Genomic DNA, 55,600 nt, shown 5'->3' with positions numbered 1-55,600 from the left:
CAACCTCTCCGCCACGCTGCCCGGCGCGATCGCACCGCTCATCGGCTCCGGCCTGCTTCTTCTCGGTGATGTCACCGGCGGCAACTACACCGCGCTGTTCCTCACCGGTGCCGTCATCGCGATCGGCACGGGCATCGTCACCAGCTTCGTCCGCGGAGTCCGCTGATGACGGCATCCCCACCGCCCGCGACCGTCGACTCGCTCGTCGCCGGACTCACGCTCGACGAGAAGACGCTGCTGCTCGAGGGCGTGGACGCGTGGAACACCAACGGCGTCGCACGACTCGGCGTCCGTCGCCTGTTCGTCACCGACGGCCCGCACGGCGTGCGCAAGGTGCGCGACAACGCCGGGGCGTTCGGCCTGGCCGAGGCGGAGCCCTCCACGTCCTTCCCGACCTCGACGACCCTGGCCAAGACCTGGAACCCACGGCTCGCGCACGAGGTCGGCGCGGCGATCGGGCGCGAGAGCGCGGCTCTCGGCGTGGATGTGCTGCTCGCCCCGGGCGTGAACATCATGCGCAGCCCGCTGTGCGGTCGCAACTTCGAGTACTACTCGGAGGATCCGCTCATCTCGGGAGTGTTCGGCGCCGCGTTCGTCCGGGGCGTCCAGAGCGAAGGGGTGGCGGCATCCGTCAAGCACTTCGCGGCCAACTCGAACGAGGACTTCCGCTTCACCGGCGACAGCGTCGTCGACGAGCGCGCGCTGCGCGAGATCTATCTGCGCGCGTTCGAGCGGATCGTCACCGAGGCCGCCCCCGCCACCGTGATGTGCGCGTACAACCGGCTGAACGGCACCTACTGCTCCGAAAATGCAGAACTGCTCACCGGCATCCTGCGGGACGAATGGGGCTTCGACGGACTCGTCATGACGGACTGGGGTGCCACGCGCGATCGCGTCGCAGGACTCGCGGCGGGCTGCGATCTCGACATGCCCGGCGAGGTCGAGCACAATCGCGCGGAGCTGAAGGCCGCTGTCGAAGACGGACGCCTCTCGCCTGAGACGCTCGACCGCGCCGTCGGCCGCGTGCTCGCTCTCATCGACCGATGCGCGCCCGACACGGCGGCGAGCGTCGATGCTGCCGCGCACGCCGCGCTGGCCGAAGAGGTCGCCGTCGAGGGCGCCGTCCTGCTCGCGAACGACGGCGTCCTCCCACTGTCGGCCCCGGGCGGACGCCTCGTCGTCGTGGGCGAGATGTTCGAGAAGATGCGATTCCAGGGCGCGGGCTCCTCGCTCGTCTCGCCACCCGAGGCGGTGTCGCCGAAGGATGCCTTCGAGCGTCGCCGGATCGATCACGCCTATGCACCCGGTTACCGTGCGCTCGACGCTGCCCCGGATGCGGCACTGGAGAGCGCGGCGCTGGCGGCAGCGGCTCACGCCGACACCGTGCTGTTCTTCGGCGGTCTGGGCGATCTCGAAGAGAGCGAGGGCTTCGACCGGACCACGATGGCGCTGCCCGAGGCTCAGGTCCGGCTGCTCTCGGCACTCGTCGACAGCGGTGCGAAGGTCGTGCTCGTCCTGTCGGCCGGTGCGCCCGTCGAGATCCCTCACGCCGAAGAGCTCGCCGCAGTGCTGCTGCTGTCGCTGCCCGGCATGCGCGGCGGCGAAGCGGCCGCCCGCCTGCTGTTCGGCGAGGCGAACCCGTCGGGACGGCTCACCGAGAGCTGGCCGGCCACGGCCGCCGACTCGAGCTGCGCAGACGACTTCGGCCGCGACGCCGTCTCGCAGTACTACGAGTCGATCTACGTCGGGTACCGGTTCCATGACCGGGCGGGCACCGCGCTCCGGTATCCGTTCGGCCACGGCCAGTCGTACACGCGTTTCGAGCACCGCGAGCTCGACGTGACCCCCGACGGCGAGCGCATCCACGCGCAGGTCACGGTGACGAACACCGGCGATCGCGACGGCGCCGAGGTCGTGCAGCTCTACGTCCGGAACAACCGGGGCCGGGTCTTCAAGGCCGACAAAGAGCTGCGGGCCTTCACCAAGACGTGGCTCGCCGCCGGCGCCTCGACCCGCGTCGAGCTGAGCTTCCCCCTCGCCGACCTCGCGTACTGGGACGTCGCGGACCACGGCTGGGTGCTCGAGAACGGCGAGTACGAGGTGCTCGTCGCGGCCTCGGCCGCGGACATCCGCCTCTCGGCGCCCCTCGTCGTGCACGAGGGGCGTGCATCGCTCTCGCCGTACCCGCCGGCCGTCGACCTCGCGTACGCCGAGCCTCCCGCCGAGGTCCCCGACGCCTTCGCGGCGCTGCTCGGCCGAGCAGTCCCGCCCGCCCGACGATCGCACCGCCTCGAGCTGGAGGCGCGGCTGGCGGACGCCAGGGGATCGTTCCTCGGCGGCATCATGTACCGCGCTGTCGTCGGGCGCGTGCAGAGGGACTTCGATGCCGCCCTCGCCCTGCCCGCCTCGCCAGAGCGGGATGCGAAGGTCAAGAGCGCCCACTTCGTGCTGCGGATGATGCCCTCCATGTCGCTGCGCGCGATGGCGATGTCGTCCGCCGGCGAGCTGCCGTACCACGTGGCCGCGGGCCTGGCCGATCTCGGCACCGGGCACCCGCTGCGCGGCATCCGCCGTCTTCTGAGCCGCCGGCAGGGGCAGGAAGGGAATCGATGAGGATCACACGCCTGAGCGTCAACGGCCAGGAGGCCGGCTGCATCACCGACGAACACCCCGTCTTCGCGTTCTCGCTGGACTCGGACCTCGCCGGTGAAGACCTCGCGGCGGCGCGCATCCGCGTCGGCGACTGGCAGATCGTCACGGACCAGCAGATCGGCATCCGCTACGACGGGCCCCTCGCCCCGTACACCGACTACCTCGTCGAGGTCGAAGCGACCGGCACGAGCGGCGCCACCGCCACGTCGACCGCCGCCTTCCGGACCGGGCGACTCGACCGGCCCTGGATCGGGCGGTGGATCACCGACGCGTCCTACGTCACGCCCAAGAAGGCCTCACCGACGCCGATGGTGTTCCGCACCCGCGTCACGGTGGACCGTGCTGTCACCCGGGCGTGGATCGAGGCCACCGCCCTCGGCGTGTACGAGCTCACGCTCAACGGGCACAAGGTCGGCGAGGACTACTTCGCGCCGGGATTCACGTCGTATCACCACCAGCTCCAGTACCAGACCTACGACGTCACGCAGCTGCTGCGCGACGATGCGCACAACGATCTCGTCGCGACCGTCGCCGGCGGCTGGGCCGTCGGCTCGTACACCTTCGCCCGCAAGAACAAGATCTACGCCGACCGTCAGGCGTTCCTCGCCGAGCTGCACGTCGAGTTCGCCGACGGCACCTCCGACGTCGTGCCGACCGGCGATGCCTGGGAGGTCTCTGTCGACGGTCCGGTGCGGATGGCCGAGTGGTACGACGGCGAGACGGTCGACGCCCGGATCACCGCCGAGCGCATGGCGTGGCATCCCGCCGACGTGACGGCACCACCCGCCTCGCCCGCCATCCGGGCGCAGTACGGACCACCGGTCCGGGTGCAGCGCACCTTCGCGCCGATCGGCCGGACCACGGCGCCCAGCGGCGAGATCGTCTACGACTTCGGACAGAACTTCGCCGGCGTCGTCCACGCGCGCCTGCGCGGCCGCGAGGGTCAGACCGTGGTCTTCCGTCATGCCGAGGTGCTCGTCGACGGGGAGCTGTTCGTGAAGTCGCTGCGCACGGCGAAGGCGACCGCGACGTACACGTGTGCCGACGGCGACCAGACATACTCGCCTCGGCACACCTACATGGGCTTCCGCTACGTCGGCGTCACCGGGATCGACTCGGACGATCTGGAACTCACCGCGCTGGTCCTGCACAGCGATCTGCGCCGCACCGGCACGTTCACCTCGTCGGACGAGCGACTGAACCGTCTGCAGTCCGCGATCGAGTGGGGCGGCCGGTCCAACTTCGTCGACATCCCCACCGACTGCCCGCAACGCGACGAGCGGGAAGGGTGGACGGGCGACTACGCCGCCTTCGCCACCACCGCGAGCTACAACTTCGACATGAGCCGCTTCGTCGACAAGTGGCTGCGCGACATGGCGGCCGAGCAGGCGCCGGGCGGCGGCATCCCGATGGTCGTCCCCCGGGCCGGCAACGGCTTCCCCGTCATGGCCACCTCGCTGTGGGGTGACGTGTGCGTCATGGCGCCCTGGGCGGAGTACCTCGCGCGCGGAGACCTCGGCGTGCTGCGGCGGAGCTATCCGATGATGAAGAAGTTCGTGAAGGCCGCCGACTGGTGGTCGAAGCTCCTGGCCGTCGGCGAGCGACGCCGCATCTGGCGCTTCCCGTTCCACTTCGGAGACTGGACCTCACCCGACGGGTCCGCCAAGGAATGGATCCAGAAGGGCCGCTGGATCGGCACCGCGTACCGGGCCAACTCGCTCGGGATCATCGCGCAGATCGCCGAGCTCCTCGGCGAGACGACGGATGCCGCCCGCTATCGCTCCACCCGCGACGAGGTGATCGCGGCCTACCGCAGCGTCTTCACGGACGGAGCGGGAAGGCTCAAGAACGAGTTCCAGACCGCTTACGTCTTGCCCCTGCACTTCGGCATGACCGACGGCGCCGAGACCGAGGCCATGGTCGACAACCTCGTCCGCCTCATCGACGACGCCGGCGGGCATCTGCGCACAGGCTTCCCCGGGACGCCGTACATCCTCTTCGCCCTCTCGGACCACGGGCGCGTGGACCGGGCCTTCGACCTGCTCCTGCAGTCCGGCCCGCCCTCCTGGCTGTACATGGTGGATGCCGGCGGCACCACGATCTGGGAGCGGTGGGATGCCCTGCGTCCGGACGGCACCGTCAACACCCTCGACCTGAACACCGGCAAGGACACCGGCGGGATGGTCTCGTTCAACCACTACGCCGCCGGCGCCGTGGGTGACTGGCTCTACAAGCGCATCGGCGGCATCGAGCCCACCTCGGGCGGCTACCGCACCTTCCGCGTTGCGCCGCTCCTCGGCGGCGGCCTCACCTCGGCAGAGGCGGTCGTCGAGACCCCGTACGGGCGGGCGTCATCATCGTGGACGCTGTCGGCGGAGGGAACGTTCCGGCTCCGCGTCGAGGTTCCCGTCTCGACCCGCTGCACCGTCGTGACACCGGACGGGCGGCAGGCCCAGGTGACCAGTGGGACGCACGACTTCGTGTGCGAGGCCGCAACTACCGCACCCGCGATGGTCGACGGGCGGGGGCTGACGGCGCCGCGCCGCTAGGCCGCGCGCAGCCGGGTCTGCCAGCGGTGGTGCTCGCGCAGCACCAGCACCCCGAGGATGCTCCATACGCCGAGGTCGTCCGCGAAGCCCAGCGGCCCGAGGACGAGTTCGGGGATCAGATCGATCGGCGAGACCGCGTAGACCACGGCGGCGGTCGCGGCGACCCACGTCGACGTCGCGACGTGGTGCTCACCGGACTTGAGCGCCTTGAGGAATCTCCACCACATGCATCCAGTGTGCGCGGGCGTGCGAGTGTCGAGGGCGGGCGGTATCAACTTGTGATCTTTCCGTCGGCGTCGGTCCGGGTTGCCGCTCGCGTTGTCGGCGAGGGAATCACAGAATCGATGCATGATGCGCGCTGCAGGCACGACGCAGACCCATCCCGCTGACGCGGTGTGGCGTGAGGCCGTTCCCGGCTACCGCCGTTGGGAGAAGACCACGACCCTCGGATCGGGTGGGGAGGTATGGGGGTGGGCCACCGCCGAGGTGCTGCGGTGGGGAGTGAAGACGCGCAGCGGATTCTCGGTCACCCCCGCCACGACCGTCGCCACCGGCATCCGACCTGTCATCCTGGCCCACCCGTTCGGGCTGTCGATCCGCGAGCCCGTGGAAGTCGTCGACGTCGTCGAGACTCCGAATCGGGTCGGCTTCGCATACCGCACGCTCCCCGGGCACCCCGTCTCGGGCGAAGAGGCGTTCATCGTGCATCGACGCGGTGACGAGGTGCTGCTGACGATCCGGTCGCTGACCCGCGCAGCGGACAGTCCTCGCTGGAGACTGGCGTACCCGGGACTGCTCCTCGCCCAGAAAGTCGCTCGCCTCAGATACCTTCGGGCGCTCCGCATTCGGGCCACGCACCGAAAGCCTCCCCCACCGGCGGTCTGAAGGTCGCCGCCGGGGACCTGTGGCACAGTGACGGAGTGACCGAACCCGACCTGATTGCGCTTGCCGAGGCCGTGCGCGCTGCCGCAGAAGCTCGTGCGGATCTCCGACGACTCGGTGTCCAGCTTGAGGCCGCGGGAGCACTTGCGCAGACGCGGCGCAGCGAGCTGGCCGACCTGCAGCGCAGGCTGCAGGTGGAGCAGTCCGATGTCCGGCGGCTCGAGAAACTCTCGCCGACGAAGATCTGGGCCGCGCTGCGCGGGGACACGGCCGACCGACTGGCCGTCGAGCGCGCCGAAGCGGACGTCGCCGCCATCGCGGTGGCGGGGGCGCAGGCGCGGCTGGACAGCGCCATCGCGCACGCCTCGCGAGTCCGAAGCGAACGCGACGACCTGAGCGACGCGGAGAACACGTTCCGCGAGGCGCTGGCCGCCTACGAGGTCGCCCTTCGCGCGGCGGGCGGGCGCGACGCGGCGGAACTGACCGAGATCGCTGCCCAGCTGGGCGTAGCCGCCGCGCGTCAGCGTGAGATCGCGGAGGCGGTCGATGCACTGCGCGCCACCCGAGCCGCCCTGAACGACGCGCTCGCGAAGCTCGACAGTGCGGGCGGCTGGTCGACGTACGACACGTTCTTCGGGGGCGGCTTCATCGCCGACATGGTCAAGCACTCGAACATCAGCGAGGCCACCGAAGCGTTCACGGCGGTCAACCGCGCGCTCGAGCGGCTCTCTACAGAGCTCGCCGACCTCGGGGCCACGGCTGTCGACGGCGTCGACATCTCCGACACGCTGGCGGTCTTCGATGTGCTGTTCGACAACGTCCTCAGCGACTGGATCGTGATGGACCGCATCTCTGCGGCCCGCGCGAACGCCGAGGACCTCGACGACCGTCTTGTTCTCGTCGCGGAGCGCCTCGCCGCCGGCGCCATCGAGACGTCGACGCGGATCGACTCGCTGCTGGCACGGCGTGAGGCGATCCTCACCGCCCTGGCCTGACTGTCAAGACCCGGGTGCTGTGCGCGGGCTCATGGTGCAGGCTGAGCGAAGTGCAGGAGGAGCAACTGCGGACGGCCGGAGACGGCGCGCGTCGCCTCGGGCACGTATGCCATCAGAGACCAGGGCCACGCCGGCCAGTCGCCGATCTCGGTGCTCGGCCTCGGCAGCGGCGAGTCGTCCACGTGGAGGGCCGGCTCCTCGCAGCCGCGCAGCTCGAGTCCCGCGGCGAGCGCGGCGCGAAGATAGTCGCCGAGGGGATGCCGGAATGCCGGGGCGAGGCGGCGCTCCCCGTCGGGTCCTAGACCCTTGATGCCCGAGCCGATCGTGGTGAGCTCGCGATGCACGTCCGAGATGAGGAGCGCGCCGCCCGGGCGCAGCACGCGGGCGAACTCGGTGAACACCGGGCCGAGATCGCTCACGTGGACGAGCGCGAGCGCGCACACGACCACATCGACCGATCGGTCGGCGAGAGGCAGTCGATCGACCGATCCCAGCTGGAAGTCGCCCTCCGGGACGCGGTCACGGGCCAGCTCGAGCATGTCCGGTGACCCGTCGACGCCGATCACGGTGTGTCCGAGGTCGGCGAGAATCCGTGCGAATCGCCCTGTGCCGCACGCGGCATCCAGGGCGACGCCGACCTCGCGGTGCGCCAGCCATTCGGTGATGACCGGCTCGTCGATCGCAAAGAGTCCACCGCCCGCGTTCGCGTCGTATTCGGGCGCCTGCTGCTGATAAGCGACATCAGCGGCCACCCGCTCCGCGAGCACCCCGCGGCCCACGAGCTTCCCGTCGGCGAGCAATCGGCGGATCTCGGCGACCCGGTCTTCGACGAAGGCTTGATCGTGGTCGCCGGCCCATGCGTCGAGCAGAGCTGACCCTTCGATACCGAGCAGATACGCAAGAGGGTCCTGGTAGATCACGATCGAGGAGCCTAGCCAGCGCCGCGCGCGCAGATCAAGGCACGGCTGCTTCAACGAGTGCCGGCCCTGCGTGACGAACGGAACGAAGGCCAGGCCGAGTCAGGCCGATTCAGACAGCCTCGAGGCAACTTCGCCGGAAGAACTGACCTCGTCGCCGTCAACCGCCATCGGATGCCCGTGTCCGCACCGCCGCCCGAGGCGCCGGACAGATCCAAGCCGAAGGCCCATATGGACTGCGGTGTCAGCGTGACGGCTGCCGAGATGCGATGGGTCGGGGTTTGAGCGAACGGTCCCGTTGAACGTGAACTTGCGTCGACGCGTCTGCCGGAGGCACGACGTGGTGCTGCTGTGCGACCTGCTCGGCGTGGGGCTCCTGTGAGGATGATTGTCGGTTCATCCCCGAACGTTACGCCTCCAATATGTATGACCTCACAGGGTCCTTCAGCGATCACTTGCCGTTTCTGTAACGGCACTGGCCGGCGAGCACCGCGCGATGCTCGTACGCCCCGCCCGCAGAGATGCCCGATCGCGGTCCCCCATGTCGACGCGAAGCCCTACCGCGGGACGCCACTCTGCAGATCCACCGTCGCTCGCCGAGTATGCGCGAAACCCGGGGATGATGTTCGATAGTCCTCCGGACGCGGAGTGCCTTTGAACTCTGGTAGATGGGCATCACCCCCAGTAGAGCGTGATCTCAACCCCTGCGTTCGCCTGCAATCACGCGCCTATCGAGGCATCAGACACTGCATGCGACTGCAGACGATCCCGGCACTTGTTCACGCATTGTTCACGCCCTTGTTCACGCCCTTGTTCAGGGAAGGAGCGTCGGTCGGCCCATCGGCCGCCGGCGGCACCCCGCGGAAGATCACGGTCTTTCAGGATCGCGACGTGAGTGCGAGCAAGCTCCGCATGATGACGTTCAGTACGCGAACGGTTTGCGAAGGCCCTGCATCGGTTGCCCCACCTCGACCAGATATGTCAAGGGCAGCGGACCGAAGACGTCCGCGACTTCGCCGCCGAGCTGTCGCGGAAAGGCGACCACGAGTTCAATGCCTGGGCGACGCATGTTATCCATCAGGTAATCCACACCCCTGATGCGCTTGAGGCGACCGCTCACGCGAGGTCGTGAACTGCTGTGGTTCGGAGGGCGCGCGAACGAAACACGGTGGTCGATGTCGAAGTCGTCGAGATCTCCCACGGCGCACGAGCGGGCGCGTGATGACTGTTCCATGCCTCATCGTCCCATGCGGCAGGCGCGAGTGGGGCCGAGCGCGAGCAGCCCGGAGTGCTCGCGGAGTCGTGCGTCGGGTGCACGAGCCGACTCGAGCTGTGAGCCATCCAGGATGGGGGCGTAACGTCCGATCATGAGCGCACAGGCACAGACAAACGGAAGCGACGTGCCGGCCCCCACGACGAACCGACGAGTGCTCGAGTGAAAGTCGCGATGCTCGGTGCCATCGCCTGGCGGACGCCGCCGATCAGCTATGGACCGTGGGAGCGCGTGACGAGCCTGCTGACCGAGGGGCTGGTGCGTCGCGGGGTTGACGTGACGTTGTTCGCCACCGCCGACTCGATCACGAGCGGCTACCTCGATGCCGTCGCGCCGCACGGCTACGCGGAGGACCCGGCGATGGACGGCCGGGTGTGGGAGGCGCTCCACGTCGCACACGCGCTGGAACGGTCGAGCGAATACGATCTCGTGCACAACCAGCTCGACTGGCTGCCGCTCGCCTTCACCGCCCATTGGGCCGCCCCGATGGTCACGACGATCCACGGCTTCTCCGGTCCCGCGATCCTGCCCGCGTATCTCGCCTCGGCTTCGACGTTCGTCTCCATCTCCGACGCAGATCGCTCTCCAGGCCTGGATTACGTCGCGACGATCCACCACGGGATCGATCCCGGGGAACTCCCGTACGTACCCGAGTCTGGCGACTACCTGGTGTCGTTCGGACGCATCCACCCCGACAAGGGCACCGCTACGGCGATCGAGATCGCGCGGCGGGCCGGCCGCCGGCTGGTGATCTGCGGCCTCGTCCAGCACGTCGACTACTTCCGCGATGAGGTGGAGCCCCACATCGACGGGGACCGCGTCGTCTTCCTCGGCGCCGTGGCACCCGAGGAACGCGCGCGCGTCCTCGGTCACGCCGCCGCACTGCTGCACCCGATCGACTTCGACGAGCCGTTCGGGCTCTCGGTGGTCGAATCGATGATGTGCGGAACGCCGGCTCTCGCGTACCGCCGGGGATCGATGGCGGAGGTCATCGACGAGGGTGTGACGGGCAGCACCGTGGCCTCGATCGACGAGGCGATCTCGGCCCTCCCGGCCGTCGCGTCGCTGGACCGCCGTCGCGTCCACGAACGCGCCGTCGCGCGATTCGGCGTGGAGCGGATGGTCGACGAGTATCTGAGCGTCTACGAGACCGTGCTGGCTCGCTGATCCTGTGACGACGTCCAGGTCGGCCGTGTAGCGTGCAACCACAGCGTCCCGGTGCGAACCCGGGCGTGGACCGGACCGCGGCGATGAAGGCGCGGTTCCACGAGGGATGCCGCCGGCAGACGTCTCGCCATCGCCCGGAGCGATTGCCCACGGGCATCATCAGAGAGCGTCGCCGTGACCCACTACGGATTCCTCAGCACCTTTCCGCCGACCCGCTGCGGGCTGGCCACATTCACCGAGTCGCTCTCCACCGCGCTCGTCCGGCACGACGACGAGGGCACCATCGTTCGTGCGCTCGATCAGCCCGAAGAGCGGGATCGGCACGATCCTCGCGTGCGATCGCGCGTGAGCACCGACCTGATCGCCGACGACGGCCTCAGCACGTTGCGCGCGACCATGGCCCTCAATGCGTGCGACGTCGTGATCGTGCAGCACGAATACGGGATCTACGGCGGCCGCGACGGTGATCAGGTCCTCGATGTGCTCGCCGCACTGCGGATCCCCGCCATCGTCGTGCTCCACACCGTGCTCGTGGCACCCACGCAGCACCAGCGGGAGGTGCTCGAAGAAGTGTGCCGACTCGCGTCCGTGGTGGTCGTGATGACGACCCACGCCCGTGACAACCTCGCCGCGATCTACGCGGTCGATCTCGCCCGAGTTCGCGTCATCCCGCACGGCGTGCAGCATGTGGCTCTCCGCGAATCGAAGCCGCACAGCGGCCGCCGCGTCGTCACGTGGGGCCTCCTCTCGCCCGGCAAGGGCATCGAGTGGGGCATCCGCGCCATGGCGCAGCTCACGGACATCACGCCGACTGTCGAGTACCTCGTCGCTGGACAGACGCACCCCAAAGTGCTCGCGCATGCCGGGGAGAGCTACCGCACCATGCTCGCGGGTCTCGCGGGCGACCTCGGCATCGGGTCGTCGGTCCGCATCGACGGCCGCTACCTCGAGGCGTCCCAGCTCGCCGCACTGATCGCGTCGGCGGATGTCGTGCTCCTCCCGTACGACTCTGTCGACCAGGCGACCTCCGGCGTCCTTGCCGAGGCCGTTGCAGCCGGCGTTCCCGTCGTCGCCACGGCATTCCCTCACGCTGTGGAGCTGTTGTCGAGCGGAGCCGGGATCGTGGTCCCGCACCAGAACCCTGACGCCACTGCGCGGGCGCTGCGCGAGATCATCACCGGCACGGCCGTCGCCGATCGCATGCGCGAAACAGCGCTCCGCGAGACGAACGAGACGACATGGTCCGCGGTCGCCGACCGCTACCGTACCGTGACAGCGAGGCTCGCCGCCGGCAGGGCAGCATGATCGTCCTCTCTCCGCCATACGATCACCTCTGCGCGCTGACGGATCATAACGGCATCTTCGAGCACGCTCTCCTTGCCGCGCCTCGCCGCGAACACGGATACTGCGTCGACGATGTGGCGCGCGCGCTGATCGTGGTCGCGCGCGAGCGGCAGCAGACCGTCGAGCTCCGGCGACTGGCTGCGACCTATCTGCGTTTCCTGGAGTCGGCGGTGCGCGCAGACGGTCTCGCGCACAACCGGATGAATGCTGACGGCGAGTGGTCCGACAACCCGGCCATGGGCGACTGGTGGGGACGACTGCTGTGGGCGCTCGGCACGATCGCCGCGCAGCGGGGTGACCCGTGGACCCGTGCTCGCGCCCTGCGGACGTTTCGGATCGCCGCCCGCGAGCGGTCGACGAGCCTGCGGACCCTCGCCTACGCGGCCCTCGGTGCGGCGGAGATCGTGCGTGTGCGCGCCGACGACCACATCGCCCGGACACTTCTCCGGGAGTACATCCGGGCGATGCCCGACCTGCCGGATCCATCGTGGCAGTGGCCCGAACGTCGCCTCGGCTATGGGAACGCCTCCATCGCCGAAGCGCTGATCGCCGCAGGCAGTGCTCTCGACGACCTTGCGGCCACGACCCAGGGGCTGCAGATGCTCGACTTCCTGCTCTCCGTGGAGATGTCGGACGACCGATTCTCCGTGACCGGGACGGCAGGGCGCGGACCCGGGGAGAAGGGTCCGTCGTTCGACCAGCAGCCACTGGAGCTCGCCGCGCTCGCGGACGCGTGTGCGACGGCACACTCCGTCACCGGTGACTCGGCGTGGCTCCCTCCGATCGCGCTCGCGTGGCGTTGGTTCACCGGTCTCAACGACAGCGGGACCACCATGTTCGATGCCGAGACCGGCGCCGGCTTCGACGGGCTAGAACCCGGCGGCAGGAACGAGAACCGCGGAGCAGAATCGACATTGGCCGCATTGAGCACCTACCAGCAGGCGCTCCGACACCGTGTGCTGACAGCATCATGACAGCCCGCATCCACGCGACAGGGTTGAGGCAGCAGCCGGATCGGGTGATCGCCCAGTTGTTCTTGCCGGGCGAGGAATGGTCCGCCGAGCACTCTCGCGCCGGCGAGATCATCGCTCGCGTCATCGCGATACCGGACGAACAGATCGATGCGCTCGCGGCCGAGCTGACACATGACTTCGGTTCGCGGCATCCCGATATCCGCGCGCTGTTCCTGGAGAACGCCGCCGTCGTGAGCTCCCGCCTGGCAGACCCGGTCGACCTCAGCGTCGCGCGTCGTCTGGTGCTCGGCGCGAGTTTCACGGCGGAGTACGCCGTCGAAGGAGCCGCTCTGTGCAACCCCAGCGCGATCGAGCATCCCGACCAGACAGGGTTGGCTCCCGGGCAGCTGCGTGTCGCGGTAGCTCTCCGCGCCATCGGGGATGGTCACCGTTCCTCCATCGAATTCGCCGAAGCCATCATCGGTCCCGGCCGCCGCTGGACATTCCTGGATCGGATGCTGCCGCTGTGGCGGGCGCGGATCGACGAAGGAGACTGGAGCATCGCCCATTTCCGCGCCGCAGTCGAAGAGGCGGGGCTCGTCAATGAGATCTCGCACAATGTGCTGCAGGGGCTTGACGACCGGTTCACCGTGTCAGACGTCGAGGCCTCCGTGACACGCCTGCCGAAGGCGCTCTCTCGGCGTGCGGACAGCGCTCGGCACATCGAGGCGATTCGCGAGCTGGCGATCTCCGTCTATCGCGCCGTGTTCTCCCGCGAGACGTCCCTCAGCCAGCGTGTGCTCACCCCTGTCGCGGCAGAGGAACGGCACGGAATGGAAGACGCGCGATTCGTGCGATTCACCGGCCTCGCCGGGACCACCCACTACCGCGGCACCTACACCGCGTACGACGGTCGCACCATCGCGCCCCGTCTCATCATCACCTCGGATCTGCGCGAGTTCGACATCCATCGGCTGACCGGCGATGCCGCTCAGGACAAGGGGATGGCGTTGTTCCCTCGACCCGTGGCGGGCAGGTATCTCGCGCTGAGCCGCACCGACGGCGAGAACATCTCGCTGGCGGAGTCCCACGACGGCGTGATCTGGGACCAGGCCGGGATCGTCCACGCACCGTCGGAGCCCTGGGAGATGGTCCAGTGCGGCAACTGCGGCCCGCCGCTCGAGACGCCGCACGGGTGGATCGTGCTCGTTCACGGAGTGGGCCCGATGCGCAGATACTCCCTCGGGGCGTTGCTCCTCGACCTCGATGACCCGACGATCGTCCTCGGCCGGACGTCGACGCCGATCGTGCAGCCGATCGACGACCGCCGCGACGGCTACGTGCCGAACGTCGTCTACTCGTGCGGCGGACTCATCGTGGACGACGTGATCTGGATCCCGATCGGCATCGGGGACTCGCGCATCGGCGTGTGCTCGATCGAGGTCGATGAGCTTCTCGCGCACCTGGTTCCTTAGCCTGACCGCGGATTCGAGGTGACCGCCTCCGTGTTTGCTGCACACCGACGTACACACCCGAGAACCGGCGTATCCTGAGACCAGATGGCCCGGACCCTGTCATCGAGCGCACTCTGTGCGCTTCATCTGACAGGAGCACAGGATGGTCATCAACTCTGCCGGGTCGATCGCGACGAGCGTGCGGTCCACGACGCCGAAAGCGCCGAATCTCTACACCGAGCTGTCACAGACGGTGACCGGGAGCGGCCTCATGCGCCGCCGCTACGGGTACTACTGGACCAAGCTCATCGCAGCGCCGATCGTCATCGCGAGCGCGCTCGCCGTCTTCGTGCTCCTCGGCGACACCTGGTGGCAGCTGGTCACCGGTGCCGTCCTCGCCGTCCTGCTCACTCAGGTCGCCATGCTCGGGCACGACGCCGCGCATCGCCAGATCTTCCGGTCCGGACGATGGAACGACTGGACCAGCCTCGTCCTGGGCAATCTCCTCGTGGGCATGAGCTACGGCTGGTGGCAGCACAAGCACACGCGGCATCATGCCAATCCCAACAAGATCGGCAGCGACCCCGACATCGAACTCCCGGTCATCGCGTTCACGCCCGAGCAGGCGGACCGCCGGCGTGCGAGTCGAAGCGGGCCGTTGCGCTGGCTGATCGCTCATCAGGGGGTGCTGTTCTTCCCGATCCTGCTCCTCGAAGGGCTCTCGTTGCACGCGTCGAGCGTGCGGCGCGTGTTCGCGCGCGACCAGCTGCGACACCGTCCGATCGAGATCGCCTTCCTGACTGTGCGGATCGTCGGGTTCGTCGTGCTCGTCTTCCTGGTGCTGTCCCCCGGGATCGCATTCGCCTTCCTCGGCGTCCAGCTCGGGCTGTTCGGCGTCTATATGGGAATGGCGTTCGCACCGAACCACAAGGGGATGCCACTCGTCCCCGCCGACGTGAAGGTCGACTTCCTCCACCGCCAGGTGCTGATGAGCCGCAACATCCGTGGCAGTCGCCTGCTCGACACGGCCATGGGAGGACTCAACTACCAGATCGAGCATCACCTGTTCCCCTCGATGCCTCGACCGCATCTACGTCAGGCGTCGGGGATGATCCGCGCCTTCTGCGAGGAACACGGTGTGCCCTACACGGAGAAGGGCCTCTGGCAGTCCTACGGAATCGTCGTCCGCTACATCAACAGAGTCGGGCTCGGCGAGCGCGATCCGTTCGAGTGCCCGTTGCTCCAGCAGCGGCAAGCCGTCTAGCTGTACCCGGCAGTCAGGTTGGTGACACCCTGCTGAGTGGGGTGCCGCCGATGGCTGAGTGGTATCGCTGAGTGTTGTACTGCTCGATCCAGGGCGCAAGGGCGGCCGCGCGTTGGTCGTTCGAGGTGAAGACCTGCCGGTAGGCCCATTCGGTCTGCAGGGTGCGGTTGAGTCGTTCGACCTTGCCGTTCTGCCACGGACAGTGCGGGCGGATGAGGACATGTTTGGCGCCCAGCGAGGTGAGCACATCGCGGACGTCGGTGGAGAGCCGGTAGCTGAAGTGGTTGTCGGTCATCACCCGCTCGATGCGAGCGATGCCGTGGTCGCGGAAGTAGGCGGCGGCCCGTGCGAGGAACGCGGCGCAGGTGGCGCCCTTCTCGTCCGGGTGGATCTCGGAGTACGCCAGTCGGGAGTGATCGTCGACGAGCGAGTGGACGTAGTCGAACCCGATCCGCGCTTTCTTGTGCGCGGCGGTGTCGCCGGCTGATCTGCCGTGCGCCCGCCAACCGCCGCCGTCGGGGATGCGGCCCAGCTTCTTCACGTCCATGTGGACCAGCTCGCCCGCTCGGGCGCGTTCGTAGCGGACGGCGGTGGTCTTCGACGCCCGGATGACGGCCCCGGTCAGCGGGTCGCACTCGACCAGACGTGGCACGTGATGTCGGCGCAAGATCGCGGTGACAGTGCGTGCGGGGACACCGGTCACCATGGCGAGGCGGTCGGGGCCTTGCCGCAGCTGACGGCGCACCGCGACCACCCGCAGTTCTACCTCCAGTGGTGTTCGTCGCGGCATGGAATGCGGACGCGAGGAGCGGTCGCTGAGACCGGCGACACCCTCAGCCCGGAACCGGTTGACCCAGCGGTGCGCGCATTGACGCGACACTCCGAGCTCTTTGGCGACGTGAGCGACTGGGCGATGCTGCATCAGCACCCGCTCGACGAGCAGAACTCTGCCCCGGACATTGAGCCGGGCATTAGCGTGAGACACGAGACCTCCTGGCAGCGAAGAACTAGACAGCTCCACTAAGCCAGGAGGTCTCCTCACCCCACAAGAACGTCACCAACGTCCCAGCCGGGTACATCTAGCTGCTCGCCCGGCCATCGAGGAGTCAGAGTGACAGTCGCCCGTCGATGACGTCGCGCGCGACGACGCCGATGCGCGTCTGTGTGGAGCGGGCGTGGCTCCGGATCCGTGCGAACGCCTCATCCATGTCGATGTCCCGCATTTGGGCGAGGTATCCCTTGGCCTGCTCGATCACGACCCTGCTGTCGAGCGCGCGCTGCAGCTGAGCCTGTGCGAGCTCGGATTCCTCGACCAAACGCTGCTGCAGAATGCTGATGGTGGCGATATCGGCCAATGCCTGCGCGGCCGCGGCATCGGCCGCGTTCAGCGCGCCGGCCTCATCGCGGAACAGATTCAGCGATCCCAGCGTCGAGTCGCGCAGCCGCAGCGGGATCGCATGGATCGACGAGAACCCGGAAGCGCGCGCATCGGTGGCGAATGCGGGCCAACGATGGGCGATCTGATCGATGTCGTCGACCGAGACGACCTCTCCCCCCGTCGCCGCCTCGACGCAGGGCCCCGCGCCGACGCGCAACTGCATCAGCTCGACGAGTTCGCTCCGCTCGCTCGTGGAGGCGATCACTTCCAGCCGGTTGGACGGGCTGAGCAGCAGGATGCCGGCAGCCGACGCGTCGAACAGCGAGATGCAGTCGTCGACGAGCCGCTGGAGTACGTCGACGATGTCGAAGTCGTCGACGAGGCAGTCCGCCAGAGTGACGAAGGTTCCCAGCAGCTGATGCTCGCGGGTGAGCGCCGTCATGCCGTCATCCTAAGCCTTGGGATCACAGTCTCAGGTCGAGCCGGCGTGCGATGACGTCCGCCGCGACGTCGCGCACCGGACGCCCCGCCGCGAACGCGTGGCCGCGGAGGAGCAGGAGGGCGTCGTCCACGCCGATGCTGTTCCGTGCTGCGACCATTCCGGTCGCCTGGTGAACCTCACGACGGGAGTACGGTTCCTCCTGCGCACCGTCGTCCGGCGCATCGAGACGGTTCAGCGCCCTCCTCAGGAGAGTGCTCGAGACGATGGCCGCCAGACGGCTCATCCGTTCGATGTCAGCATCGGACAACTCGCGGGCGGTCATCGAGTAGAGGGCGATCGAGCCGATGCCGAGCGTGCTGACATACAGCGGGAACGCGAAGAGCGCTCCCACATCGAGCTCTCGCAGGGCGGCCCATGTGCCGGGCCACAACGCCCCGCCATCGACCTGCAGGTCGGACGCCGTGACAGGAAGCCTCGTGCGCAGAGCTTCCCAGGACGGCCCCTCGCCGAGGTCGATCTGGATCTCGTCGATCCGTGCGCCGAGCTTCGTGCTGGCACACACCGTCTCTGAGCCCATCGGCGAGCCGAGTGTCGACACCACCGCGCCGGGCATCGAGACAGCAGCGCACAACGGCGAGCACAGATCGCCGTCGCTTGCGGCGGTGAGCGTGGCCACAGCGATCTCGAGGGCATCACCCGGCTGGTCGTCGGGACTCGTGGACATCGCTTGCGCCACCGTTCATATCAGAATGACCAGGCGCGGGGTCTCGGTGCCCTGCTCATGAGCGTACACGCGCCATCGGCGCGACGGGCGGAGCTCTGTCTTCGGTCGGGCAAGGAGCGTACGGTGAGGAACATGTGGACAGTCCTTCTCATCCTGCTGGTTGCCTGGGTCGTGCTGTCGATCGTCGGTTTCGTCTTCGACGGCCTGATGTGGCTGGGAATCATCGGAATCGTGCTCTTCGTCGGCACCCTCATCTTCGGGATCCTCCGCCGGCGCGCCCGGCGCCCCAAGCCCTGATCGAGCAGGATCACGACGCCGTCGACGGCGGGGCCACGACGCGGACGTGCAGCGCACCCGGTGCGACGCTGATGCGCGCACGGACGACGTGCCCGAAAGGGTCACCGTCCAGCTCCACCGCGTGAGGGGTTTCGAAGCGCACCTCGAACTGCCTGCCCTGGACGTAGCCGAGCGCGTGAAGCTCCGGCGACCGTGAGAGCCATCGCCGGGTGAACGGGGAGCGGCGAGCAGCGCTCTGGAGCGTCAGCCTCGTTCCGATCTGCGCCCAGCCGAACGGACCCGCCGGCCGCATGATGACCACATCCAGGAGTCCGTCGTCGATGACCGCGGCCGGGATCAGCAGCATGTTGCCCGTGAGGGTTCCGCAGTTGCCCACGATGACGGTGTGCGCGCGGGTGGATCTGCTGCGTCCGCCGTCGATGCGGTACGTCAGGTGGAAGAGCCGATTCGCGACGATCGATCGTGCGATCGGCGTGACGTACGCGAACCACCCGAGGCGCTTCTTCGCGACCGCGCTGGTCTCCTGCGCCATCTGGGCGTCGAGTCCGATGCCCGCCATCACCATGAACACGTGCGCTTGCCGGACGCCATCCTCGTCCTCGACCTCCGCGACACCGACATCGACCGTGCGATCGGCCCCGGTGAAGGCAGCCGAGACGCTGGCGGGAATGTCGTTGAGGGGTGTGCCGAGGTCGCGGGCGAGCAGGTTCCCCGTGCCGGAGGGGACCAGCGCAATCGGGATGCCCGTGTCGCGCAACTCCGCGGCTGCGGTGCGGACGGTGCCGTCTCCGCCGGCGACGATCACGACTGCCGGGTCGCCCGCGGCAGCCTGCGCCGCGGCAGCTCGGCCGGCATCGTCGCTCGCGGTTTCGTACCACCGTGTCGGCTTCCACGCCAGCTGACGCTCGTGCTCGGCAACCGCCGTGCGGATGCGTTCGAGCGGCGCCTTCGTCGGGTTGTAGACGACCGCCGCGTGCGGTCGCCCGTCGTCCGTCTGCTCCGGCCCACTCATCCGCGATCGTGGGGGCGCGCCGGGCACGCGTGCCGTGATCAGCGGCTGTGCCCGCCCTCGGTTCGCCAACTGTCGATCTGCTCGCGATCTGTCGGGGTCTCTCGCGCCCCCGCCGACGTGGATACCTGAAATGTGACGGACTCCGCGAGCGCCGCCACGGCAGCGGCGCGGGCCTGCTCTGTCTCCGCCGCATCGTGGATCTTGACTGCCGCGGCATCCTGTCGAGCTCGAACCGCCGCGCTGATCTCCGCCAGGCGATCCGCCAGTACCTCCGCAAGCCCGTCCCGGAGTTCCTCCAGGTTCGTGTTCGCTATCTCCAGCCGACGGTCCGAGACCGTCACCTCGACGGTCGGGTAGCCCGCCCTCGCGAGTCGATCCCGGGTCTCGGTGCCCAGGATCTCGGTCACCTCGTCGCGTTCAGGGCGACGGGTGAATACCGCCTCCACCGTGTAACGCTCCGGGGCGTGGTCTGTCAGCAGCGCAGCAGGCAACGAACCCACCAGCACTGATCCCAGGCCCAGCGCAGCGACATCGATGCCGCTCGTTCGTGTCTGTGTCTCCATAATCGAACGGTACGCCTCCTAGATGTGTAGCTCTCAGGTTCGTGAACAGTCGACTATCGGCGGAGCCCGCGACACGTCGTGTCAGAGATGTGAGATTCGATCGCGTTCAGCCAGGTATCCAGTGCCCGCATCCAGGCGTCAGGGGTGGGCATTGTGGGAGTCATCGTCTTTCCCCATCAAGATCTGATCGGAACCGACCAGGTGGGGACGAGCAGTCGGCGGTAGGAGCGTGGCCTCTGATAGCGTCCGAATCGAACGTCCTAGGCGAGGAGATCGAGAAATGGCCGAGAAGCCGAACATCATCTTGTTCATGTCCGACGATGTGGGCTGGGGGGATCTGGGTTGCTACGGCGGCGGTGAGAACCGTGGTGCGCCGACGCCGAATCTGGACCGCCTCGCAGCGGAGGGCCTGCAGTTCCTGTCGTTCTACGGGCAGCCCAGCTGCACGCCCGGGCGCGCCGCGGCGTTGACCGGGCGTCTCCCGATCCGCAGCGGTATGACCACGGTCGCGTTCCCGGGCCAGGGCGGCGGCCTGCCGGCTGCCGAGTGGACGCTGGCCAGCGTGTTGAAGAAGGCGCAGTACGACACCTGCCAGATCGGCAAGTGGCACCTCGGAGAAGCCGACTATGCGATGCCGACCGCGCACGGTTTCGACGAGATGTACAACACCACGCTTTACCACCTGAACGCGTACACCTACACCGACAAGGCATACAACCCCGACTTCCCGTTCGACGACCCGGCCACGATGAAGATGTGGGGCAATGTCATCGGCGCGCTCGAGGGCAAGGCCGGCGAGAAGCCGCACGAGGTGGAGAAGGTCGACTCGTCGAACATCCCGCTCATCGACGAGAAGTCCACGGACATCGCGCTCGACTACATCGAGAACCACGCAGGCGGCGAGAACCCGTTCTTCCTGTACCTGAACACCGCGAAGCTGCACCAGCCGAACCTGCCGCACCCGGAGTTCGAGGGCGCCTCCATGGCCAAGTCGAAGTACCTCGACTCCCTCGTCGAGCTCGACCACCGTGTCGGTCAGGTCGTCGACAAGGTGCGCGAGCTCGGCATCGCCGAGAACACCCTCATCATCTGGACCACCGACAACGGCGCCTGGCAGGATGTGTACCCCGACTGCGGGTACACCCCGTATCGCGGCACCAAGGGCACCGACTACGAAGGCGGCAGCCGCGTCCCCGCGATCGCCTGGTGGCCAGGAACGATCGAGGCCGGGCGTCGCAACTCCGACATCGTCGGGTCCCTGGACCTGATGGCCACGTTCGCGAGCATCGCGGGTGTGGAACTGCCGACCGAGGACCGCGATGGTGAGCCGACGATCTTCGACAGCTATGACCAGACCGCGCTGCTGAAGGGTGAGGGACCCTCGACCCGGGACCACTGGTTCTATATGACCGAGACGGAGCTCGTCCCCGGCGCCGTCCGACTCGGCAAGTGGAAGGCGGTCTGGAACGTCCGCGACGGCTGGCGAGGCCCCGCGTCATATACGGCGATCGTCCCGGAGCTGTTCGACCTGTGGCAGGACCCGCAGGAGCGGTACGACATCTTCATGAACAGCTTCGCCGAGAAGACCTGGCAGCTGCCGCAGATGGCGGAACGGCTGCTCGGCGTGCTCCCCACCTACAAGCAGTACCCGAACCGGCCCATCCAGTCAGCCGGAATCAGCTACGCCATGTTCGAGATCGACGACGCACAGGTGCAAGAGCAGATCGCGAAGATGCTCCACGGACTCTCCTCCGCCGGATAACCAGACATGCTCTCGACCAACACGGCAACGGGATCGGTCAGCGTGCATGGCCGGACTGGTCAGCTGCCTTGCCATGTGGCTGCAGCGACGAGGACCACTTGGACCATGGCCTGGGGGTTGAAGTTGGGCGGCGCTTGGCTGGGCGGGCGAAGAGCGCGCGATGCTCGTACGCCCCGCCCGCCTGAAATGCCCGATACGGTCCCCCATGTCGACGCGAAGCCCTACCGTGGGACGCCACTCTGCATCCACCGTCGCTGGTCGAGTAGGCGCGAGTCCCGGCGAGGATGTTCGATACGCCTCCCGACGCGGAGCGCGTGAAACGACGAACAGCCCGTGGAAATCTCCGTCTCGGTCACCCTCGTTCGTTCCCAAATGTGGGCAAACTGTGGGCACGAGGCTCGCCTCAGGCAAAGCAGAAGCCCCGCGATCCCAGTGTTTACAAAGGATCGCGGGGCTTCTCAACTGGCGGTGACGGTGGGATTTGAACCCATACGAGGTGACATTTCGTTGGTGTGCGCGACCGGGTCTGGGTTGGTTTTCCGCAGGTTTCGAGATTTCATCGATGTGCTCGATGGGTCGAGATGCGTTTGAGTTTTACTCACGCGTTTACTCACGGGCGGTCGCAGTGCTTGCCAATCGAGTCGCTTGAATTCGCATTTGACGTCCGTTCATTCGGACACCTCACCGGGCGGGTCTACCGGGACTCTCGCAGTCAGCGACCAACGAGCAGCTTCGCTCCATCAGCCGCGACGCCGTGGCCGACCGGCTTGCGGTCCCTTTGGGTGCTATTCGATCACGATCTCGACGGGCATGTTGCCCTGGGTCGCGTTCGAATAGGGGCAGACCTGATGCGTTGCGTCGACCAACGCTCGAGCAGTCTCATCTGCGATGTGCTCGGGCAACTCGACCCGAAGGACAGTTGCCAGCGCGAAGCCCGAGCCACTTGCCCTCGGAACCAGACTCACTTCCGCTGTGACTGCGACGTCGCCGGCGTCGATCGCCATGCGCTTCGCCACTATCCCGAGCGACGTCGAGAAGCAGGCTGCGTACCCCGCAGCGAACAGCTGTTCTGGATTCGTCCCCTCACCAGTACCGCCCATCTCGTTCGGCATGGCGAGGATGACGTCGAGACGGCCGTCCGATGTGACGGCACGGCCGTCCCGTCCCGAAGACGTGGCCACGGCGGTGTAAATCGCGTTCATGGGAAAGCTCCTCAAGCTATAACGGCAGCAACTTAGTTGTACACAACTAAAATGTGTGCTGTCAAATTAGCGTAGGATGCTCCCATGGGAGTCTTGCCCGATGATCTAGCCTGCTTTGCGGTCCATGTGGCTGCGCGAGAGCTCGACAACGCCTACCGGCCCGCGCTGCGCGAGTTGGGGCTCACCTACCCGCAGTACATGACCATGCTCGTGTTGTGGGACCGCGATCCACAGACGGTCAAAGAACTCGGCGCCGCGCTGCGCTTCGACTCCGGCACGCTGTCACCGCTGCTCAAGCGCCTCGAGGCGGCCGGTTTCGTGACGCGCGAGCGCAGTACCACCGATGAGCGATCCGTGCTGGTGCGGTTGACCACACGAGGTCGCAAGCTTGAGGAACGGGGGAAGGATCTCGTGGCAAAGGTCTTCAGCACGTTCCACTACGGCGATCGCGATGCCGAGCATCTGCATGAAGAGATGCGCAAGCTCGTCGCTGCCCTTGATGAACGCGCCGCGGAGTTTGGGCGCGGAGCGCGAGGATGATGAGGTTGTCGTCGCTCGAGGAGAGCGGGGCGGCCGAGCCGTTTCCAGTCCGTTCGGATGCCGGACGAACGTTCCACCACGTGGACGCGAGGTAGAGGCCCGACGTCACGAAGCGCGGGCGGGTGCCGCGCAGTGCGTATCGGGCAGCGAATGCAGCTCGTTCTCGTTCGACAACAGCCGGGCCCGGGTGCCATTCCACGTCCAGCGCGCTGGTGAGGTCGGCAATGCCGGGATCCGGAGCGCCTCGGTGAGGCTTCTTGTCTGAGCAGGTTTTTCGAGTGGTGTCGGATTCGCGCGAAGTCGTTCGTTGACTTCATGAATGGCCCCAACGTGGGTGCCGAAGTCATGGAGAACCAAACCAATGAAACTTACGACGATCACGCAGCTCACTCTTGACGGAGTCACTCAGGGTAACGGCGGCCCAACTGTTGAAGACCTCGAGGGGGGATTCGAACGCGGCGGATGGGCGAGGGGAGCGGGTGACGACACGACCCGCGACCACATTGCCGCGACGTTCCAGCGCGCCGACGCGTTCCTCTTCGGCCGCCGAACATACGACATCCTCCACGAATTCTGGGGCACCCTCGAGGACCTGAAACGGCATCCGATCGGGGTGGCCTTGAATTCGAAGCCGAAGTACGTGGCATCCGGGACGCTGACGGAACCGGAATGGGCGAACACAGCGGTCCTCGGTGACGATCTCTTCGCCGCCGTCACGGAACTGAAAGCCAGGGGCGACGGCGAGCTCCAAGTACACGGAAGCAGTCGTCTCATCCAGTGGCTCCTCGAGAAAGACCTCGTCGACGAAATGGAGCTCATCATCATTCCCGTGGTTCTCGGGCAGGGCGCCCGCCTTTTCGCAGACTCTGGTCGAGATATCGCGATGAACCTGGTCGACTCGCGTTCCGATTCAAAGGGAGTGATGATTCAGACCTATCGGCCCGCTGGCCGCCCCAACTACGCGGCCTTCTGATGCCGTCCGTTCGAGGTGTGAGGTGTGAACCTCATCCGCGTCCGGGACTGCAGGATCGTCGAGGCGCGGCTACGCGAAGAACTCCGGAGATGCGGGCTGTGAAGTCGGACGGCACACAACTCTCGCTGCGGATCGCGGATCGCGGATCGTCCGGTGTCGAATATGCCTGAGAGGCTGTAGACATGGCGGTCTGTGAATCCATCGGAACCCCAAGAACAGTCCACCGCCGGTGCCCGACACCCGTTCCGCGGCCTGGATGCCCGCGGCGGTGTAGGTGCGGATCCCCGTCTTCACCCCGCCCTTGTCGCGCAACACGGTCACCCAGGGACAACGACCCGCCTCAGTCTCAGCGCGGTCCCGTCCACGGCAAGAGTCGCTGGTTGCTGACAGCCAAGCCTCTGAATGTCACGTTAGCCGTCGGGGCCAGAGACAATCGCTTCCGACCGCAGATCCGTGAACGGTCGAGCTTGCAAACGTAGAGTTCGACCGCGCGCCACAGGGGGCTCGATGGATGACTTCTTGTTGTTCCCGCTGTCGATTCACCGCCATTTCCATGCTGATCTTGTGAGCGCTAGTCCGCTCTCCAGAAGTCCTGCGTCGCACGTGGGCCATCCGGGTCCCCCACTACCACTCGAAGAAACTGCCCTCGCAGAGGCGTGCGCATCACGAACATGTGCAACTCATACTCGGTGCCTGCCTCGTCCGCGATCACCACCTTCAGCTGTCCACGATCGAGAGTCCAGCTACCCGTCCCCTCGATACCAGTTCCAAGGACTCGTGCTGGATCCGCGCGTTGATCGAGCACGGTTAGCCCCGAGGCAGCGGCCGTGCCGTCCGTTTCAATTGCGATTGTCCCAGGAGCTTCGGAACTTGAGCTGGCCCAGGTCCCCGATACCTGCATGGCAGAGGCGCCCTCATCGACCAACTGCGCGGACGCCACGACCACGAGCAAAATCGCGACGACCGTGACAGTGATGATTGACAGTGTGAGAGCGGTCCGGCGAACATGACGCGTGCTCATGGAACTGGGATCCTTTCCGTCCATGTCACTGTCTGCGTGATCTTGTCGTACCCACCCATCGTCGCATTGACCCACCACATCGTGGGGCAATTCCTCAACCGCCACCAGCCCCACGCCACTCAAGGTCGAAGTCCTCCGTATCGATGGTCTCCAGCGTGAACTGAGGGTCCTCAGCGATTTCCGCAGGGCTCGGCATCGGGGTCTCCGACAACATTGTGTCGCCTGTGCTCCCCTCGGGACCCGCATACTGGGACCGCCCGTCACGGAACTTCTCGACCTTCCGAATCTCCCATCCGTCCTCGATTTCACTGAATAGGAACACAGGCTCATCGTCGAACTCGTGATGCCACACAACCTTCAAATAGCTGATCATCAGTTCGCACCGAACCCCACGATTCGGCCCGTAAGGTCAAGCGGCGCTTCACCAGGAATCACGAAGACGTTGGTTCGCCCTTGGACAACATTGAGACCATCCACGTTGATCTCCACGTAAATTGTGAACCGCCGCCCCTGGAACGGCTGGCTATTGAAACAGCGTGACAATTGCGCGCATGACCTCGTTCCTGGAGAGATGCATGCTCTCGACCGCTATTTCAAGTCCGCTAGGGCGCGCTTTGCTTCATTGCGCACCCATCCACGCGAATCGTTCAGCATTCTCTCAAGACCCGGTCGGGCGGCGGCCGTTCTGATCTTGCGAAGTGCTCTGACTGCATGCCCGCTCACCTCTGGGTCGTCGAGTAGCTCAATCAGGATCTCGGCCGCTTCTACGCGCCGTGATCTTCCAAGTCCCAAGACCACCATCTCGCGGCTGCGTCCGTATGCTGGGTTGCGGGCTATTCGAACGAGATCATCGAACTCGTCATCGTTCCAGGTCACGTCAAGCGCATTACCGATTGCCCACCGCAGGCCCAGGCCCGTCTCGTCGTCAACTTCCTTGAACATCCTGATTAGAGGGGGAGTCGCTTCCGGAGATGCCCAGGGCACCGTCAGAGCACGTACCACCTCCATCTGTGTCTTCTTGTCCGTGGCCCCCGACAGAGCACCGACGAGGATTGGCACTACCTTGCGATATCGAACACCTGAATGCCGCAAGTCTGCCAAGGAGTCGACTTCGTAGCCGACATCGCGCAACTGAGCGAGTATCGGTCCCTCGCCCGGCGCCGGCGAAGGGCTGGCGTGGGTCACGGCAATCTCCTAATCAGATTGCTCACGCCTTGGTCGACCGCGGCCTGAAGGGGCTCGGAGAGAACGGTTGACTCTCGCACATACATGTTGACTGGGACTGTCCCCTCGCGCACCCGACCCCGGAACAGCGCGGCCTGAGCTGTCGAAGAGCCGCGAGATCCGGGGAGCCGGCCCCTTCTACCGGCTACCAATCGAATTTCATCTGTCCTGCGCGATACTCCCTCAGCGTCATCTCCGCATCGAGCGAGTACGGGCCGCGCGGCTCGACGAGTCCTTCGAGGGCGACGATCGCGTCTTTGCAGTCCCAGGCCAGGCAATCACTCGCTGACTTATACCGGATCGCTCGATTTTCGCTGGTCAACAGCTTCTCAAGTTCGCGTCTTCCGTTGCCGCTGCGTCGTAGCTCAACCGCGAGTGCATGGATCCTATCGAACAAGCGATTCGCCTTCGTCGAGTTCGACTCGGCGCCCCAGGTTGCAACCAAGTCCGCGTATCGTTCGGCCAACTCCCTCGCCTCGATCATCGAATTGCTCCTACCAGGATGTCTTCGAGCACACGCAACCCGAACTCGTGCTGGACGCCATAAGGCTGTCCCGTTAACCAGTCGCGCACAGTTCCTCCGTTCGTCCAGTCGAACTTCCGCGAGTAGTAGTTTGCCTTGATCTGGTTGACCTGAGCCGGAACCGGTTTCATATTGACCGGGTTGTGGATCATCTGCGGTGCGAATCCGCTGCGTGCGATCTGAGACTGTTCCACCACGTGGTCGTACACGTTCCCTGGGCCGGGCGAGCCGAGGGCACGCTTTGCTGCTCCGAACGATCCGTAACCCTGCGCCACATTTGGCTGGACTGCCTCGATGGCACCTGCAGCTGCGGACGACGCTGCTCCAGCTTTCGGCGAAAGAGCAGCGATCCCCTTGCTGACTGCGCTGGCTGCTGGTGCGAGGGCTGCTCCCGCTATCCCGCCTGCCGCACCCCCAGCTGCTCCGTTGAGTTGAGCGAGGAATGCGCCCTCAGCGGTCTTGGGCCCATCGGAAAGTTGGTACGTCACGGCGGCTGCGGTGGCACCGACTGTTGCCATAGCGACCGCACCGATCGCGAGGCCTACCGCGGCGCAGATCCCCGCAGTTGCAACCACACAGGCACCGATGGCGACCGTCGCTGCGACAGCAGCCACGCCAACAGCGATGGTGCCGATCGCTTTCCACGTGTCGGCGCCCCACGTCGTAGGGTTCCACCACTGTGGTTGCTGCTTCGGCTGCGCCTTCGGGGCGGAACCACCACCACCGCTGCCTGCCGCGGGGGGTTTCACCGTGCCGGTCTTCGTGGTCGCTTTCGGCGCATACTTGCCGTCATCGATCATCATCCGGTTGCTGAGCAGTCCGGTGGGGTCGGAGTACGACAGGGGTGAGTGGTAGGCGTACGTGTACGCGTTCGCATGCCGCGGCTCACCGGTGTCCAGCAGCGGGTCCACCGACACGAACTTCCCCAGCCCGGCGTCGTACGCCCGCGCCCCCAACTGGGTGAGCCCGGTCGATGAGGCGGGCGCGTTCAGGTACCCGAACAACGATGACCACGCCGTGGCGGTGCCGCGGGTGTTGCCGAACGGGTCCATGAACCGGCGGGTCACCGCGCCGGTGGCGACGTTGATCTCCAACCCGACCGTGCCCACCGGGTCCGGTGACAACCAGAACAACCCGCCCCCGGTGCCCGAGACCCGTTCAGCGACCTGGATGCCGGCAGCCGTGTAGGTGCGGATCCCGGTCTTCACCCCGCCCTTGTCGCGCAGCACGGTGTCCCCCAGGAACAACGATGCGCCATCAGCGCCACCCCACCGCAGCAGCAGCGTCCCGTCCGCGGTATACAACGACTTCTCCGTCACCGAGCCCGCCACCACGGTGGCCAGCCGGCCCGCCTCGTCGTAGGTGAGGGTCTGCCCGTCCCGCGCCGTCATCCCCCCAGCCGCGTCATACCCGTACGACGCGACGGTCGGGCTCCCGGTCCCGGTGGTGCGGGTCACCGACGACACCCCATGCGGACGCGGCCCCCCGGCCGCCGGGTACCCGTACGACGACACGGTAGCCACCTGCCCCGACCACGTCGTCGCCGATGTCCGGTTGCCGGTGTCCGGGTCCACCGTGAACGCCCCCCGGTAAGACGCCGCACCACCGAGGGTCGCGGTCGGCCCTGTGCTGCAGTCGCCGCTGGACGGGGTCCATGCATCGGTCAAGGCCTGCAACCCGTCGTACCGGAAGCACTGCGTGTCCGACGGCTGCCCGTCCGAGGTGGTCGCGACCTTCGTGATGATCCCGGCCGCGTTGCGCGTGTACTTCCGCAGTGCCTCCTGCGTGAACGTCGTTCCGCCGCGTCGGGTGGTCTCGTCCAGGCTGGCGAGCTGTCGGGTGCCGGCGTCGTACCCGAACGTCAACGCCGACCAGGTCGTCCCAGGGCGGACGATCTGGCCCAGTTCGCTGGCCGCCGTGTACACGATCCCTGACGCATACCCGGCTGCGCCGGACAGGCCGGTCTGACGCCCGAACCCGTCATAGGACGGATACAGTTCCTCGCCCGGCAGTCCGGCGGCCGCGGGCACGACGGTGGCGGCGACGCTGCCGTCCGCGTTGTAGTAGGTGCTCGTGGTGTACGTGGTGCCGGCGAACGCGGGCGCTCCGGTCGGGATCGACACGGTCGACCCGGTGGGACGGTAGGCGTTGTCGTAGCCCGTGATCCTGGTCTTGTACTCGAGCCCGCCCGAGAACCGGGACGATGAGGTGAGCTGCCCCTTCGTCAGTGAGTCGTATGCCCAGGATGCCAGCACGGTACCGGTGGTGCCGCCGGAGCGTTCGGTGGTACGGCGCCCGAGGGCATCGTAGGTGTACCCGAGCGTGATGCCCCGGGCGTCGGTGGTGGTCTGCAGCCAGCCGAGGTCGTCGTATGTGTACGTCTTCGCGCCGGCGTCGGGATCGGCCGTGGCGGTCTGCCGGCCGCGCTGGTCGAACGTCCATGTCCAGGCGTTGCCGTCGTCATCGGTCATGCCGGTCATCTGCCCACGTCCGTTGTACTGGTACTGCAGCGAGACCTGCTCAACGCCGGCCCCGTCGATGGCGCCCATCCACTCGGTCTTCCTCGTCACCTGCCCCCACGCGTCGGTGAAGGTGGAGGTCGGGATGCCGCCGGAGGGAGGTGTCACATCCACCCGGTCGTCACCCTGGTACACCGTCGACGTGCGACGGATCTCGGCGCCGAAGGAGCGCAGCAGCTTCGCGGTCTCGCGACCGGCGCCGTCGAACAGCGACTCGGATCGGGTTTCGATCTGGCTGAGCGCGGCCGGCACGAACAAGGTCGTGCCGGGCGTGACGGCGGGCGCGAAGTAGGCCTGGTTACGCCGGATACGGCACCTGGACGAACACACCGACCACTGTCACCAGCATCGCGTGCGCCGGTGACGGCATCGTCTGATCGGCGCAGTCGCCGAGCCGAATCGCTCTACACGGCGTCCTCATCACAATGATGGCAAGCCACGGACGCAGCGAACTCTCACGCCGAGTGTTCGAGCTTGCCAGCGCCCGGCGCGATTCGCCCTCCTGAAGGTGGGTGAAATCCCCACCGTAGATCCAAGCCCCACCGCCGGCTCATGCCGTGTAACACCGCGGGACTCAAGGGACTGAGTGAGGGCCGGCCGCGGCGATGTCCGCCAGAACGTGAAGAAAGTGTGAACAAACCTGTTCCCATGTTGTTCACACCGCGCAGACCCCGAGAACCGCGAAAACACGGGTGAGTCCGGGCCATCAGATCGGCCCGGACTCACCCGATTGTTCACACCCACGATCCCAGACGATAAAAAACAGCCTTTGATCAGGGATTTCTGGCGGTGACGGTGGGATTTGAACCCACGGTAGGGGGTTACCCTACACAACTTTTCGAGAGTTGCACCTTCGGCCGCTCGGACACGTCACCGCCGACAAGCTTACGTCACGAAAGCGGATGCCGCGAATCGGCGCCGGGGGCCGGCATCCACTGCGGAATCACCCGAGCTCGAGCGCCTCGTGGATCACGTCGACCACGCGTGACGGCTCGTCGATGCCGACGGCGAAGACGTAATTCGCGGTGAAGCCGATGTCGGCCAGCGACGCCGACAGCGCGGCCAGCGACGACGCCGTCGTCTCGGGTGTCATGGGCACCATCGCGGTCTTCTCGATCGTGTCGTAGTCGCGGCCGACGTCGTCGCAGTGCGCGCGGAGCACGTCGAGCTTGTGGGTGGGCAGTTCATCGCGGACGCCGAGGTTGCAGGCGTCGGCGTACTGGGCGACCAGGCGCAGCGTCTTCTTCTCGCCGCCGCCGCCGATGAGCAGGTACGGGTGCGGGCGGCTGATGGCCTGCGGCGAGTTGAGCGTGCGCTCGAGCTGCCAGATCGCTCCCTCGTACGGCTCTTCGGAGTCAGACCACATCTGCAGGCAGATCTGAAGGGTCTCCTCCAGCTCGCGGAACCGCTGCGCGACCGGCGGGAAGGGGAAGCCGAGACCGCGGCACTCCTCCTCGTTCCACGCGGCGCCGATGCCGAGACCCATGCGCCCGCCCGACAGCACGTCGAGCGTCGTCACCTGCTTGGCCAGCAGCGATGGGTGGCGGTAGATCACGCCCGACACCAGCGTGTGCAGCAGCACGTGCTCGGTGTGCGCCGCGATGAAGCCGAGCGTCGCGTACGCCTCGAGCATCTCGTGCTCGACCGGACCGAGGCCGGGCAGCTGCCAGAAGTGGTCCATGACCGTGATGCGACCGATGCCCGCGGCCTCGGCGTTGCGCACGTGCGCGGCGAGCGCGGGGCCGAGGTCGTGGGCGCCGCTGCGCCACGTGAAGTCCGCGATGTGAAGCCCGTAGTCCATCTGCACCGTCCTCCCGGAGCGGCTGGGCCCGCTCCCGGGGTCAGGCTAGCCCTCGGGCACCGATCGGTCGAGCGCCGGCATCCCTCCCTGTCCTTGTGTCGCCGGGCGGGTCTAGCGTGGGGCAGGTGACTGAGGACGCACCCACCGCCGCGACGACGGGCCGCATGGCGACGACGCAGCGCTACGTGCTGTGGATCGCGGTGCTGGGGTCGTTCGTGGCGTTCCTCGACGGCACCATCGTCAACGTCGCGCTTCCGGCCATCAGCGAAGACCTCGGCGGCGGCCTCACGACGCAGCAGTGGGTCGTCGACGCGTACCTCATCACCCTCGGGGCCCTGATCCTCGTCGCCGGTTCGGTGAGCGACGCCTACGGGCGCGTGCTGGTCCTGCGCATCGGACTCATCGGGTTCGGCATCGCGTCGATCGCGATCGCGGCGTCGCAGACCTCCGAGTTCCTCATCGTCGCGCGCGCCGTGCAGGGTGCGGCCGGCGCATTCCTCGTGCCGAGCTCGCTCGCCCTCATCACGTCCAACTTCACCGGCGCTGCGCAGAGCCGCGCCATCGGCATCTGGACGGCGATGACGACGTCGGCGATGATCGTCGGCCCGCTGATCGGCGGCCTGCTCGTGGACCTGGTGTCGTGGCGGCTGGCGTTCCTCATCAACGTGCTGCCCATCGGGGTGACGCTGATCCTCCTCGCGCGTGGCGGGTTCCACGACGTGCGGCATCCCGGCGCGTCCATCGACTGGTTGGGCGCGACGCTGTGCACGCTCGGGCTCGGCGGCATGGTCTACGCGCTGATCGAGCAGCCGAACTCGGGCTGGGCCGCGCCGAACATCTGGATCCCGCTCGTCGTCGGCGCCGTGCTGTTCGTCGCGTTCGTCCTGCGGCAGCGCTACGTGCGCAGCCCGATCCTTCCCCTCGACCTGTTCCGCGTGCGCAACTTCTGGACCGGCAACGTCGCGACGGCCTTCATCTACGGCGCGCTCGCGCTGAACGGGCTGGTCGTCGTCGTGTACCTCCAAGAGGGAGCGGGGCTGCCGGCGACCCTCGCGGGCCTGGCCAGCGTGCCGATGACCATCATCATGATCTTCCTCAGCTCGCGCGCCGGGGCGTGGAGCGGCAGGTGGGGTCCGCGGTTCTTCATGACGGTCGGCCCCATCACGATGGGGATCGGCGCGCTGCTGCTGCTCACGACGACCGCCGAGTTCTCGTACTGGTGGCAGGTGCTGCCCAGCATGATCGTGATGGGCGTCGGCCTCGCGCTCACCGTCGCACCGCTCACCTCTGCGATCCTCGGGGCGATCGAGCCGGAGCGCTCGGGCATCGCGTCCGCCGTCAACAACGCCGTCGCCCGCGTCGCCGGCCTCGTCACCGTAGCAATGCTGGCGGCCATCGTCGGCGGCTCGCTCGACCTCGACGGATTCCACCGGGCCGCCATCGTGACGGCCGCGCTCATGATCGCAGGCGGCATCACCTCGTTCCTCGGCATCCGCAATCCCCCGCGCGACGCCGTCGATCAGCCCCCGACCTGACGTGTGGATGCCGCCACCCCGCCGCTCGGCACGCCTGTCGCCGCAGCGCGCCGGGATGCGGCATCCGCGCTCCGCCCGATAGTCACGGCCGCCCGCGCTGGCCTCGCCGCCGCCTGCCCTGCAAGACTGGCCGCATGGCTGTCATCGAGAACTCGAAGGTCACCGTCGTCGGAGCCGGAAGCGTCGGAGCGAGCACCGCATACGCGGCGCTGATCCGCGGATCGGCCCGGCACGTCGCGCTCTACGACATCGCGTCGCAGAAGGTCGAGGCCGAGGTGCTCGACCTCGCCCACGGCACACAGTTCACCGGGTCGAGCGACATCATCGGCGGCAGCGACCTGTCGGTGGTCGAGGGCTCTCACGTCGTCGTGATCACCGCGGGCGCGAAGCAGGACCCGGGCCAGACCCGCATCGAGCTCGCCGGCGTCAACGCCCGCATCATGAATTCGATGATGCCGCAGCTGCTAGAAGCCGCCCCGAACGCCATCTACGTCATCGTCACCAACCCGTGCGACGTGCTCACGGTGCTCGCTCAGGAGCAGACCGGCCTGCCGCCCGAGCGCATCTTCGCCTCGGGCACCGTGCTCGACACGTCGCGCCTGCGCTGGAAGCTCGCTGAGCGTGCCGGGGTCTCGACCTCGAGCGTGCACGCGTACATCGTCGGCGAGCACGGCGACACCGAGTTCCCGCTGTGGTCGAAGGCGACGATCGGCACGGTGCCGATCCTCGAGTGGGTGACGCCCCGCGGCGACCGCATGACCACGGACGAGCTCGACCAGATCGCCATCGACGTGCGTGACGCCGCCTACAAGGTGATCCAGGGCAAGGGCGCGACCAACTACGCCATCGGCCTGTCGAGCGCGCGGATCATCGAGGCGATCCTCAATGACGAGCGCGCGGTCATGCCGGTCTCTCCCGTGCTGCACGACTTCCACGGGGTCGACGGCGTCGCACTGTCCGTTCCGTCGGTGGTGAGCGCCGCAGGAGCCGTGCCGATCCGAGAGACGCAGTTCGACGCGCGCGAGCTCGAGCTGTTCCACCGGTCGGCCGACGCGCTGCGCGAGGTCGCCGACTCGCTGCGATGACCTCGTGGAGGTTGCCGGCGGTCCGGCATCCTCCACCACCGGCGTCGCGCCCCTGCCGTGTCGGAAGCCGGACGTACGCTGAACCCATGGCCGCACCCCGACGTCCCACGCAGACCGCGCCCTACCGGTGCACGGAGTGCGGGTGGACGACGCACAAGTGGGTCGGCCGGTGCGGCGAGTGCCAGCAGTGGGGCACCGTGGTCGAAGCCGCCGAGCAGACCGGCATCCTGCGGTCGGTGACGCCGGTGGCTCCCGGCGCCGCGCGGACGGCTCGGCCCATCACCCACATCGACACGTCCGACGTTCCTCGCCGCACGAGCGGGGTGGGCGAGTTCGACCGGGTGCTCGGCGGCGGCATCGTTCCCGGCGCGGCCATGCTGCTGTCGGGCGAGCCGGGCGTCGGCAAGTCGACCCTGCTGCTGGAGGTCGCGGCGCAGTCGGCGCGCGCGGGGCGACGCGTGCTCTACGCGAGCGCCGAAGAGTCCACGGCGCAGGTCCGCCTGCGCGCCGAGCGCACCGGCGCGCTCCACGACGAGCTGTACCTCGCGAGCGAGACCGACCTCGCGACGATCCTCGGGCATGTGGACGAGGTCGCCCCCGAGCTGCTGATCGTCGACTCCGTGCAGACGGTGTCATCGGCGCTGTCCGAGGGGATGGCCGGGCATCCGTCGCAGGTGCGCGAGGTCGCCGCGACGCTGATCCGGGTCGCCAAAGAGCGCGCGATCCCGACGATCATCGTGGGCCATGTCACGAAGGACGGGTCGATCGCAGGCCCCCGCATCCTGGAGCACCTCGTCGACGTGGTCTGCCAGTTCGAGGGCGACCGCCAGACGTCGCTGCGCTTCGTGCGTGCCCTCAAGAACCGCTTCGGCCCCACCGACGAGGTCGGCTGCTTCGACATGACCGGCGCCGGCATCGCCGAGGTCCCCGACCCGAGCGCGCTGTTCCTCGGGCACGGCGCGACCGAGCCCGGCACGTGCGTCTCGATCGCCCTCGAAGGCCGGCGCGCCCTGCCCGTCGAAGTGCAGGCGCTCGTCATCGACAGCAAGTCGCCCAACCCGCGGCGCATCGTCAACGGCGTCGACGCGGCTCGCGTGGCCACCGTGCTGGCGGTGCTCGAGAAGCGCGTCGACGTGAAGACGTCCGACAAGGACGTGTACGTCTCGACGGTGGGCGGCGTGCGGTTCACCGAGCCCGCGGCCGACCTCGCCATCGCCCTCGCGGTGGCCGGCGCGGTCAACAACCTCACGATCCCGCGTCATATCGCCGCGGTCGGCGAGCTGAGCCTGGCGGGCGAGATCCGCCCGGTGACCCAGTCTGCGCAGCGCCGCACCGAGGCTGCCCGTCTCGGCTACCGCGACCTCATCGACAACCGCTCCGGTCGCCTCCTGGGCGCGCTCAACGATGTCCGCGCGCGAACGAAAGGCCGCCCCGGCGACGACATCCCCGAGTTCTGAGCAGGGCTACGGGCGGTACAGGTCTCGTCGATCGGCCACGATCCGCAGCTGGTCGCCGTCGTCGGCGACCTCGAAGATCTCTGCACGCACGACCGGCGTGTTCATGCCGCGGTGGAGGATCAGGTAGCTCGTGCCGTCGAATCCGTCGAACACCATGCCGTGGCCAGCGTTGCCCTCGACCAGGATCCCGTTCTGCACCCAGGGACCGAACAGCGAACCGCTCGGCGACGTCGCCGAGGTCTCGATGTACTCGTCATGGCCGTCGGGATGCCGCCGATACGAGGCCCACAGCATCGTCAGCGCACCGCTCGACAGCCTCCGCAGCTGACACCCGTCCGAGATGTACGGGGCGAGCGCGCCCGCCGACGGCGTCCACTCCCGCAGCCATGACCCCTCCGACGCGCGGAAGAGATGCATCGGGTCTCCGACGGCCGTGTCGAGATCAGGCGAGAGCTGAATCGCCTCGAACGTGCCGTCGATGGTCTGCACCCACTCATGCGCGTAGACCATGAACGGCGTGCCCTGCTCGTCGACGAACAGGGTGCCGTCGAGGGTCATGAACTCGGGAGGCGGGATGGCCCGGTCGGGGCGCACCAGTTCGAACGGGCCGTCCAGCGCGTCGGCGACGGCGATCACCGTCCCGCGGGCCGTGGGCCGGCGCCCGGGAGCACCGTCGGCTGCCCGCACCTCGAACACCGTCGACCCGCGCTGTGGCCACGGCAGCTCGGTCGCCGGCTGGTGCAGCGTCGTGAAGAGGTAGTAGCGCCCGCGGTACTCGTGCACTTCCGGAGCCCAGGGCGCGGCATCCGGATCCGCCCAGCTGTCGGAGGGAACCCGGAACACCACGTTCGGCCCCGACCAGTCCCGCAGATTCCCGCTGGTGTACGAGACGACACCCGTCCCTGGGATCGGGCCCCGCCGGCCGTCGAACGCGGTGAACAGGTGATACCGGCCGGTGCTCGCGTCGGCGACGACGAACGGGTCGTGCACCGGGATCTGGTCGAGCGTCTGCGTGGGGGCGGGGGTCACGGGTCCTCCAGGACGGATGGGTCAGCGGCCGCGCGGGCGGCGGCGCCGCTCCGGGTCGATGAAGCCGAGCGCGATCGGGATCACGAGTCCGGCTGCGCACACCATGCCCACCAGGAGGTATTCCACCCCGTGAGCATGCCGAATCGCCGGGCCGGCGCGACGCACCCCGGCCGGAGTGTCGTGGATGCCGCGATCAGGCGTCGAGCGCCGCGATGATGTCGACGGGCGCCGCCTGCAGGGGGTGCGGCCCCGCGATGTCGAAGAACACCGTCGTGATGCTGTCCTTGTGCGTCTCGAGGAAGGCACGCAGCCATCCCGGCGATTGCAGGGCGACGGCGGGCGGCAGCGCCGCGGGCTTGTGCGCGGCGTCGCTGAAGAGCAGCAGTGCGAGATCGCCGGTGTTCGGGTCGCGGTAGGTCCAGACCTCGCCGACGTCGAGCGGGTTGTCGCGCTGCCCGGGCTTCATGAGCGGCACGACGGTCGGACCGTGGCGCAGCGCGAAGGCGACCGCCGCCATGTCCTGCGTCTGCAGCGCGTCGACCAGCTGCGTGTTGCGGAACTCGAGCGGTTCCTTCGCCTTCTTCACGCGCTTCTTGCCTGCCACCACACCAGCCTAACGACGGGTCACGAGAGGAACCCGCGCAGCAGCGCCTCCGATCCCGCGAGGTGCTCGAGGATCACGGCCACGGCGGCGTCGGGCCGCCCCGCGAGGATCGCGGTGACGATGCGTTCGTGCTGCGCGTTCGAGTGCTCGATGTTGCGGCGCAGCAGCGGGAAGGTGTTGAGCCACTCGTTGACGCGGGCCCGGTTCTCTGCGGCGAGCGCGACGAGCGACGGGATGCCGGCGGCCTCGGCGATGGCCAGGTGCAGCTGCGTGTCGAGTCGGCGGTAGTCGGACTCGGTGGCCGCCGCGACGGCTTCGTACCGCGCCCAGAGCTCGTCGCGGGCGGCGGCGTCCAGCGTGCGGGCGGCAGCGGCACGGGCGGCACCGGCTTCGAGCACACGGCGCATGCCGAGCACGTCCTCCAGTTCTTCGGCCGTGACCTGGCGCGGGTTCTCCGGCTGCGGAAGCGGGTCGGCGACGAACGTGCCGCCGTAACGGCCGCGGCGCCGCACCAGGTACCCGGCGTCCGCCAGCTCGCGGATCGCCTCGCGGACCGTGTCGCGGCTCACCGCGTACATCGCGGCGAGGTCGCGCTCCGAAGGGAGCGACTCGCCCGGTGGGACCACACCGAGGCGCACGGTCTGCACGAGCCGTGCGGTGGTGTCTTCGAGGGCGTTGCCTTCCCGCACCGGCCGATAGACGGCGCGCCGCACCTCGGCCAGGGGCGCGTCGGTCATGACCGCAGGGCGGATTCCAGAGAGAAGGCGGATGCCGCGGCCACGAGCCCCTCGAACAGCCGGCGATCGTCGCCGTTCTCTTCGGGGTGCCACTGCACGCCCACGACGTAGTCGTCGCTGTCGGACTCGAACGCCTGGACCAGCCCCTCTTCGCTGCGGGCGGAGGCGACGAGCCCCGCCCCCAGCCGGTCGATGCCCTGGTGGTGGTAGCTGTGCACGTCGAGTTCTCCCGCGCCGATGAGCTCCGCGAGCCGCGATCGTTCGTCGACGACGACCTCGTTGATGGCGTATTCGCCGCCGCCGATGCAGTACCGCTCGGTGCCGAGCTCGTCGGGCAGGTGCTGGTGAAGTGTGCCGCCGCGCGCGACGTTGACGAGCTGCAGTCCGCGGCAGATGGCGAGGACGGGCATCCGGCGGCGTTCAGCGGCACGGAAGAGCGTCAGTTCCCACTCGTCGCGGTCGGGTCGTGCCGGGTCGGTGAGCGGGTGCCGGTCGGCGCCGTACAGCTCGGGGTCCACGTCGAGCCCGCCGGTGAGCAGCAGCCCGTCGAGGCGATCGAGCACGGCGTCGACCACGTCGTCTGCGGCCGGCTGCGGTGGCAGCAGCACGGGGATGCCGCCCGCCGCCGTCACCGAGGTCATGTACGGCTCGGGCAGGAACGCCGCCCGTTCGTGCCAGACGTCCTGCGTCACCACCTCAAGGTAGGTCGTCAGGCCGATCACCGGCTTTCTCATGGAACCCAAATCCCACCGTCCCCACAAAAGTTCTGCCTCAAAGGTAGACACAGCGTACCAATAGGGATGACAATCGTCGAAAGCACGCACGACCGGTTGTTCGGCCAACACCCGGTGCGGGGAGCGGGGCGGTCCGGGGGGACGCCCCGCTCCGCGGTTTCTCGGAGCGGGCAGCGCGGACGCAGGCTCAGTAGAGCAGGAACTGCTTCGGCTGGGTCGACGGGATGCCGCCGATCTCGACCGACAGGTTGTACGAGGCCCCGCCGCCGGGGGCGCGGGGGCGGGTGGCGTCGGCGCACGTGCCGACGGCGGAGCGCGTGCGGTCCCACGCCAGCGGCGAGGCGCTCGACACGGTCTGCCCTGCCGCGATCGTCACGATCATGTCGCTGGGTTCGCTCTGGCAGTCCGTGGAGCGCCACCACACGTCGTCACCGCTCGTGACCGTGAAGGACTGGCCGCTCGTGCCGACGTTGAGCGTGCAGTCGGGGCCGTTGTTGGTGAGGGTGATGGTGAACTGCGGGGCCTGGTCGCCCGAGTACGTGTCTGCCGACGTGACGGCCTCGACCGCGATGTCTCCGGCCACGCACGGCAGCGCGGTCGGCGTGGCGCCGGGCGTCGGCGATGCGGCACCGTCCGTCGCTCCGGGGGTGGCCCCCGCGTCGCCGGCGGCATCCGTGGCGCCCGACGAGGGAACCGGCAGCGAGTCCGTCTGGTTCTGCTTCGACGTGGACGTGTCGTCCTTCGCGGTCGGTTCGCCTGCGGCCCCCGCCCACGGCTGCGCGATCAGGAGCCACACGACGCCCGCGATCACGAGCAGCGCGATGAGCAGCACGACGCGCCGGCGACGGTAGACCGCCGGGGAGTGGCGACGTCGCGCGGTGGTGCCGGTCATGCTGACAGGCTAGACCGCGGTCGGCGGCATCCCGATCCGGCACGCGCCCGGCGGGCAAACCCCCAGGTTGCCGGCACGTCAGAGCCGCTTGAGCATGCGGGTGTTGCCGAGCGTGTTCGGCTTCACGTGGGCCAGGTCGAGGAACTCGGCGACACCCTCGTCAGGGGAGCGGATGAGCTGCGAATACACGTCGGGGTCGACGATCTGCTCGCCGATGGGCTCGAAGCCGCGGCGCGTGAAGAAGTCGACTTCGAAGGTGAGGCAGAACAGCCGCGAAAGCCCGAGCGTGCGGGCGTTCTGCTCCAGGCGCTCCACGATCGCCCGGCCGACCCCGTGATGCAGCCAGCCGTCGGCGACGATGAGGGTGCGCACCTCGCCGAGGTCCTCCCACATGACGTGCAGCGCGCCGCAGCCGATGAGCTCGCCGTCGGCGTCCTCGGCGACGAGGAACTGCTGCGTCGCCTCGTACAGCACGACGAGGTCCTTGCCGAGGAGGATGCGCCGCTGCACGAACGGCTCGAGAAGCGCCTGGATGCGACGGACATCGGGCGTGCGCGCCGGCCGGATCGTGAACTCTGCCACCCGTCCAGCGTAGAGCCCGCACTCCGGTGGTCGCTCAGCGACCGGCGGACGGACGAAGAGCGGATGCCGTCGGCATCCGCTCTTCGTCCGTCTGTGCGTCGCGCGTCAGGCGTTCGCCGCGAGGTCCGGCGTCGCCGAGATCTCGCCGTTGTGGACGACGCCCACCGCGACCTTCTCTCCGCGCGGGCCGTGCTCGAACACGAACTCGCCGTTCTCGGCGTCGACCTTGACGTGGTCGCCGGGGTTCAGCTCGCCGTGCAGGATCTTCTCCGACAGGCGGTCCTCGACCTCGCGCTGCATGGCGCGGCGCAGCGGCCGGGCGCCGAGCGCCGGGTCGAAGCCGATCTCGATGAGCTTGTCCTTGGCGGCATCCGTCAGCTCCACCGTCATGTCGCGGTCGAGCAGACGCTCGCCGAGGCGCTTGGTGAACAGGCCGACGATCTGGCGCAGTTCGTCCTTGTCCAGCTGCGGGAAGACGATGATGTCGTCGACACGGTTGAGGAACTCGGGCTTGAAGTTGCGCTTGAGCTCTTCGTTGACCTTGCCCTTCATCCGCTCGTAGGTCGTGCCGCTGTTGCCCTCGACCTGGAAGCCCACGGGGCCACCGGCGATCGCCGACGAACCGAGGTTCGTCGTCATGATGATCACCGTGTTCTTGAAGTCGATGACGCGGCCCTGACCGTCGGTCAGGCGACCCTCTTCGAGGATCTGCAGCAGCGAGTTGAAGATGTCGGGGTGGGCCTTCTCGATCTCGTCGAAGAGCACGACCGAGAACGGCTTGCGGCGCACCTTCTCGGTGAGCTGGCCGCCCTCTTCGAACCCGACGAACCCGGGAGGGGCACCGAACAGGCGTGAGACGGTGTGCTTCTCACCGAACTCCGACATGTCGAGCGAGATCAGCGCGGCCTCGTCGTCGAAGAGGAACTCGGCGAGCGCCTTGGCCAGCTCGGTCTTTCCGACGCCGGTGGGGCCGGCGAAGATGAACGAGCCCGACGGGCGCTTCGGGTCCTTGAGGCCGGCACGCTGGCGGCGGATCGTCTTCGAAAGGGCGGCGATCGCCTCCTCCTGGCCGATCACGCGCTGGTGCAGCGCCTTCTCCATGAAGACGAGCCGGCTCGACTCCTCTTCGGTGAGCTTGAACACCGGGATGCCGGTCGCCTGGGCGAGCACCTCGGCGATCAGGCCCTCGTCGACGACCGCGTGCGACGCGACGTCGCCCGAGCGCCACTGCTTCTCCAGGCGCAGGCGCTCGGCGAGGAGCGACTTCTCCTCGTCGCGCAGGCTGGCCGCCTTCTCGAAGTCCTGGTCCTCGGAGGCGCGCTCCTTGTCTTCGCGCACCTTGGCGATCTTGTCGTCGAACTCACGCAGCTCGGGCGGGCTCGACAGGATCGACAGGCGCAGGCGGGCGCCGGCCTCGTCGATCAGGTCGATCGCCTTGTCGGGCAGGAAGCGGTCCGAGATGTACCGGTCGGCGAGGTTCGCCGCGGCGACGATCGCGCCGTCGGTGATCTGCACCTTGTGGTGCGCCTCGTAGCGGTCGCGCAGACCCTTCAGGATGTTGATCGCGTGGGGCAGGCTCGGCTCGGCGACCTGGATCGGCTGGAAGCGGCGCTCGAGCGCGGCATCCTTCTCGAAGTGCTTGCGGTACTCGTCGAGCGTGGTGGCGCCGATGGTCTGGAGCTCGCCGCGGGCGAGCAGCGGCTTGAGGATCGACGCGGCGTCGATCGCGCCCTCTGCGGCGCCGGCACCCACGAGGGTGTGGATCTCGTCGATGAAGACGATGATGTCGCCGCGCGTGCGGATCTCTTTCGTGACCTTCTTCAGGCGCTCCTCGAAGTCACCGCGGTAGCGGGAACCGGCGATGAGCGAGCCGAGGTCGAGCGAGTAGAGCTGCTTGTCCTTCAGCGTCTCGGGCACGTCGCCCTTGACGATCGCCTGGGCGAGGCCCTCGACGACGGCCGTCTTGCCGACACCGGGCTCGCCGATGAGGACGGGGTTGTTCTTGGAGCGGCGCGACAGGATCTGCATGACGCGCTCGATCTCCTTCTCGCGCCCGATCACCGGGTCGAGCTTGTTGTCGCGCGCGGCCTGCGTGAGGTTGCGGCCGAACTGGTCGAGCACCTGCGACCCGCCCTGCGTGCTGCCCTGGGTCTGCTCGCCGGCGCCGCTGGCGACACCCGCGGGCTCCTTGCCCTGGTAGCCCGACAGCAGCTGGATGACCTGCTGGCGCACCTTGTTGAGGTCGGCGCCCAGCTTCACGAGCACCTGGGCGGCGACGCCCTCGCCCTCACGGATGAGGCCGAGCAGGATGTGCTCGGTGCCGATGTAGTTGTGGCCGAGCTGCAGCGCCTCGCGCAGGCTCAGCTCGAGGACCTTCTTGGCGCGCGGTGTGAAGGGGATGTGGCCGGTCGGCTGCTGCTGGCCCTGGCCGATGATGTCCTGCACCTGCTCGCGCACGGCGTCGAGCGAGATGCCCAGGCTCTCGAGCGCCTTGGCGGCGACGCCCTCGCCCTCGTGGATGAGACCGAGCAGGATGTGCTCGGTGCCGATGTAGTTGTGGTTGAGCATCTTCGCCTCTTCCTGGGCGAGGACGACCACACGACGGGCACGGTCGGTGAATCTCTCGAACATCTCGTTCACTCCTCCGGGGCGTCTCGGGCGGTGAGCCCACTGCGCCTTACATCGAGGGTAACGAGGCACTCGGGAGCCCACGGCCGTGTTCGCCGTGGGCATAGCGACGGACGTCGCCGTCCCTGACGCGGTCGAAGGGTTGCGCTGCGGCATCCACTGGGTTTAACGTTTTTCGATAACAACGTTTATCGATATGGAGACGAGGATGGTCATGCAGTCCACACCGCGCACTCACGTGTCGCTCGGGGAAGGGATCGCGCTCGGGCTGATCGCCACCGGCGCGGTCAGCGTCGGCGTCGCGGCTCTCGTGGCGATCGTGCAGCGGGCGATCGTCCTGTTCGGCGAGACCCCCACCATCGCCATGCCGGTGACCGGCGGCGACGTCGAAGGACTCGACGGCGTCGCGGACGTGACGGCGGCGGTCTACACGTCCGCCGACGTGACGTTCACGACGGTGCCGACCGGTGTCGGCTGGCTGCTGCTGCTCGAGGGGGCGCTCCCCGCCCTCGCGACGATCGGCGTCTGCGCGATCGCGTGGTGGCTGGGCGTCTCGCTGATCCGGGCGAAGCCGTTCCGGGCGTCGATGCCGGCCGCGATCGGCATCGCGGCATGCCTCGTGATCGCGGGCGGGCTCGGACAGCTCGCGGGCGCCTGGGGCAGGGCGATGCTCGTGGAGCAGCTGGCCGCAACCGACGAGGCCGTCACCGACGTGTTCTGGACGTTCCTGCTGCAGCTCGACCTCGCCCCCGTGGGATGGGGCTTCGCCCTCGCACTGGTCGCGATGGCGTTCGAGATCGGCACGCGGCTGCAGCGTGAGACGGAAGGCCTGGTGTGATGGCGGAGCGTCAGGATGCGGCATCCACTCGATCCGAGACCGCGGATGCGGTGACGGTCATCGTCATCGGGGCCCTCGCCGCCGTGGTGGTGATCGTCGCCGCCGTGCTGCGGGCCGTGGACGTGTTCCGGCCCGGCGGGATCGCGTGGACGTTCGATGTCGACCAGGTGCCCGTCGACGCCTCGCTGGGCTCCGAGACCGCCGGGGTGGAGGGATTCATCACGCAGGCGCTCGTGATCGCACCGGGGGTGAACGCGGTCTCGGTCACCGCGATCGTGCTGTCGATCGTCGTCGGGGCGATCGCCGCGCTCCTGGTGATCGCGGCGGTGGTGTTCGTGGCGTTCAGCCTGCTGCGGGGGCGGATCTTCGTGCCGGCCACGGCGCGGGCGTTCGACGTCATCGGCTGGTCGATCGTGCTGGGCGCGGGCGCCGTGCTGTTCTTCGACACCCTCGGCCGCAACGGCGTCCTCGCCGCCATCGGCGCGGAGGACGTCGGCGCCGACCTCGGTGCGCAGTTCTGGGCGTTCGCACCCGCGTGGGCCGCCGGCGTCTCGGTCGGCATCGTGGGCCGCGCCTTCCGCCGCGGCGTGCGGCTGCAGCGCGACACCGAGGGGCTGGTATGAGCCCCGCCGAGGACGAAGGACCCTCGGGAGTCCACTGCCGTCTCGACGAGCTGCTCGACGCGCGCGGCATGACGCTCACCCGGCTGTCGGAGCTCGTGGGAGTGTCGGTCGTGAACCTGTCGATCCTCAAGAACGACCGCGCCCGCGCGATCCGGTACTCGACGCTCTCGGCGATCTGCCGCGCCCTCGACTGCGAGATCGGCGAGCTGCTGGTGCGCGCCGACTGAGGGATTCCGGGATGCCGCCGGCCGCGGCATCCCGGAATCAGGTCGTCAGTCGTGGCCGATGATCGGGATGCGCACGTTGTCGTACTGGTCGCCCGTCAGGATCGCGAAGACGTCGGTGTCGTCGTCGAGCTCGTCGGTGACCTGTGCCACCAGGGCGCGCGGCACCATGTCCATCGTGCAGGCCTGGCCGGCCGGGGGTGTCGCGAACGTGACGGTGACCTCGGTCGAGCTCGTCGCGGCGACGTCCGAGATCACCGGAACGCAGGTCGATGACCCCCACGTGACGATCACGAACTGGCCGTCGTCGGCCCAGCCCGCGCTCGGCTGGTAGTCGGTCTCTCCACCGGCCGCGAGGCCTGCGACGCCGTCGAGGTCGGTGTCGCCGGTGTACGCGCCGGTGAGCCGGATCTCGAGGTCCTGCGTCGGGTCCACGCCTTCGGGCACGCCCACGAGGGTCGCCCGAGAGACGTAGTCGGCGGTGCAGACGGTGGCGGCCGGCGGCGCGACCAGTTCGACCTCGAGCACGCCGTTCTCGTAGGAGGTCTCGCCCGCCACCGGGATGCAGTCGGTCGAGGACGACCCCTCGGTCACGAGCGCGATCATGCGACCGCCGTCGACCCACGCGGCGTCGACCTCGAGCTCGCCGCCCGATCCGCCGGATGCGGATGCCGAGGGCGTCGAGCTCGGCGTGGACGCCGTGCCGGATCCCGCCGGGGTCGCGCACGCGGCGAGCACACCGGCGGCGAGCAGCATCAGACCCACACCTGCGACGAGTGAACGGGAACGGACAGCCATGCGAGCCTCCTCGGTTCAGCGGACGCCCACCCCCGAGGCATCCGTCTTCCCCTATGGTGTCGCAAACGCGCCCGGAATCTCAGCCTCTCGATAACGTGCCGGTCACGATCCGCCGAGCGCAACCGTCACTGCAGCGCCGACGTGAGACGCGCGAGGTTGTCGAGCACGGTGGAACGCAGCGGCTGCTTCTCCCACTCGTCGAGCGTGAGCTCCCGCGACAGCGAGCGGTACATGTCTTCGACCGTGCGCATCTCTTGGACGAACTCCTCGCCGCGCACGAGCATCGAGATCTCCATGTTGAGACCGAACGAGCGCATGTCCATGTTGCTCGACCCGATGATGGCGACCTCGTCGTCGATCGTGAGGCTCTTGGTGTGCAGGATGAACGGCTTCTTGTACATCCAGATCTTCACTCCGGCGCGCAGCAGAGCCTCGTAGTAGCTGCGCTGCGCGTGGTAGACGATGGCCTGATCGCCCTCCTCCGACACGAAGAGCTCGACGTGGATGCCGCGCTGACAGGCCGTCGTGATCGCGAGGAGCATCGCCTCGTCGGGCACGAAGTACGGGCTGACGACGATGATCTGGCGCTGCGCCGCGTACAGCAGGCCCGCGAACAGCTTGAGGTTGTTCTGGAACTCGAACCCCGGGCCCGACGGCACGATCTGGCAGTCCAGGTCGCCCGGACCGGCGGTCACGTCGAACAGGTCGATCTGCTCGGTGAGCACTTCGTCGGTCTCGGAGTACCAGTCGCTGAGGAACACCGCGTTGACGGATGCCACGACCGGCCCTTCGATCCGGGCCATGAGGTCGACCCAGTGCAGGCCGCGCTTGATGTTCTTGCGAAGGTTGTACGTGGAGGCGGTGACGTTCTGCGATCCCGTGAACGCGACACGGCCGTCGACGACGAGGAGCTTGCGGTGGTTGCGCAGGTCGGGCCGCTGGTACTTGCCCTTGAGCGGCTGCACCGGAAGCATCAGATGCCACTGCGCCCCCATGTCGGTCAGCCGCCGCAGCGTCTTGCGGTAGAACGGCTTTCCGCGGTTCGCCCAGTGATCCAGCAGCACGCGCACCGTCACGCCGCGCGCGGCGACCTCTTCGAGGGCGCGGAAGAAGTTGTCGGTCGCCGCATCCGTCTGCAGGATGTAGAACTCGACGTGCACGAAGCGCTCGGCGGCGCGGATGGCGTCGGCCATCGCATCGAGGCTCTCCTGGTAGTCCGGGATGAGGTGCGCCGCGTTGTCACCGGCGAGCGGCATCGCGCCGAGGTTTCGGTTGAGGGTCACGAGCGACCTGAACCACGCCGGCGCGTGCGGGCGCAGGGTGCCGAAATCGAGCGATTCGCTCGTGTCGTGGATGTAGTCGTTGATGCGCTCCTGCTTGCGCCGGCGCTTGCGCGGCAGCCGCGGGTTGCCGATGAGCAGGAACAGGAACACCCCGATGATCGGGATGAAGTAGATCGCCAGCAGCCACGCCATCGCCGCCGTCGGACGGCGGTTGCGCGGCACCACGATGATCGCCGTGACACGGATGATGATGTCGAGTACGAAGACCAGCACCACCCACCACGTCGCATCGATCGTGATGGTGATCATCGGGCGGTGCCTCTCAAGCGCTGATCAGAGCTGACGGTGTGCCCCACTGTATCGGGGTCGGCCGACACGCCCGGTCTGCGGCGGCGACGCGCCGGATCAGCTGTCGGAGGGGGTGGACGCTTCGTGTCGTCCCTCGCTCAGCGCAAGTGCCGCCGCCCGGGGCGGCAGGCCGCGCTTGGCGCGCTCCTCGGCGTCGACCTTCGCGTACACCCGACGCTCGGTGCGGTCGGCGCGCACGATGCTGCGCAGCACGAAGAAGAAGATCAGCGAGACGAGGACGGTCGGCAGGAGTGTCCACAACGCCGCAGCCCAGAAGTCCATGCCTTCAAGGATACGCCGTGTGGGTATCGGCTCCTCCCCAGGGCGCAGGACGTGACCGCCGACGCTGCGATCCATCCACAGGGGTTACGCCCCGCCGGGCTCCACCGCGAGAGTTTTCGCCCATGAGCCCCACGATCGTGAAGGCGGCGGACGCCGCTCAGTTCCTGTCCCTGATCCCGCGCATGATGGGCTTCCAGCCCGTGCGCAGCCTTGTGGTCATCCCGTTCCGCGCGACGAGGAGCCTCGGCGCGATGCGGTTCGACCTGCCCTCCGACGAGGAGTCCGTCGAACGGATCGCGTCCACGGTGATCGGCATGGTCTGCCGGCTGCCCGAGGCCGATGCGATCGCGGGGATCGCGTACACGGACGAGCGCTTCGCGGGTGAGGGGATGCCGCACCGCGCGCTGCTGGACGCCCTCGCTTCCAGCGCCGACGCGTGCGGGATCGCTGTCAGCGATCTGCTGTGCGTCGCCGCGGACGCCTGGGGTTCCGCTCTCGACCCCGCGAGCCCGCCGGGCGGTCGCACCCTGGACGACCTCGAGCGCGACGATCCCCGGTTCGGCGATGTGCCCGCGCCGGAGGGCGACCAGGCGTCGGGAGCGGGGCTGCCGGACTGTCCGGCCGAGCAGTGCGATCAGGTCGCACGAGCGCTCGACGACCTGCGACGGGCGCTTGCGGTGCTCGGCGGGTCCGACGCGGGCACCGCCGCCGACACGGCCCCGGCGCCGCTGTCGGCTCCCGGCGAGGACCTCGGGCCGGTGCCCGCGCCGGTCACCGGCGAGGACGAGGACCCGGCTTCCGGCGTCGAGCGCATCGATCCGCGCGCCCTCGCGGCGGCCTCCCGGCTCGACGATCTGCCCGCGCTGTTCGAGGACGCCCTGCGACATGAGCCCGAGGCCCTCGACGCGTACGAGCTCGCCGCGCTCGGCTGGTGCCTCGCGCGGCCCTCGCTGCGAGACATCGCCCTCGTCCAGTGGAGCGGCAACCTGTCGCAGGGGGACGAGGCGCTCACGGCGCAGCTGCGCTGGGAGGCGGGCGACGAGTATCCGCCGCACCTCGCGATGCGCATGTGGGGTGAGGGCGATGCTCCCTCACCCGCACGGCTCAGCGGTGCGCTGCAGGTGACGCGCCGGGTGGCGGCATCCGTCCCCCGCGAGGCGCAGCCCGGCGCGCTCGCGATGTGCGCGTGGCTGGCCTGGGCGCTCGGGCGGTCGACACACGCCGTCGAGTACGCGAACGCCGCGTGCGACATCGATCCGGACCACGGTCTGTCGCAGATCGTGCTGTCGTTCGTGAGCGCCGCTCACCTGCCGGACTGGGTCTTCCGGCGGTGAGCCCGCGGACCGGTCCTCGACGCGCGGGCGGTTCGGCCAGGCTACTTGACGAGCGGGAAGAGGATCGTCTCGCGGATGCCGAGGCCGGTGACCGCCATCAGCAGACGGTCGATGCCCATGCCCATGCCGCCCGTCGGGGGCATGCCGTGCTCGAGCGCGCGCAGGAACTCCTCGTCGATGCGCATGGCCTCGAGGTCGCCGCGGGCGGCGAGTTTGGCCTGCTCGACGAAACGCTCACGCTGGATCACCGGGTCGACGAGCTCGGAATAGCCGGTGGCCAGTTCGAAGCCGCGCACGTACAGGTCCCACTTCTCGACGACGCCCGCGATCGACCGGTGCTCGCGCACCAGAGGGCTGGTGTCGACGGGGAAGTCCATCACGAAGGTCGGGCGCACGAGACCAGGCTTCACGAAGTGCTCCCACAGCTCTTCGACGAGCTTGCCGTGAATGGCGTGCGGGGGCAGCTCGACGCCCTCGGCCTCGGCGAGCGCGACGAGCTCGTCGAACGGCGTCTCGGGAGTGATCTCACGACCGGCGGCCCGGGACAGCGAGCCGTACATCGACAGCCGGTCCCACTGTCCGCCCAGGTCGTACTCGGTGCCGTCGGCCCACGTCACCGTCGTCGATCCCGACACCGCGATGGCCGCGTTCTGGATCAGCTCCTGCGTCAGGTCGGCGATGCCGTTGTAGTCGCTGTACGCCTGATACGCCTCGAGCATCGCGAACTCGGGGCTGTGCGTCGAGTCCGCGCCTTCGTTGCGGAAGTTGCGGTTGATCTCGTACACGCGGTCGATGCCGCCCACGACGGCGCGCTTGAGGAACAGCTCCGGCGCGATCCGCAGGTACAGGTCCGCGTCGAACGCGTTCGAGTGGGTGATGAACGGGCGCGCGGACGCGCCGCCGTGCTGCACCTGGAGCATCGGCGTCTCGACCTCGAGGAAGCCGTGCGACGCGAACGTCGCGCGCAGGCTCGAGTTCACCTTGGCCCGGGCCACCACCGTGTCGCGGGCGCGCTCGCGCACGATCAGGTCGAGGAAGCGGCTGCGCACACGGCTCTCTTCGCTGAGCTCGGAGTGCAGGTTCGGCAGCGGCAGCACGGCCTTCGATGCGATGCGCCACTCCGACACCATGATCGACAGCTCGCCGCGGCGGCTGGAGATCACCTCGCCCGAGACGAACACGTGGTCGCCGAGGTCGACGAGCTCCTTCCAGAGCTGCAGCGACTCCTCGCCGACGGCGGCGAGCGACACCATCGCCTGGATGCGGCTGCCGTCGCCCGCCTGCAGCGAGGCGAAGCACAGCTTGCCGGTGTTCCGGCTGAACACGACGCGACCGGCCACGGCGGCGACCACGCCGGTCTCGGCACCGGCCTCGAGGTCGCCGAAGCGCTCGCGCAGCCCCGGGATCGTGTCGGTGATCGGCAGGCTCACCGGATAGGCCCCGCCCGCGGCATCCACTCGCTCGGCGATCAACCGCTCGCGCTTGGCCAGCCGCACGGCCTTCTGCTCGAAGACGTCTTCTTCGGTCGGCTCGGCGGGCGGGGTCGTGTCGGTCACGAGATGGGCTCCTCGGTGGGGTCTTCTCCGCAGAACGCGGACCCGACGAGTCTACCGAGGGCCGTCTCGGCGCTCGCTGTGTCCGCGGACGGTCGGCTCTCGCGTGCGCACGAGCGGCGGCGGACCGGGATCCGTCCCGCTCGGCGACGATCAGCCGAGGTAGATGTCGGCGTTGTCGACGAAGCGGTGGCCGGCGACGGTCGCGGCGATGAGCGCCAGCGCAGGGCCTTGCGATCCCTCATCGGCCGGCAGGAACGTCCGCGGATCGACGACACTGAGGTACTCGAGGCGGATGCGGGGCTCCCCCATGAGCGTCGACTGCGCGGCCGCGATGCACGCGTCGATGCCGCGGTCCGCGTTGGCCGCGGCTGCGTCGAGGGCCGCGGGCAGCAGGGCCGCCGCAGCGAGGTCGCGGTCCTCCAGCATGCCGACCCGCGTCGAGACCGGCAGTCCGTCGTCCCGGCGCACGGTCCGCACCGTCTCGACCTCGACATCGAGGTACAGGTCGCGGATCATGCGCCGGACGAGGAACACGCGCTGGCGGTCCCGCTCGCCGTACACCGCCACATCCGGGCGCACGAGGTTCAGCAGCTTCGCCTCGACCGTCAGCAGGCCGTCGAAGTAGAACGGGCGGGTGCGGCCCTCGTAGCGCAGCCCGAGGTCGCCGGCGGTGACCTTCGTGGTGGCCGCGCCGTCCGGCAGCAGTTCGGCCGGCTCGGGCGCGAACACCACGTCGACCCCGAGCGACTCCAGCAGATTCTCGTCCTCGTCGGGGGTGCGCGGGTAGGCCGCGTGCTCGGCGGGCGATCCGAAGCGCAGCGGGTTGACGAACAGCGACACCACGACGACGTCGGCGACCTCGCGTGCGCGGTGGACCAGGTCGATGTGGCCGTCATGCAGCGACCCGATCGTCGAGATGAGGGCCACTCGGGCTCCCGGGGCGGCCGCGCGGACCTCCGCCAGGCGCGTCCGGAGTCCGTCGACGGTGCTGATCATCCTTGGATCGTAGCGGTGGGATCGACACCCGGCCCCGAGCCGGCCTCGCTCAGCGCGTGGTCGATCGTCGTGTGCACGAGCGTCGACAGGTACGCGCCGGGATGCGGCACCCCGGCCTGGGCGAGCAGAGCCGTCGACTGCCGCACGATCGAACGCGAGAACTCGCTGGCCGTCGCGATCGCCTCCGCATACGACGGGCGCGCCGCCTCGTCGACGACGACGGGCTCGCAGCCCAGCTCGACGGCGAGCGCCTGCGCGATCGGCAGCACCGGACCGGGCGCCGTCACGGCCGCATACGCGCTCGACAGGGCGCGGAAGTCCATGGAGGTCCCGCTGAACTCGATGGCCGGGTGCACCGCGAGCGGGATCGCACCCTTCGCGACGGCGGGAGCGAGGACACCCGTCCCCCATGCCGGATCGGTGTGCAGGACGAGCTGCCCCGGCTGCCACGCCCCGACGTCGGCGAGACCGGCGAGGAGCCCCTCGAGCTGGTCGTGCGGCACCGCGATGATCACCAGTTCGCTGCGGCGGGCCACCTCGGTCGCGTCGAGCACCGGAACGCCCGGCAGGATCGCCTGGACCCGCTCCGGGTCCGAGCCGGCGGTGATGCCCACGACGGCGTGGCCCGCTCCGCCGAGAGCCGCGCCGAGGACGGGCCCCACTCGCCCGGCGCCGATGATCCCGACGCCCAGCCTGCCGTCCCGCGTCATCGTGCCGGCTCCGGGGGATCCACGGGGCGGGCAGCAGTCGCCTCGGCCGCCGCGGGAACGGCGGTCGCCGCATCCACATCGTCCTGAGCCCAGCGATGCGTCCGGTCCGACAGCGCTGCCCGCACCGCGGCACGCGCCACATCGTCGAACAGCCGCAGCGCGACATCACGGTCGATCGCCGCCAGGAACGGGGTGACGGGGCCCTGCACGATGTGGGCACGGCCGTTCGTCACGCCGGTCAGGCGATCCAGCGGCCCCTGGTACAGCCCGAAGCTCTGCAGCCGCGCGAGCGGCAGGATCACGATCTTGCGCCACACCACACCGCGCCGCATCAGCAGTTCGTCCTCGGTCAGCAGGAACCCGTTGCGTCGGTACGACAGCGGCCGGATCCACCACGCCCGGCGCGGCGTGTTCGTGAACGCGTCGTCCGCCGTCGGGCCGAACATCCCCTGCTGCACGACGAGCGCGCGCTCGGTCACGGTCAGTGCCGGCTGGACGAGCCGCAGCACGCGTTCGACGTCGGCCACCGTGCCGACGGGGAGCACGGTCGTGAAGTCGTCGCTGGTGCCGTCCGACGCGCTGCGCCCGGTAAGGCGGTTGATCCGGATCGTCCACCATCCGGCGGGTCGCCACAGGATCGGCTGTGTCACTTCGACCGCGTGCACGCGTCCGGGAGGAAGGATCTCGGTGATCGTCGTGGTGAGGCCGTACGTGATGCGCACGCCGTCGGGTGTCGGCGCGATCGAGTACCGCAGCGACTTGAAGATCGAACGCACCCAGTACGCGCCGAAACCGATGATCGCAGGCACGAAGCCGAAGAGCATCCACGTGATGCCCTGGGTGACACCGACCACGATCGCCACGATCGCGAACAGGAGGCCGACCGTCGACATGCTGAGGACATGGGACGCCACCAGCCGGCCGAGCGGGATGTGCACGACGGACTCGGGCTCGGCCACGGGCGCTTCAGGACCCTCGATGATCCCCGCGAGCTCGCGGCTGACCGTGAGTCCGATGGCCGCGGTGCGGCTTGCCGGACGCCGCGCGCCACCGGGGGCGGCGGCATCCGCCAGCCGGCGTCCCGAGGCGAGTCGCAGGATGTCGGCGCGCACCGCCTCGGCGTTCGCGGTCGACAGGTACTCGAGCTTGACGTTCGCCGACATCCCGGCGCCGACGACCTCGAGCTTGGCCATGCCGAGCAGGCGGGCGATCATCGGCCGCGTGAGGTTGACCCCCTGCACGCGGTCGAGCGGGGCGCGGCGCTGCGTGCGGAACAGGATGCCGCTGCGGACCTCGACGTCGTCCTCGGTGATGCGGAACGTGTGGAACCGCCACGACGTGTAGAACACTGCGACGAGGATGATCAGGACCGCGAGCACCGCCAGCGCCGCCAGCACGTACAGGTTGTTCGCGATGACGAAGTCGACCGGATCGCCGCCCATCTCCTCCCACTCGACGACCTCGTCGCCGACGCCGGGCGCGAGCCACGGGAGGAAGATGTACAGCAGGCGGTCGCGCAGGTTCGAGAAGATGATGCCGATCACGACGAGCAGGAAAAGCCCGCCGCGCAGGAGCGGCGTCAGCGGGTGGAGCCGGTGCCACTCGCCGTCGCTGAGCGGCGAGCGGACCAGCTGCGGCGGGGGCGCCGCGGGCCCGTCGACGGGCTCAGGGAGCGGGCCCGCTTCGTGCCCGTCGACGGGCTCAGGGAGCGGACCCGCTTCGTGCCCCTCGACAGGCTCAGGGACCGTGGTCATAGTCCCGTGCGCCGGCTCTCGGCGACCTCGATGAGGTGGTCGCGCAGCGTCTCGGCCGTCGATTGCGTGAGCCCCGGGATCACGACGCCCGTCGCGGCCGCGGCCGTCACGAACTTCAGCTGCGCGATGCCGAAGCCGCGGTCGAGCGGCCCGTGGGTGATGTCGATCAGCTGCATCCGGCCGTACGGCACGGCGACGAAGCGCTGCCACAGGATGCCGCGACGGAAGACGAGATCGTCCTCGCGCAGCCGGTAGCCGATCGCGCGCGCCTGGCGCGGGAGGATCGCGAGCGTCCAGATCTGGATGACGGCCAGCACGCCGCCGACGATCCACACCCACTGCAGGTGCAGCAGGAGCGCCATCAGGAGGGTCGCCACCACCACGATCGCGAGGAACGAGCCGTGCGAGATGAGCTGCACCGTCACGTACTTGGGCGAGATCTGGTGCCAGACACCGCCCTCGAGCACGAGCCGGTTCTCGGACTTCGGCTCGACGACGCGATCGAACGACTCCCCGTCGGCGGCGCCGGCGGGCGGTGCCGGCAGGACGTCGCGCGCCGGCGCGCCCGCGTCAGTGGCCCTTGAGGCGCGGCTCGAGTCCGGAGTCGTCCCCGGATCCGGGCTGTTCGTCATCGTCGTCCTTCCGGATGGTGCACAGGTGCTCCGCGACGAGTCCGGCGGCGACCAGGACGGCGCCGCACACGGTCGTCGCGATGACCGTTCCCCACGAGCCTATCGACGGCGTGACCGGCCTGGTCGCGAGGAAGATCCACAGCCCGCCGCCCAGTCCGCCGATCGCCGCGCCCACGATGCTCGACGCCTTCGCGAGCATCGCGATGCGCAGTGCGCGGAACGGGTTCACGACCGTGTTCGACGTTCCGTGCGTCGCCCGCCGGATCGGCACTGCCAGGGCGATCACGACGGCACCGAGCAGCATCAGCAGGATCGGCAGCGTCACCGCCGGGGTGAACGTCGAGCGCCCCGCCGAGGTCAGCAGCTGGTCGATGAGGAAACCCGCGGCGACCCCGAGGACCGCCGCGACGATGAGGACGCCCGCGCCGGTGCGTTTCATTCGGCCCCTCGCAGTCTGCGCATCAGGTCATCGACGCGTCCCGCACCCGGGAGCACGGCGTCGGGGTCGACGGCGAGCCACGGACCGAGCACGAAGTCACGCTCGGCGGCACGGGGATGCGGCAGCAGCAGGCGCGGGTCGTCGCTGACCAGGTCGCCGTAGGCGATCAGGTCGAGATCCAGCGTGCGGTCCTCCCAGCCCGCCTCGAGCGCCGAGCGCTCGGTCGAGCGCACACGCCCGTGGCGCCGCTCGATGGCGTGCAGGTAGCTGAGAAGGACCGAAGGAGCCAGGCGCGTGGTGAGCACGGCCACGGAGTTCAGGTATGCGGGGGCGGCGGCATCCCTCCCCTCCGGCTTGAACGCGACCGACTCGACGGGCTCGGAGGCCCGCACGGCGTCGACGAGCGGCAACCGGGCGAGATCGGTGATGGCCGCGGTGATCGTCTCGGCGCGGTCGCCGAGGTTGGCGCCCAGCGCCACGACGGCCTCGACGGGAGCGTGCGGGTGCGGCTCGGCCTCGCGGTCGAAGCCCTGCGCCAGTCGACGGTTCACGCGGCGGCTCCGCGGTTCGCGGCGTCCCGCTGGATGGTCACCGACACATCGCCGAACGGCACGGTGATCGGCGCATGCGGCTTGTGGATCGTCACGCGCACCGTGTGTGCCAGCGGATGCTCGAGCAGGTCGTCGGCGATGCGCGCGGCGACGCCCTCGATGAGGTTGAGCGGGTCGCGTCCGACGAGCTCGACGATGCGTTCGGCGACCTCGCCGTAGTGCACGGTGTCGGTGACGTCGTCGGATGCCGCAGCCTGCGTCGTATCGACGAACAGGGTCACATCGACCACGAACTCCTGGCCTTCACGTCGTTCGTCGGCGAAGACGCCGTGGTGGCCGAAGGCCCGGACGCCGGTCAGCGTGATCTGGTCGAGGGGTCCCATGCCGCTCCTTCCTCCCAGCTGCGCGCGATGGTGAGAGCATCGCGCGTACCTGCGACATCGTGCACGCGCACCGCCCACGCCCCCGCCTGCGCTGCCAGCACGCTGGTGACAGCGGTCGCGAGATCGCGACGGCTC

At 68.5% G+C, this 55,600-nt stretch carries 55 protein-coding genes, 1 tRNA gene and 1 pseudogene (1 of these 57 cut by a window edge); 21 read left to right on the top strand and 36 right to left on the bottom strand.

Annotated elements, in window-relative coordinates; genetic code table 11:
* The 3 genes in view from FB391_RS00280 to FB391_RS00270 are tightly spaced (each overlapping or abutting the next) and all read left to right on the top strand, a layout consistent with a single transcriptional unit that may run on beyond the window.
* Positions 1–166, top strand: partial view of an MFS transporter gene (locus FB391_RS00280; protein ID WP_141892317.1) — the final stretch only. 1,112 nt of this gene lie to the left of the window's left edge; only the last 166 of its 1,278 coding nucleotides appear in the window; the start codon falls outside the window, past its left edge; its stop codon occupies positions 164–166.
* Positions 166–2,613, top strand: coding sequence for a glycoside hydrolase family 3 N-terminal domain-containing protein (locus FB391_RS00275; protein ID WP_141892316.1), 2,448 nt, complete (start codon positions 166–168; stop codon positions 2,611–2,613). Before FB391_RS00280 ends, FB391_RS00275 begins: the two co-directional genes overlap by 1 nt.
* Positions 2,610–5,201, top strand: a complete 2,592-nt coding sequence (locus FB391_RS00270; RefSeq protein ID WP_141892315.1) for a family 78 glycoside hydrolase catalytic domain — start codon at positions 2,610–2,612, stop codon at positions 5,199–5,201. Before FB391_RS00275 ends, FB391_RS00270 begins: the two co-directional genes overlap by 4 nt.
* Here FB391_RS00270 and FB391_RS00265 read toward each other — a convergent pair.
* A complete protein-coding gene (locus FB391_RS00265) occupies positions 5,198–5,428 on the bottom strand; it encodes a YkvA family protein (protein ID WP_221886266.1) in 231 nt (76 codons plus the stop codon). The two genes, FB391_RS00270 and FB391_RS00265, sit on opposite strands and share 4 nt — an antisense overlap.
* A 121-nt stretch (positions 5,429–5,549) precedes the next feature.
* Between FB391_RS00265 and FB391_RS00260 the strand changes: the two genes are divergently transcribed.
* Both FB391_RS00260 and FB391_RS00255 read left to right on the top strand, forming a co-directional pair.
* Entirely contained in the window at positions 5,550–6,086 is a 537-nt protein-coding gene (locus FB391_RS00260) for a DUF1990 family protein (RefSeq protein WP_141892313.1), read from the top strand.
* Positions 6,087–6,121: 35 nt separating this feature from the next.
* Complete coding sequence (locus FB391_RS00255) at positions 6,122–7,078, top strand: hypothetical protein (RefSeq protein WP_141892312.1); 957 nt, start codon at positions 6,122–6,124, stop codon at positions 7,076–7,078.
* Positions 7,079–7,107: 29 nt separating this feature from the next.
* Here the strand turns inward: FB391_RS00255 and FB391_RS00250 are convergent, their stop codons facing one another.
* Positions 7,108–7,998 (bottom strand): class I SAM-dependent methyltransferase, encoded by an 891-nt coding sequence (locus tag FB391_RS00250; protein WP_141892311.1) that lies wholly within the window; start codon positions 7,996–7,998, stop codon positions 7,108–7,110.
* 919 nt (positions 7,999–8,917) lie between these two features.
* Positions 8,918–9,229 carry a hypothetical protein gene (locus FB391_RS00245; protein ID WP_141892310.1) on the bottom strand — a complete coding sequence of 104 codons (312 nt, stop codon included), beginning with the start codon at positions 9,227–9,229 and terminating at the stop codon, positions 8,918–8,920.
* A gap of 201 nt (positions 9,230–9,430) precedes the next feature.
* Here FB391_RS00245 and FB391_RS00240 point away from each other — a divergent pair, with 201 nt between their 5' ends.
* The 5 genes from FB391_RS00240 (at position 9,431) to FB391_RS00220 (ending at position 15,450) form a co-directional block, all read left to right on the top strand.
* Positions 9,431–10,435 (top strand): glycosyltransferase family 4 protein, encoded by a 1,005-nt coding sequence (locus FB391_RS00240; RefSeq protein ID WP_141892309.1) that lies wholly within the window; start codon positions 9,431–9,433, stop codon positions 10,433–10,435.
* A 174-nt stretch (positions 10,436–10,609) separates the two neighbouring features.
* Positions 10,610–11,740, top strand: coding sequence for a glycosyltransferase (locus tag FB391_RS00235; RefSeq protein ID WP_141892308.1), 1,131 nt, complete (start codon positions 10,610–10,612; stop codon positions 11,738–11,740).
* A 113-nt stretch (positions 11,741–11,853) separates the two neighbouring features.
* Complete coding sequence (locus tag FB391_RS00230; protein WP_246093300.1) at positions 11,854–12,753, top strand: glycosyltransferase; 900 nt, start codon at positions 11,854–11,856, stop codon at positions 12,751–12,753.
* Positions 12,750–14,207: a glycoside hydrolase family 130 protein gene (locus tag FB391_RS00225; protein ID WP_141892306.1), complete on the top strand. Its 1,458-nt coding sequence runs from the start codon at positions 12,750–12,752 to the stop codon at positions 14,205–14,207. Before FB391_RS00230 ends, FB391_RS00225 begins: the two co-directional genes overlap by 4 nt.
* Before the next feature lie 142 nt (positions 14,208–14,349).
* Complete coding sequence (locus tag FB391_RS00220) at positions 14,350–15,450, top strand: fatty acid desaturase family protein (RefSeq protein ID WP_141892305.1); 1,101 nt, start codon at positions 14,350–14,352, stop codon at positions 15,448–15,450.
* A 13-nt stretch (positions 15,451–15,463) separates the two neighbouring features.
* On the opposite strand, the gene FB391_RS00215 is transcribed toward FB391_RS00220, so the two are convergent.
* The 3 genes from FB391_RS00215 to FB391_RS00205 form a co-directional block, all read right to left on the bottom strand.
* Positions 15,464–16,435 carry an IS481 family transposase gene (locus FB391_RS00215; RefSeq protein WP_141892304.1) on the bottom strand — a complete coding sequence of 324 codons (972 nt, stop codon included), beginning with the start codon at positions 16,433–16,435 and terminating at the stop codon, positions 15,464–15,466.
* A gap of 121 nt (positions 16,436–16,556) precedes the next feature.
* Positions 16,557–17,270, bottom strand: coding sequence for a GAF and ANTAR domain-containing protein (locus FB391_RS00210; protein WP_141892303.1), 714 nt, complete (start codon positions 17,268–17,270; stop codon positions 16,557–16,559).
* Positions 17,271–17,292: 22 nt separating this feature from the next.
* Entirely contained in the window at positions 17,293–17,994 is a 702-nt protein-coding gene (locus tag FB391_RS00205; protein WP_141892302.1) for a GAF and ANTAR domain-containing protein, read from the bottom strand.
* Between the two features lie 132 nt (positions 17,995–18,126).
* Between FB391_RS00205 and FB391_RS19545 the strand changes: the two genes are divergently transcribed.
* Positions 18,127–18,291, top strand: a complete 165-nt coding sequence (locus FB391_RS19545) for a hypothetical protein (RefSeq protein WP_185842863.1) — start codon at positions 18,127–18,129, stop codon at positions 18,289–18,291.
* 10 nt (positions 18,292–18,301) lie between these two features.
* Here the strand turns inward: FB391_RS19545 and FB391_RS00200 are convergent, their stop codons facing one another.
* Both FB391_RS00200 and FB391_RS00195 read right to left on the bottom strand, forming a co-directional pair.
* Positions 18,302–19,303 carry a diacylglycerol/lipid kinase family protein gene (locus tag FB391_RS00200; protein WP_141892301.1) on the bottom strand — a complete coding sequence of 334 codons (1,002 nt, stop codon included), beginning with the start codon at positions 19,301–19,303 and terminating at the stop codon, positions 18,302–18,304.
* Positions 19,304–19,341: 38 nt separating this feature from the next.
* Positions 19,342–19,866, bottom strand: coding sequence for a hypothetical protein (locus FB391_RS00195; protein WP_141892300.1), 525 nt, complete (start codon positions 19,864–19,866; stop codon positions 19,342–19,344).
* A gap of 280 nt (positions 19,867–20,146) precedes the next feature.
* Here FB391_RS00195 and FB391_RS00190 point away from each other — a divergent pair, with 280 nt between their 5' ends.
* On the top strand, positions 20,147–21,628 hold the full coding sequence (locus FB391_RS00190; protein ID WP_141892299.1) for an arylsulfatase: 1,482 nt from the start codon (positions 20,147–20,149) through the stop codon (positions 21,626–21,628).
* Between the two features lie 785 nt (positions 21,629–22,413).
* Here the strand turns inward: FB391_RS00190 and FB391_RS00185 are convergent.
* The gene (locus FB391_RS00185; RefSeq protein WP_141892298.1) at positions 22,414–22,830 is read right to left on the bottom strand and encodes an organic hydroperoxide resistance protein; all 417 of its coding nucleotides are present in this window, start codon (positions 22,828–22,830) and stop codon (positions 22,414–22,416) included.
* Between the two features lie 84 nt (positions 22,831–22,914).
* Between FB391_RS00185 and FB391_RS00180 the strand changes: the two genes are divergently transcribed.
* Positions 22,915–23,370 carry a MarR family winged helix-turn-helix transcriptional regulator gene (locus FB391_RS00180; protein WP_141892297.1) on the top strand — a complete coding sequence of 152 codons (456 nt, stop codon included), beginning with the start codon at positions 22,915–22,917 and terminating at the stop codon, positions 23,368–23,370.
* 105 nt (positions 23,371–23,475) lie between these two features.
* Here the strand turns inward: FB391_RS00180 and FB391_RS00175 are convergent, their stop codons facing one another.
* Positions 23,476–23,751 carry a hypothetical protein gene (locus FB391_RS00175; protein WP_141892296.1) on the bottom strand — a complete coding sequence of 92 codons (276 nt, stop codon included), beginning with the start codon at positions 23,749–23,751 and terminating at the stop codon, positions 23,476–23,478.
* Here FB391_RS00175 and FB391_RS00170 point away from each other — a divergent pair.
* A complete protein-coding gene (locus FB391_RS00170; RefSeq protein WP_141892295.1) occupies positions 23,732–24,343 on the top strand; it encodes a dihydrofolate reductase family protein in 612 nt (203 codons plus the stop codon). The genes FB391_RS00175 and FB391_RS00170 overlap by 20 nt on opposite strands.
* A gap of 1,115 nt (positions 24,344–25,458) precedes the next feature.
* On the opposite strand, the gene FB391_RS00165 is transcribed toward FB391_RS00170, so the two are convergent.
* The 7 genes from FB391_RS00165 to FB391_RS00135 all read right to left on the bottom strand — a co-directional run bounded on the left by FB391_RS00165 (position 25,459) and on the right by FB391_RS00135 (position 31,431).
* Positions 25,459–25,737, bottom strand: a complete 279-nt coding sequence (locus FB391_RS00165; RefSeq protein ID WP_141892294.1) for a DUF6881 domain-containing protein — start codon at positions 25,735–25,737, stop codon at positions 25,459–25,461.
* Complete coding sequence (locus FB391_RS20170; protein ID WP_141893585.1) at positions 25,737–25,937, bottom strand: HYD1 signature containing ADP-ribosyltransferase family protein; 201 nt, start codon at positions 25,935–25,937, stop codon at positions 25,737–25,739. The genes FB391_RS00165 and FB391_RS20170 overlap by 1 nt, the downstream gene beginning before the upstream one ends.
* A gap of 15 nt (positions 25,938–25,952) precedes the next feature.
* Positions 25,953–26,549: a HEAT repeat domain-containing protein gene (locus FB391_RS00155; protein WP_141892293.1), complete on the bottom strand. Its 597-nt coding sequence runs from the start codon at positions 26,547–26,549 to the stop codon at positions 25,953–25,955.
* Between the two features lie 184 nt (positions 26,550–26,733).
* A complete protein-coding gene (locus FB391_RS00150; RefSeq protein ID WP_141892292.1) occupies positions 26,734–27,072 on the bottom strand; it encodes a DUF2019 domain-containing protein in 339 nt (112 codons plus the stop codon).
* Positions 27,069–29,882 (bottom strand): RHS repeat-associated core domain-containing protein, encoded by a 2,814-nt coding sequence (locus FB391_RS00145; protein WP_141892291.1) that lies wholly within the window; start codon positions 29,880–29,882, stop codon positions 27,069–27,071. Before FB391_RS00145 ends, FB391_RS00150 begins: the two co-directional genes overlap by 4 nt.
* 532 nt (positions 29,883–30,414) lie before the next feature.
* Positions 30,415–30,505 (bottom strand) — tRNA-Ser (locus tag FB391_RS00140).
* Between the two features lie 68 nt (positions 30,506–30,573).
* On the bottom strand, positions 30,574–31,431 hold the full coding sequence (locus FB391_RS00135; RefSeq protein ID WP_141892290.1) for an LLM class F420-dependent oxidoreductase: 858 nt from the start codon (positions 31,429–31,431) through the stop codon (positions 30,574–30,576).
* A gap of 164 nt (positions 31,432–31,595) precedes the next feature.
* Between FB391_RS00135 and FB391_RS00130 the strand changes: the two genes are divergently transcribed.
* From FB391_RS00130 to radA, 3 genes are all read left to right on the top strand, one after another.
* The gene (locus FB391_RS00130) at positions 31,596–32,966 is read left to right on the top strand and encodes an MFS transporter (RefSeq protein ID WP_141893584.1); all 1,371 of its coding nucleotides are present in this window, start codon (positions 31,596–31,598) and stop codon (positions 32,964–32,966) included.
* Positions 32,967–33,100: 134 nt separating this feature from the next.
* The gene (locus FB391_RS00125; protein WP_141892289.1) at positions 33,101–34,051 is read left to right on the top strand and encodes an L-lactate dehydrogenase; all 951 of its coding nucleotides are present in this window, start codon (positions 33,101–33,103) and stop codon (positions 34,049–34,051) included.
* An 86-nt stretch (positions 34,052–34,137) separates the two neighbouring features.
* Entirely contained in the window at positions 34,138–35,508 is a 1,371-nt protein-coding gene (gene radA, locus FB391_RS00120) for a DNA repair protein RadA (RefSeq protein ID WP_141892288.1), read from the top strand.
* Between the two features lie 6 nt (positions 35,509–35,514).
* Here radA and FB391_RS00115 read toward each other — a convergent pair whose 3' ends face one another.
* The 7 genes from FB391_RS00115 to FB391_RS00085 form a co-directional block, all read right to left on the bottom strand.
* The gene (locus FB391_RS00115) at positions 35,515–36,537 is read right to left on the bottom strand and encodes a glycoside hydrolase family 43 protein (protein WP_141892287.1); all 1,023 of its coding nucleotides are present in this window, start codon (positions 36,535–36,537) and stop codon (positions 35,515–35,517) included.
* A 193-nt stretch (positions 36,538–36,730) separates the two neighbouring features.
* On the bottom strand, positions 36,731–37,141 hold the full coding sequence (locus FB391_RS00110) for a dehydrogenase (RefSeq protein ID WP_141892286.1): 411 nt from the start codon (positions 37,139–37,141) through the stop codon (positions 36,731–36,733).
* Between the two features lie 20 nt (positions 37,142–37,161).
* Positions 37,162–37,878 (bottom strand): FadR/GntR family transcriptional regulator, encoded by a 717-nt coding sequence (locus tag FB391_RS00105; RefSeq protein WP_141892285.1) that lies wholly within the window; start codon positions 37,876–37,878, stop codon positions 37,162–37,164.
* Positions 37,875–38,612 (bottom strand): gamma-glutamyl-gamma-aminobutyrate hydrolase family protein, encoded by a 738-nt coding sequence (locus FB391_RS00100; protein ID WP_141892284.1) that lies wholly within the window; start codon positions 38,610–38,612, stop codon positions 37,875–37,877. Before FB391_RS00100 ends, FB391_RS00105 begins: the two co-directional genes overlap by 4 nt.
* A gap of 187 nt (positions 38,613–38,799) precedes the next feature.
* The gene (locus FB391_RS00095) at positions 38,800–39,504 is read right to left on the bottom strand and encodes a hypothetical protein (RefSeq protein WP_185842861.1); all 705 of its coding nucleotides are present in this window, start codon (positions 39,502–39,504) and stop codon (positions 38,800–38,802) included.
* Between the two features lie 78 nt (positions 39,505–39,582).
* Entirely contained in the window at positions 39,583–40,086 is a 504-nt protein-coding gene (locus FB391_RS00090; protein WP_141892283.1) for an amino-acid N-acetyltransferase, read from the bottom strand.
* Between the two features lie 105 nt (positions 40,087–40,191).
* A complete protein-coding gene (locus FB391_RS00085) occupies positions 40,192–42,717 on the bottom strand; it encodes an ATP-dependent Clp protease ATP-binding subunit (protein ID WP_141892282.1) in 2,526 nt (841 codons plus the stop codon).
* 211 nt (positions 42,718–42,928) lie between these two features.
* Between FB391_RS00085 and FB391_RS19540 the strand changes: the two genes are divergently transcribed.
* The 3 genes from FB391_RS19540 to FB391_RS00070 are packed head-to-tail and all read left to right on the top strand — an operon-like array spanning position 42,929 to position 44,402.
* On the top strand, positions 42,929–43,552 hold the full coding sequence (locus tag FB391_RS19540; RefSeq protein ID WP_185842860.1) for a hypothetical protein: 624 nt from the start codon (positions 42,929–42,931) through the stop codon (positions 43,550–43,552).
* Entirely contained in the window at positions 43,552–44,175 is a 624-nt protein-coding gene (locus FB391_RS00075) for a hypothetical protein (protein WP_141892281.1), read from the top strand. The genes FB391_RS19540 and FB391_RS00075 overlap by 1 nt, the downstream gene beginning before the upstream one ends.
* Positions 44,172–44,402 carry a helix-turn-helix domain-containing protein gene (locus FB391_RS00070; protein ID WP_141892280.1) on the top strand — a complete coding sequence of 77 codons (231 nt, stop codon included), beginning with the start codon at positions 44,172–44,174 and terminating at the stop codon, positions 44,400–44,402. The genes FB391_RS00075 and FB391_RS00070 overlap by 4 nt, the downstream gene beginning before the upstream one ends.
* 45 nt (positions 44,403–44,447) lie before the next feature.
* Here FB391_RS00070 and FB391_RS00065 read toward each other — a convergent pair whose 3' ends face one another.
* The 3 genes from FB391_RS00065 to FB391_RS00055 all read right to left on the bottom strand — a co-directional run bounded on the left by FB391_RS00065 (position 44,448) and on the right by FB391_RS00055 (position 47,110).
* Entirely contained in the window at positions 44,448–45,197 is a 750-nt protein-coding gene (locus tag FB391_RS00065) for a hypothetical protein (protein WP_141892279.1), read from the bottom strand.
* A 125-nt stretch (positions 45,198–45,322) separates the two neighbouring features.
* Entirely contained in the window at positions 45,323–46,789 is a 1,467-nt protein-coding gene (gene cls, locus FB391_RS00060) for a cardiolipin synthase (protein ID WP_141892278.1), read from the bottom strand.
* Positions 46,790–46,885: 96 nt separating this feature from the next.
* Positions 46,886–47,110 carry a hypothetical protein gene (locus FB391_RS00055; RefSeq protein ID WP_141892277.1) on the bottom strand — a complete coding sequence of 75 codons (225 nt, stop codon included), beginning with the start codon at positions 47,108–47,110 and terminating at the stop codon, positions 46,886–46,888.
* 122 nt (positions 47,111–47,232) lie between these two features.
* On the opposite strand from FB391_RS00055, the gene FB391_RS00050 reads away from it, so the two are divergent.
* Positions 47,233–48,444, top strand: coding sequence for a DUF4192 family protein (locus FB391_RS00050; RefSeq protein WP_141892276.1), 1,212 nt, complete (start codon positions 47,233–47,235; stop codon positions 48,442–48,444).
* A 41-nt stretch (positions 48,445–48,485) separates the two neighbouring features.
* Here FB391_RS00050 and lysS read toward each other — a convergent pair whose 3' ends face one another.
* From lysS to FB391_RS19825, 9 genes and pseudogenes are all read right to left on the bottom strand, one after another.
* A complete protein-coding gene (lysS, locus tag FB391_RS00045; protein WP_141892275.1) occupies positions 48,486–50,000 on the bottom strand; it encodes a lysine--tRNA ligase in 1,515 nt (504 codons plus the stop codon).
* A 150-nt stretch (positions 50,001–50,150) separates the two neighbouring features.
* Positions 50,151–50,996 (bottom strand): 4-phosphopantoate--beta-alanine ligase, encoded by an 846-nt coding sequence (locus FB391_RS00040; protein ID WP_141892274.1) that lies wholly within the window; start codon positions 50,994–50,996, stop codon positions 50,151–50,153.
* Positions 50,993–51,706, bottom strand: a complete 714-nt coding sequence (locus tag FB391_RS00035; RefSeq protein WP_141892273.1) for a Rossmann-like and DUF2520 domain-containing protein — start codon at positions 51,704–51,706, stop codon at positions 50,993–50,995. Before FB391_RS00035 ends, FB391_RS00040 begins: the two co-directional genes overlap by 4 nt.
* Positions 51,703–53,460, bottom strand: coding sequence for a PH domain-containing protein (locus FB391_RS00030; protein ID WP_246093299.1), 1,758 nt, complete (start codon positions 53,458–53,460; stop codon positions 51,703–51,705). Before FB391_RS00030 ends, FB391_RS00035 begins: the two co-directional genes overlap by 4 nt.
* A complete protein-coding gene (locus tag FB391_RS00025; RefSeq protein WP_141892272.1) occupies positions 53,457–54,092 on the bottom strand; it encodes a PH domain-containing protein in 636 nt (211 codons plus the stop codon). Before FB391_RS00025 ends, FB391_RS00030 begins: the two co-directional genes overlap by 4 nt.
* Positions 54,031–54,531 carry a DUF3180 domain-containing protein gene (locus FB391_RS00020; protein ID WP_141892271.1) on the bottom strand — a complete coding sequence of 167 codons (501 nt, stop codon included), beginning with the start codon at positions 54,529–54,531 and terminating at the stop codon, positions 54,031–54,033. The genes FB391_RS00025 and FB391_RS00020 overlap by 62 nt, the downstream gene beginning before the upstream one ends.
* The gene (gene folK, locus FB391_RS00015) at positions 54,528–55,082 is read right to left on the bottom strand and encodes a 2-amino-4-hydroxy-6-hydroxymethyldihydropteridine diphosphokinase (protein WP_141892270.1); all 555 of its coding nucleotides are present in this window, start codon (positions 55,080–55,082) and stop codon (positions 54,528–54,530) included. The genes FB391_RS00020 and folK overlap by 4 nt, the downstream gene beginning before the upstream one ends.
* Positions 55,079–55,465 carry a dihydroneopterin aldolase gene (folB, locus tag FB391_RS00010; protein WP_141892269.1) on the bottom strand — a complete coding sequence of 129 codons (387 nt, stop codon included), beginning with the start codon at positions 55,463–55,465 and terminating at the stop codon, positions 55,079–55,081. The genes folK and folB overlap by 4 nt, the downstream gene beginning before the upstream one ends.
* Positions 55,438–55,600: pseudogene (locus FB391_RS19825) on the bottom strand (dihydropteroate synthase); the annotation flags it as partial. The pseudogene FB391_RS19825 and the gene folB, both read right to left, overlap by 28 nt.

Origin of the sequence: Microbacterium kyungheense (assembly GCF_006783905.1) — a bacterium.
GTDB lineage: Bacteria > Actinomycetota > Actinomycetes > Actinomycetales > Microbacteriaceae > Microbacterium > Microbacterium kyungheense.
The sequence above is the reverse complement of the archived record's forward strand: the minus strand, read 5'-3'. Positions and strand labels throughout refer to the sequence as shown.

What these genes read in the sequence shown, in the direction of transcription:
- FB391_RS00275 (WP_141892316.1), top strand. Translation starts at nt 166, where the DNA reads ATGACGGCATCCCCACCGCCCGCGACCGTCGACTCGCTCGTCGCCGGA.
- FB391_RS00270 (WP_141892315.1), top strand. Translation starts at nt 2,610, where the DNA reads ATGAGGATCACACGCCTGAGCGTCAACGGCCAGGAGGCCGGCTGCATC.
- FB391_RS00265 (WP_221886266.1), bottom strand. Translation starts at nt 5,428, where the DNA reads ATGTGGTGGAGATTCCTCAAGGCGCTCAAGTCCGGTGAGCACCACGTC.
- FB391_RS00260 (WP_141892313.1), top strand. Translation starts at nt 5,550, where the DNA reads ATGATGCGCGCTGCAGGCACGACGCAGACCCATCCCGCTGACGCGGTG.
- FB391_RS00245 (WP_141892310.1), bottom strand. Translation starts at nt 9,229, where the DNA reads ATGGAACAGTCATCACGCGCCCGCTCGTGCGCCGTGGGAGATCTCGAC.
- FB391_RS00225 (WP_141892306.1), top strand. Translation starts at nt 12,750, where the DNA reads ATGACAGCCCGCATCCACGCGACAGGGTTGAGGCAGCAGCCGGATCGG.
- FB391_RS00220 (WP_141892305.1), top strand. Translation starts at nt 14,350, where the DNA reads ATGGTCATCAACTCTGCCGGGTCGATCGCGACGAGCGTGCGGTCCACG.
- FB391_RS00210 (WP_141892303.1), bottom strand. Translation starts at nt 17,270, where the DNA reads ATGACGGCGCTCACCCGCGAGCATCAGCTGCTGGGAACCTTCGTCACT.
- FB391_RS00205 (WP_141892302.1), bottom strand. Translation starts at nt 17,994, where the DNA reads ATGTCCACGAGTCCCGACGACCAGCCGGGTGATGCCCTCGAGATCGCT.
- FB391_RS19545 (WP_185842863.1), top strand. Translation starts at nt 18,127, where the DNA reads ATGTGGACAGTCCTTCTCATCCTGCTGGTTGCCTGGGTCGTGCTGTCG.
- FB391_RS00200 (WP_141892301.1), bottom strand. Translation starts at nt 19,303, where the DNA reads ATGAGTGGGCCGGAGCAGACGGACGACGGGCGACCGCACGCGGCGGTC.
- FB391_RS00195 (WP_141892300.1), bottom strand. Translation starts at nt 19,866, where the DNA reads ATGGAGACACAGACACGAACGAGCGGCATCGATGTCGCTGCGCTGGGC.
- FB391_RS00190 (WP_141892299.1), top strand. Translation starts at nt 20,147, where the DNA reads ATGGCCGAGAAGCCGAACATCATCTTGTTCATGTCCGACGATGTGGGC.
- FB391_RS00185 (WP_141892298.1), bottom strand. Translation starts at nt 22,830, where the DNA reads ATGAACGCGATTTACACCGCCGTGGCCACGTCTTCGGGACGGGACGGC.
- FB391_RS00180 (WP_141892297.1), top strand. Translation starts at nt 22,915, where the DNA reads ATGGGAGTCTTGCCCGATGATCTAGCCTGCTTTGCGGTCCATGTGGCT.
- FB391_RS00170 (WP_141892295.1), top strand. Translation starts at nt 23,732, where the DNA reads ATGAAACTTACGACGATCACGCAGCTCACTCTTGACGGAGTCACTCAG.
- FB391_RS00165 (WP_141892294.1), bottom strand. Translation starts at nt 25,737, where the DNA reads ATGATCAGCTATTTGAAGGTTGTGTGGCATCACGAGTTCGACGATGAG.
- FB391_RS00150 (WP_141892292.1), bottom strand. Translation starts at nt 27,072, where the DNA reads ATGATCGAGGCGAGGGAGTTGGCCGAACGATACGCGGACTTGGTTGCA.
- FB391_RS00135 (WP_141892290.1), bottom strand. Translation starts at nt 31,431, where the DNA reads ATGGACTACGGGCTTCACATCGCGGACTTCACGTGGCGCAGCGGCGCC.
- FB391_RS00130 (WP_141893584.1), top strand. Translation starts at nt 31,596, where the DNA reads ATGGCGACGACGCAGCGCTACGTGCTGTGGATCGCGGTGCTGGGGTCG.
- FB391_RS00125 (WP_141892289.1), top strand. Translation starts at nt 33,101, where the DNA reads ATGGCTGTCATCGAGAACTCGAAGGTCACCGTCGTCGGAGCCGGAAGC.
- radA (WP_141892288.1), top strand. Translation starts at nt 34,138, where the DNA reads ATGGCCGCACCCCGACGTCCCACGCAGACCGCGCCCTACCGGTGCACG.
- FB391_RS00105 (WP_141892285.1), bottom strand. Translation starts at nt 37,878, where the DNA reads ATGACCGACGCGCCCCTGGCCGAGGTGCGGCGCGCCGTCTATCGGCCG.
- FB391_RS00100 (WP_141892284.1), bottom strand. Translation starts at nt 38,612, where the DNA reads ATGAGAAAGCCGGTGATCGGCCTGACGACCTACCTTGAGGTGGTGACG.
- FB391_RS00095 (WP_185842861.1), bottom strand. Translation starts at nt 39,504, where the DNA reads ATGACCGGCACCACCGCGCGACGTCGCCACTCCCCGGCGGTCTACCGT.
- FB391_RS00085 (WP_141892282.1), bottom strand. Translation starts at nt 42,717, where the DNA reads ATGTTCGAGAGATTCACCGACCGTGCCCGTCGTGTGGTCGTCCTCGCC.
- FB391_RS19540 (WP_185842860.1), top strand. Translation starts at nt 42,929, where the DNA reads ATGCAGTCCACACCGCGCACTCACGTGTCGCTCGGGGAAGGGATCGCG.
- FB391_RS00075 (WP_141892281.1), top strand. Translation starts at nt 43,552, where the DNA reads ATGGCGGAGCGTCAGGATGCGGCATCCACTCGATCCGAGACCGCGGAT.
- FB391_RS00070 (WP_141892280.1), top strand. Translation starts at nt 44,172, where the DNA reads ATGAGCCCCGCCGAGGACGAAGGACCCTCGGGAGTCCACTGCCGTCTC.
- FB391_RS00065 (WP_141892279.1), bottom strand. Translation starts at nt 45,197, where the DNA reads ATGGCTGTCCGTTCCCGTTCACTCGTCGCAGGTGTGGGTCTGATGCTG.
- cls (WP_141892278.1), bottom strand. Translation starts at nt 46,789, where the DNA reads ATGATCACCATCACGATCGATGCGACGTGGTGGGTGGTGCTGGTCTTC.
- FB391_RS00055 (WP_141892277.1), bottom strand. Translation starts at nt 47,110, where the DNA reads ATGGACTTCTGGGCTGCGGCGTTGTGGACACTCCTGCCGACCGTCCTC.
- FB391_RS00050 (WP_141892276.1), top strand. Translation starts at nt 47,233, where the DNA reads ATGAGCCCCACGATCGTGAAGGCGGCGGACGCCGCTCAGTTCCTGTCC.
- FB391_RS00040 (WP_141892274.1), bottom strand. Translation starts at nt 50,996, where the DNA reads ATGATCAGCACCGTCGACGGACTCCGGACGCGCCTGGCGGAGGTCCGC.
- FB391_RS00035 (WP_141892273.1), bottom strand. Translation starts at nt 51,706, where the DNA reads ATGACGCGGGACGGCAGGCTGGGCGTCGGGATCATCGGCGCCGGGCGA.
- FB391_RS00030 (WP_246093299.1), bottom strand. Translation starts at nt 53,460, where the DNA reads ATGACCACGGTCCCTGAGCCTGTCGAGGGGCACGAAGCGGGTCCGCTC.
- FB391_RS00025 (WP_141892272.1), bottom strand. Translation starts at nt 54,092, where the DNA reads ATGACGAACAGCCCGGATCCGGGGACGACTCCGGACTCGAGCCGCGCC.
- FB391_RS00020 (WP_141892271.1), bottom strand. Translation starts at nt 54,531, where the DNA reads ATGAAACGCACCGGCGCGGGCGTCCTCATCGTCGCGGCGGTCCTCGGG.
- folB (WP_141892269.1), bottom strand. Translation starts at nt 55,465, where the DNA reads ATGGGACCCCTCGACCAGATCACGCTGACCGGCGTCCGGGCCTTCGGC.